General features: G+C 60.1%; 49 protein-coding genes and 1 rRNA gene (1 of these 50 only partly in view). 21 read left to right on the forward strand and 29 right to left on the reverse strand.

Annotation, left to right across the window (positions count from 1 at the left end):
• From MKZ87_RS09590 to MKZ87_RS09605, 4 genes are all read right to left on the reverse strand, one after another.
• Positions 1 to 889, reverse strand: partial view of an NAD(P)/FAD-dependent oxidoreductase gene (locus MKZ87_RS09590; RefSeq protein ID WP_085703172.1) — the 5' portion only. It extends 410 nt beyond the left edge of the window; the window shows 889 of its 1299 coding nt (coding positions 1–889); it begins with the start codon at positions 887 to 889; the stop codon falls past the left edge of the window.
• A gap of 63 nt (positions 890 to 952) precedes the next feature.
• Positions 953 to 1126, reverse strand: a complete 174-nt coding sequence (locus MKZ87_RS09595; protein ID WP_007909875.1) for a DUF3094 domain-containing protein — start codon at positions 1124 to 1126, stop codon at positions 953 to 955.
• A gap of 51 nt (positions 1127 to 1177) precedes the next feature.
• Positions 1178 to 1705 carry an MOSC domain-containing protein gene (locus MKZ87_RS09600; RefSeq protein WP_085703173.1) on the reverse strand — a complete coding sequence of 176 codons (528 nt, stop codon included), beginning with the start codon at positions 1703 to 1705 and terminating at the stop codon, positions 1178 to 1180.
• Positions 1702 to 2328 carry a DUF1780 domain-containing protein gene (locus MKZ87_RS09605; RefSeq protein WP_007959580.1) on the reverse strand — a complete coding sequence of 209 codons (627 nt, stop codon included), beginning with the start codon at positions 2326 to 2328 and terminating at the stop codon, positions 1702 to 1704. Before MKZ87_RS09605 ends, MKZ87_RS09600 begins: the two co-directional genes overlap by 4 nt.
• Positions 2329 to 2458: 130 nt before the next feature.
• On the opposite strand from MKZ87_RS09605, the gene MKZ87_RS09610 reads away from it, so the two are divergent.
• The 3 genes from MKZ87_RS09610 (at position 2459) to MKZ87_RS09620 (ending at position 3893) form a co-directional block, all read left to right on the forward strand.
• Positions 2459 to 2926, forward strand: a complete 468-nt coding sequence (locus MKZ87_RS09610) for an FAD/FMN-containing dehydrogenase (RefSeq protein WP_085697513.1) — start codon at positions 2459 to 2461, stop codon at positions 2924 to 2926.
• Positions 2923 to 3612, forward strand: coding sequence for an energy-coupling factor ABC transporter permease (locus MKZ87_RS09615; RefSeq protein ID WP_085703174.1), 690 nt, complete (start codon positions 2923 to 2925; stop codon positions 3610 to 3612). The genes MKZ87_RS09610 and MKZ87_RS09615 overlap by 4 nt, the downstream gene beginning before the upstream one ends.
• Before the next feature lie 65 nt (positions 3613 to 3677).
• Positions 3678 to 3893, forward strand: coding sequence for a hypothetical protein (locus MKZ87_RS09620; RefSeq protein ID WP_007959584.1), 216 nt, complete (start codon positions 3678 to 3680; stop codon positions 3891 to 3893).
• Between the two features lie 6 nt (positions 3894 to 3899).
• On the opposite strand, the gene yacG is transcribed toward MKZ87_RS09620, so the two are convergent.
• From yacG to pilB, 5 genes are read right to left on the reverse strand one after another with little or no spacing between them, the layout of a single operon-like run.
• Positions 3900 to 4100 (reverse strand): DNA gyrase inhibitor YacG, encoded by a 201-nt coding sequence (gene yacG / locus MKZ87_RS09625; protein ID WP_085703175.1) that lies wholly within the window; start codon positions 4098 to 4100, stop codon positions 3900 to 3902.
• Positions 4097 to 4720 carry a dephospho-CoA kinase gene (coaE, locus tag MKZ87_RS09630; RefSeq protein ID WP_085703176.1) on the reverse strand — a complete coding sequence of 208 codons (624 nt, stop codon included), beginning with the start codon at positions 4718 to 4720 and terminating at the stop codon, positions 4097 to 4099. The genes yacG and coaE overlap by 4 nt, the downstream gene beginning before the upstream one ends.
• Entirely contained in the window at positions 4717 to 5589 is an 873-nt protein-coding gene (locus MKZ87_RS09635; protein ID WP_266200721.1) for a prepilin peptidase, read from the reverse strand. The genes coaE and MKZ87_RS09635 overlap by 4 nt, the downstream gene beginning before the upstream one ends.
• Position 5590: 1 nt before the next feature.
• Entirely contained in the window at positions 5591 to 6808 is a 1218-nt protein-coding gene (locus MKZ87_RS09640) for a type II secretion system F family protein (protein ID WP_266200722.1), read from the reverse strand.
• 2 nt (positions 6809 to 6810) lie between these two features.
• On the reverse strand, positions 6811 to 8511 hold the full coding sequence (gene pilB, locus MKZ87_RS09645) for a type IV-A pilus assembly ATPase PilB (RefSeq protein ID WP_266200724.1): 1701 nt from the start codon (positions 8509 to 8511) through the stop codon (positions 6811 to 6813).
• A gap of 226 nt (positions 8512 to 8737) precedes the next feature.
• Here pilB and MKZ87_RS09650 point away from each other — a divergent pair, with 226 nt between their 5' ends.
• Positions 8738 to 9154, forward strand: a complete 417-nt coding sequence (locus MKZ87_RS09650) for a pilin (RefSeq protein WP_085703179.1) — start codon at positions 8738 to 8740, stop codon at positions 9152 to 9154.
• A gap of 288 nt (positions 9155 to 9442) precedes the next feature.
• Entirely contained in the window at positions 9443 to 9799 is a 357-nt protein-coding gene (locus MKZ87_RS09655; protein ID WP_085697505.1) for a BON domain-containing protein, read from the forward strand.
• A gap of 165 nt (positions 9800 to 9964) precedes the next feature.
• Here MKZ87_RS09655 and MKZ87_RS09660 read toward each other — a convergent pair whose 3' ends face one another.
• The 14 genes from MKZ87_RS09660 to dksA all read right to left on the reverse strand — a co-directional run bounded on the left by MKZ87_RS09660 (position 9965) and on the right by dksA (position 29366).
• Entirely contained in the window at positions 9965 to 10261 is a 297-nt protein-coding gene (locus MKZ87_RS09660; protein ID WP_085697504.1) for a DUF2845 domain-containing protein, read from the reverse strand.
• On the reverse strand, positions 10261 to 13212 hold the full coding sequence (locus MKZ87_RS09665; protein ID WP_085703180.1) for a DUF748 domain-containing protein: 2952 nt from the start codon (positions 13210 to 13212) through the stop codon (positions 10261 to 10263). Before MKZ87_RS09665 ends, MKZ87_RS09660 begins: the two co-directional genes overlap by 1 nt.
• Before the next feature lie 109 nt (positions 13213 to 13321).
• Positions 13322 to 14338 (reverse strand): class I SAM-dependent rRNA methyltransferase, encoded by a 1017-nt coding sequence (locus tag MKZ87_RS09670; RefSeq protein ID WP_085703181.1) that lies wholly within the window; start codon positions 14336 to 14338, stop codon positions 13322 to 13324.
• A gap of 144 nt (positions 14339 to 14482) precedes the next feature.
• Positions 14483 to 16420: an acetate--CoA ligase gene (acs, locus tag MKZ87_RS09675; protein ID WP_085697501.1), complete on the reverse strand. Its 1938-nt coding sequence runs from the start codon at positions 16418 to 16420 to the stop codon at positions 14483 to 14485.
• Between the two features lie 191 nt (positions 16421 to 16611).
• A complete protein-coding gene (gene pgi, locus MKZ87_RS09680) occupies positions 16612 to 18276 on the reverse strand; it encodes a glucose-6-phosphate isomerase (protein WP_085612637.1) in 1665 nt (554 codons plus the stop codon).
• Between the two features lie 358 nt (positions 18277 to 18634).
• The gene (panC, locus tag MKZ87_RS09685; protein ID WP_085703182.1) at positions 18635 to 19495 is read right to left on the reverse strand and encodes a pantoate--beta-alanine ligase; all 861 of its coding nucleotides are present in this window, start codon (positions 19493 to 19495) and stop codon (positions 18635 to 18637) included.
• Positions 19492 to 20292, reverse strand: a complete 801-nt coding sequence (gene panB, locus MKZ87_RS09690; RefSeq protein WP_085697500.1) for a 3-methyl-2-oxobutanoate hydroxymethyltransferase — start codon at positions 20290 to 20292, stop codon at positions 19492 to 19494. The genes panC and panB overlap by 4 nt, the downstream gene beginning before the upstream one ends.
• A gap of 379 nt (positions 20293 to 20671) precedes the next feature.
• Positions 20672 to 21157 (reverse strand): 2-amino-4-hydroxy-6-hydroxymethyldihydropteridine diphosphokinase, encoded by a 486-nt coding sequence (gene folK, locus MKZ87_RS09695; protein ID WP_266200728.1) that lies wholly within the window; start codon positions 21155 to 21157, stop codon positions 20672 to 20674.
• A gap of 3 nt (positions 21158 to 21160) precedes the next feature.
• On the reverse strand, positions 21161 to 22561 hold the full coding sequence (locus MKZ87_RS09700; protein WP_085697498.1) for a polynucleotide adenylyltransferase PcnB: 1401 nt from the start codon (positions 22559 to 22561) through the stop codon (positions 21161 to 21163).
• Between the two features lie 733 nt (positions 22562 to 23294).
• On the reverse strand, positions 23295 to 24728 hold the full coding sequence (locus tag MKZ87_RS09705; protein WP_085697497.1) for a sigma-54-dependent transcriptional regulator: 1434 nt from the start codon (positions 24726 to 24728) through the stop codon (positions 23295 to 23297).
• Positions 24729 to 24750: 22 nt separating this feature from the next.
• On the reverse strand, positions 24751 to 27705 hold the full coding sequence (locus MKZ87_RS09710; protein WP_166742304.1) for a sensor histidine kinase: 2955 nt from the start codon (positions 27703 to 27705) through the stop codon (positions 24751 to 24753).
• The gene (locus MKZ87_RS09715) at positions 27689 to 27865 is read right to left on the reverse strand and encodes a hypothetical protein (protein WP_003176118.1); all 177 of its coding nucleotides are present in this window, start codon (positions 27863 to 27865) and stop codon (positions 27689 to 27691) included. The genes MKZ87_RS09710 and MKZ87_RS09715 overlap by 17 nt, the downstream gene beginning before the upstream one ends.
• 77 nt (positions 27866 to 27942) lie before the next feature.
• Positions 27943 to 28839, reverse strand: coding sequence for a tRNA glutamyl-Q(34) synthetase GluQRS (gluQRS, locus tag MKZ87_RS09720; RefSeq protein WP_266200731.1), 897 nt, complete (start codon positions 28837 to 28839; stop codon positions 27943 to 27945).
• 83 nt (positions 28840 to 28922) lie between these two features.
• Positions 28923 to 29366, reverse strand: a complete 444-nt coding sequence (gene dksA / locus MKZ87_RS09725) for an RNA polymerase-binding protein DksA (protein WP_085697495.1) — start codon at positions 29364 to 29366, stop codon at positions 28923 to 28925.
• Positions 29367 to 29700: 334 nt separating this feature from the next.
• Here dksA and MKZ87_RS09730 point away from each other — a divergent pair, with 334 nt between their 5' ends.
• Together MKZ87_RS09730 and sfsA are read left to right on the forward strand one after the other, a co-directional pair.
• Positions 29701 to 30873 (forward strand): pyridoxal phosphate-dependent aminotransferase, encoded by a 1173-nt coding sequence (locus MKZ87_RS09730; protein ID WP_266200733.1) that lies wholly within the window; start codon positions 29701 to 29703, stop codon positions 30871 to 30873.
• Positions 30873 to 31586, forward strand: coding sequence for a DNA/RNA nuclease SfsA (gene sfsA / locus MKZ87_RS09735; protein ID WP_266200734.1), 714 nt, complete (start codon positions 30873 to 30875; stop codon positions 31584 to 31586). The genes MKZ87_RS09730 and sfsA overlap by 1 nt, the downstream gene beginning before the upstream one ends.
• Here the strand turns inward: sfsA and MKZ87_RS09740 are convergent.
• Positions 31583 to 31900, reverse strand: a complete 318-nt coding sequence (locus MKZ87_RS09740; protein ID WP_266200736.1) for a Rieske (2Fe-2S) protein — start codon at positions 31898 to 31900, stop codon at positions 31583 to 31585. The genes sfsA and MKZ87_RS09740 overlap by 4 nt on opposite strands.
• Before the next feature lie 162 nt (positions 31901 to 32062).
• Between MKZ87_RS09740 and MKZ87_RS09745 the strand changes: the two genes are divergently transcribed.
• The 4 genes from MKZ87_RS09745 to MKZ87_RS09760 are packed head-to-tail and all read left to right on the forward strand — an operon-like array spanning position 32063 to position 35609.
• Positions 32063 to 32935, forward strand: coding sequence for a heme/hemin ABC transporter substrate-binding protein (locus MKZ87_RS09745; protein WP_266200738.1), 873 nt, complete (start codon positions 32063 to 32065; stop codon positions 32933 to 32935).
• A 50-nt stretch (positions 32936 to 32985) separates the two neighbouring features.
• On the forward strand, positions 32986 to 33969 hold the full coding sequence (locus MKZ87_RS09750; RefSeq protein ID WP_176247740.1) for a FecCD family ABC transporter permease: 984 nt from the start codon (positions 32986 to 32988) through the stop codon (positions 33967 to 33969).
• On the forward strand, positions 33969 to 34736 hold the full coding sequence (locus MKZ87_RS09755; RefSeq protein ID WP_266200740.1) for a heme ABC transporter ATP-binding protein: 768 nt from the start codon (positions 33969 to 33971) through the stop codon (positions 34734 to 34736). Before MKZ87_RS09750 ends, MKZ87_RS09755 begins: the two co-directional genes overlap by 1 nt.
• 21 nt (positions 34737 to 34757) lie before the next feature.
• A complete protein-coding gene (locus MKZ87_RS09760) occupies positions 34758 to 35609 on the forward strand; it encodes a ChaN family lipoprotein (RefSeq protein ID WP_266200742.1) in 852 nt (283 codons plus the stop codon).
• Positions 35610 to 35781: 172 nt separating this feature from the next.
• Here the strand turns inward: MKZ87_RS09760 and MKZ87_RS09765 are convergent, their stop codons facing one another.
• The 4 genes from MKZ87_RS09765 to MKZ87_RS09780 all read right to left on the reverse strand — a co-directional run bounded on the left by MKZ87_RS09765 (position 35782) and on the right by MKZ87_RS09780 (position 39119).
• Complete coding sequence (locus tag MKZ87_RS09765) at positions 35782 to 36618, reverse strand: Crp/Fnr family transcriptional regulator (RefSeq protein ID WP_266200743.1); 837 nt, start codon at positions 36616 to 36618, stop codon at positions 35782 to 35784.
• A gap of 15 nt (positions 36619 to 36633) precedes the next feature.
• Positions 36634 to 36906, reverse strand: coding sequence for a TfoX/Sxy family protein (locus tag MKZ87_RS09770; protein WP_085697486.1), 273 nt, complete (start codon positions 36904 to 36906; stop codon positions 36634 to 36636).
• Between the two features lie 220 nt (positions 36907 to 37126).
• Positions 37127 to 37471, reverse strand: a complete 345-nt coding sequence (locus tag MKZ87_RS09775; protein WP_007959639.1) for a pentapeptide repeat-containing protein — start codon at positions 37469 to 37471, stop codon at positions 37127 to 37129.
• A 91-nt stretch (positions 37472 to 37562) separates the two neighbouring features.
• Complete coding sequence (locus tag MKZ87_RS09780; RefSeq protein WP_266200744.1) at positions 37563 to 39119, reverse strand: bifunctional aminoglycoside phosphotransferase/ATP-binding protein; 1557 nt, start codon at positions 39117 to 39119, stop codon at positions 37563 to 37565.
• 118 nt (positions 39120 to 39237) lie between these two features.
• Here MKZ87_RS09780 and mrcB point away from each other — a divergent pair, with 118 nt between their 5' ends.
• From mrcB to MKZ87_RS09795, 3 genes are read left to right on the forward strand one after another with little or no spacing between them, the layout of a single operon-like run.
• Positions 39238 to 41562, forward strand: coding sequence for a penicillin-binding protein 1B (gene mrcB / locus MKZ87_RS09785; protein WP_266200745.1), 2325 nt, complete (start codon positions 39238 to 39240; stop codon positions 41560 to 41562).
• A gap of 16 nt (positions 41563 to 41578) precedes the next feature.
• Positions 41579 to 42325 carry a tetratricopeptide repeat protein gene (locus MKZ87_RS09790; RefSeq protein ID WP_085697483.1) on the forward strand — a complete coding sequence of 249 codons (747 nt, stop codon included), beginning with the start codon at positions 41579 to 41581 and terminating at the stop codon, positions 42323 to 42325.
• Positions 42325 to 42660, forward strand: a complete 336-nt coding sequence (locus tag MKZ87_RS09795; protein ID WP_085703192.1) for a YqcC family protein — start codon at positions 42325 to 42327, stop codon at positions 42658 to 42660. Before MKZ87_RS09790 ends, MKZ87_RS09795 begins: the two co-directional genes overlap by 1 nt.
• A gap of 18 nt (positions 42661 to 42678) precedes the next feature.
• Here the strand turns inward: MKZ87_RS09795 and MKZ87_RS09800 are convergent, their stop codons facing one another.
• Positions 42679 to 43095, reverse strand: coding sequence for a DUF4124 domain-containing protein (locus MKZ87_RS09800; protein ID WP_085697481.1), 417 nt, complete (start codon positions 43093 to 43095; stop codon positions 42679 to 42681).
• Positions 43096 to 43495: 400 nt separating this feature from the next.
• On the opposite strand from MKZ87_RS09800, the gene MKZ87_RS09805 reads away from it, so the two are divergent.
• From MKZ87_RS09805 to MKZ87_RS09835, 7 genes are all read left to right on the forward strand, one after another.
• Positions 43496 to 45220, forward strand: coding sequence for an acetolactate synthase 3 large subunit (locus tag MKZ87_RS09805; RefSeq protein WP_085697686.1), 1725 nt, complete (start codon positions 43496 to 43498; stop codon positions 45218 to 45220).
• 2 nt (positions 45221 to 45222) lie between these two features.
• Complete coding sequence (gene ilvN, locus MKZ87_RS09810; RefSeq protein ID WP_003205610.1) at positions 45223 to 45714, forward strand: acetolactate synthase small subunit; 492 nt, start codon at positions 45223 to 45225, stop codon at positions 45712 to 45714.
• A gap of 48 nt (positions 45715 to 45762) precedes the next feature.
• Complete coding sequence (gene ilvC, locus MKZ87_RS09815) at positions 45763 to 46779, forward strand: ketol-acid reductoisomerase (protein WP_007959661.1); 1017 nt, start codon at positions 45763 to 45765, stop codon at positions 46777 to 46779.
• Positions 46780 to 46926: 147 nt separating this feature from the next.
• On the forward strand, positions 46927 to 47784 hold the full coding sequence (pssA, locus tag MKZ87_RS09820) for a CDP-diacylglycerol--serine O-phosphatidyltransferase (RefSeq protein ID WP_127799932.1): 858 nt from the start codon (positions 46927 to 46929) through the stop codon (positions 47782 to 47784).
• A gap of 62 nt (positions 47785 to 47846) precedes the next feature.
• Positions 47847 to 48860: a protein-methionine-sulfoxide reductase catalytic subunit MsrP gene (gene msrP / locus MKZ87_RS09825; RefSeq protein WP_266200750.1), complete on the forward strand. Its 1014-nt coding sequence runs from the start codon at positions 47847 to 47849 to the stop codon at positions 48858 to 48860.
• On the forward strand, positions 48860 to 49483 hold the full coding sequence (gene msrQ, locus MKZ87_RS09830; protein ID WP_227233555.1) for a protein-methionine-sulfoxide reductase heme-binding subunit MsrQ: 624 nt from the start codon (positions 48860 to 48862) through the stop codon (positions 49481 to 49483). Before msrP ends, msrQ begins: the two co-directional genes overlap by 1 nt.
• Positions 49484 to 50024: 541 nt before the next feature.
• Positions 50025 to 50176 (forward strand): 16S ribosomal RNA (locus MKZ87_RS09835); the annotation flags it as partial.

Genomic DNA, 50176 nt, shown 5'->3' on the forward strand with positions numbered 1-50176 from the left:
GCACTTGCAGCTGATTGATGCGGTTGGTTTCCAGGCCGTCGATGTCCTTGAGGAAACCCGGTGCGCGGATCCCGGCGGCCCAGACTTTCAGGCTCGCCTTGATCTCGTTGCCATCGGCGGTGATCAGGCTGTCGGCAGTGACCTGGCTGACCGAAGCGTTGGTCATCACGTTGACCCCGAGTTTCTCCAGAGTCTTGTGCACCGGCCCACTGATGCGCTCCGGCAACGCTGGCAGCACCCGCGGCCCGGCTTCGATCAGGGTGATGTGCATGTTTTCCGGTTTGATCCGGTCAAGACCATAAGCCGCCAGTTCATGGGCAGCGTTGTGCAGTTCGGCCGCCAGTTCGACGCCCGTGGCGCCCGCGCCGACGATGGCCACGCTGATCTGCTGGACCGTATCGGTCTGCCCGGCGTGGGCACGCAGATAGTGATTGAGCAGTTGCTGATGGAAACGCTCGGCCTGTTTGCGGGTGTCGAGGAACAGGCAGTGTTGCGCAGCGCCCTGGGTGCCGAAATCGTTGGTGGTGCTGCCGACCGAAATCACCAGCGAGTCATACGGCACTTCCCGCGCCGGTACCAGTTCCACGCCGTTTTCGTCGTACGTGGCAGCGAGCTGGATCTTTTTCTGCTCACGGTCAAGCCCGCTCATGCGCCCCAGCTGGAACTCGAAGTGGTTCCATTTGGCCTGGGCGACATAGTTGAGTTCGTCTTCGGAAGAGTTCAGCGATCCGGCGGCCACTTCGTGCAGCAGCGGTTTCCAGATGTGCGTGAGGTTCGCGTCGACCAGCATGATGCTGGCAGTGCCGCGTTTGCCCAGAGTCTTACCCAGACGGGTAGCCAACTCCAGACCGCCGGCGCCGCCGCCGACAATGACAATACGATGGGACATGGGGATAGCTCGCAAGGTTTTTAAAGGAAATCGGTGCGGTTACCCGAGCGAGCGCGATGCTGCTCATAGCGTCAGGTAACTGATAAATCGGCTCAACAGGCCCAGACCAATGGTCACTGCCAGCACCAGCACCAGGAGCATCCATGGCCGGAATGGCCGGCGCTCGACACGGTGTTGGGACAACTGCAGGTACTCTTCGACATGCTTCTGGTCTTCGGGGTTCAGGCGGCTGGTCATAAAGGCCTCGTCAGGTAGACGTTACTGAATGAGAACACGCTACAGCGGTTTTCAACCGGGATTGAACGCAGCATAGCCACTGTCCGGAACCGGTTCGACAGACACACCGTCCCCGAGGCGAATGATCCCGCTTTGTAACACTCGCGCGGTGATTCCGCCATGCCCGCGCACGGCCTGGAACGTCCCCGGGCCGAGGTTGTTCTGCAGGCGCGCGCACGGCTGGCACCAGCCCGTGGTTTCGAAAATCGCCTGACCGATGCGAAAGCGCCGCCCCTTGAGGCTGAACAGGTTGATCCCGCTTATAACGAGATTGCGCCGCAGATCTTCAGGCGTGACCGGTTGTTCGGCCGACCGGCCCATCAGGGCGCTGATCACGGCCAGATGCTCCCACTGAATCAGCGTCACCTGCCGCGCATTGCGCACCCCGGGACGAGCGTGATCGCCAGTGAGCCCGGCTTCAAGCCGCGCCTCCACCGCATCGAGTGCGAGCATCGGCCCCCGTGACTCGGGGCGCACGCCAATCCAGCGCACGCAACCGGTCTGCGGGACATCGGCAATCAATTGTTGAAGTGGCGTCACAGGCTGATCCCGACATCGAACACGATGCTGCGCCCCAGGTTACCGCGCAGAAAATCCGGGGCATCGGGGTGGGCGAACAGCACCCGGGCAAATGTCGGCCCGACCAGCGACAGCGAGCGCCAGCCCTGACGCAAATATTCGGTGGGCGGCGGAAAGTGGCTGTTCAGGTCGAGCACTTCGCGTTTGAGGCTGGCGAAGGCAATGATGTCCAGCTCGCCCAGGTCCATGCCGCGTTCCTTGTAGTTGTGCGCTTTCTTGCGCAAGGTCGGCGCCAGTCTCAGCAGAAATTCATTGGCCGGAATCCGCCGCGGCTTGGCTTCACGCCGCACCAGTTGGCTGAGGGAAAACGCACTGCGCCGACGTTGCAGCTCATCGCGCCATTCGTCGTTGAGCCGACGGCCCTCGTCGAGGACGAAAAATACCTCGAAGTTGGCGTCGCGAAACAAAACGTCCGGCGGTTCCCCGGCAGGCGCGAACTCGTCTGCGCGATAGGGAATGTTCAAGCCTTGCAGCAGGCGCTGGCAGACCCAACGCTCACGCTCCCATTTGCGGGCATTGGACAGGAAAGCGTTGGCTTGCTCGGCCGCGATGGTCAGCAGGCGTAAATAATCTGAGTCATCCATAAGCCCAAGCTTAGCGTTCAATTGCGACAAGCAGAAAGCGTTCGCGCAGCAAAGTGCATCAGTGGGCACTCGGTAGGGGCGGTGTAGACTGATGGCTCCGTTTATCAACGTCGAATGAAAGGGGCTGAATGTGAAATTTCGCTGGCTGTTGTTGTTCGCTGTCGTTCCGTTGTGGGCCCATGCGCTGGAAATCGGTGAGCGACTGGCACCCTGGACGTTGCTGGATCAGTACGATCAGCCGTTTACTCTCGATAACCGCACTACGACGCTGTTGGTGGCGCGGGACATGGACGGCGCGAAACTGCTCAAGCAAGCCATGGCCGATCAGCCCAAGGGCTATCTGGAAGCGCGGCATGCGGTGTTTGTCGCCGATATCCAGCGCATGCCGGCGCTGATCGCGAAGATGTTCGCCGTTCCGGCCATGCGTGACTACAGCTATCGAGTGTTGCTTGATCGCGAAAGTCGCGTGGCCTCGCGCTACCCCGGGGCTGAAGGCGCGGTGCTCTGGTTGCAACTCAAGGACGGACGCTTGCTGGCCCGGCATGAATACACCCAGGCGGCTGAACTGCGTGAGGCACTGGAGCAGGCTCGCCCATGATCGGCGCCGAGCTGCTGTCGTCTGCGAGCCTGCTGCTGGGATGGCTGATTTACCTGCCGGTGCTGCTCTGGGCGATTGCACGCGCACCGTGGGTCGAGTTGTTCAGTGACAACCGACGTCAGCATTTGCTGTTCGGTACGGTGTTCGCGTTGTTTCTGCTGTGGCTGGTGCGCAGGGATTTCGATACCGGCGTGTCTTACCACTTCATTGGCATGACGGCAGTGACGCTGCTGCTGGACTGGCCGCTGGCAATTGTCGGGGCACTGGTGGCGCAGCTGGGGCTGGTGCTGTTGGGGCGTCAGGATCTGGTGGCCGTCGGGGTCAACGGTGCCTTGCTGATTCTGCTCCCGGTGTTGATTACCGAATGCGTGGCGATCCTGGTCGAGCGCGCCCAGCCGCGCAATCCGTTCGTGTACATCTTTTGTTCCGGCTTTTTCGCCGCCGCGCTGTCGGCGTTGTTCTGCCTGTCGCTGAGCCTGACGCTGCTCTGGTACGACGGCCTGTTTGCGATGCCCGAATGGCTGGAAGACTTCATCGGTTACCTGTGGTTGCTGATTTTTCCCGAAGCCTTCATCAACGGCATGGTGGTCAGCGCGCTGGTGGTGTTCTGCCCGGAATGGCTGGAGACCTTCAACCGCACCCGCTACCTTTCGGCGCCCTGGAAGGACGACGATCCCAAGTCTTGATCCACATCAAATCCACCCGGTGCGCGGCATTTCATGCTCGGCCAAATTCCTTCAGGAGCAGCGGCATGAGCGTGTACGAGTGGGCGAGGCAGGAAACCCGGCAGAGTCTGGAGATGGCGCAGGAGGTGGGGTTCGATCCGGGCCTGAGCCTGCGCGCCTTGCTCAGTGCGGTGGTGCAGCAGAGCAAGGCGGTGCGTAACGCCGAAGACCTGGCCGACGAGTTGCGTTTTCTGGCGGAAAACCTCGACGACGATCAGGACTATGGCTTCATGCGGCCCTGAACGGGATCAGTGACGCGGGTCGAAATCGCCGGAAAACAGTTCGTCCTCGGCATCCGGGGCCACCGGAATCTTGTGTTCTTCCGACGCCCAGGCGCCGAGGTCGATCAGCTTGCAGCGGTCCGAGCAGAACGGACGGTATTGGTTTTGCGGGGTGAATTCCACGGGCGCGCCGCAAGTCGGGCAGTTGACGGTTGGGGTCTGGCTCATGATTGGCCTCCGGATAAAGTCAGGTAAAAGTGATGCAGGCGCTCGACCTCGCTGTGCAGCCAGGCGAGGTCGCGGTCGTTGACCACCACGTCATCGGCACGGCTGACGCGGTCTTCGCGGCTTAATTGGGCCTTGAGGATCGCCTGGACCTGCTGTTCGCTGGTCTGGTCACGCTGCAAGGTCCGTTCGATCTGCAATTGTTGCGGGGCGTCGATGACCAGGATTCGCTGGGTCATCGCGTATTGCCCGGATTCGATCAGCAGCGGCGAGACCAGAATCGAGTAAGGCGATTGTGCCTGCGCCAGATGATGGGCGATTTCCTCGGCGATCAGCGGATGCAGCAGGGCTTCGAGCCAGCGTCGTTGCTCCGGCACTTCAAAAATCAATTTGCGCAGGGCCGCACGATCCAGCGTGCCGTCGGCCTGCAACACCTCCGGGCCGAAGTGCTCGGCGATCTTCGCCAACGCCGGGCGGCCCGGTTCGACCACCCAGCGCGCCGCGTGATCGGCGTCCACCACGTGAACACCAAGATCGATGAAGTGCTGGGCGGCGGCGCTTTTGCCGCTGCCGATGCCACCGGTCAGGCCGAGAATCCAGGGTTTTTCCACAGGGCTATTCATTTCAAACCGACAAACTGCCAATAGAAGCCGGTTATTTGACCACCCCAGAGCAAGGCAATCCAGCCGGCAATTGCCAGATACGGGCCGAAGGGGATCGGGGTCGAGGTTTTCTGGTCGCGCAGTTTGAGCAAAATCACCCCGAGCACGGCGCCCACCAGTGAGGACAGGAGGATGGTCAGCGGCAGAATCTGCCAGCCGCCCCACGCTCCGAGCAGTGCCAGCAACTTGAAATCGCCGTGGCCGATGCCGTCCTTGCCGGTAATCAGCTTGAACAGCCAGAACACCGACCACAGCGCCATATAGCCCAGCACCGCGCCCCAGAGTGCGTCGTGCAGCGATACGAACAGCTCGAAGCTGTTGACGATCAGCCCCAGCCACAGCAGCGGCAGCACCAATACGTCAGGCAGCAACTGGTGCTCGATATCGATCAGGCTCATGGCCAACAGGCCCCAGGTCAGCACGATCAGCAGGCACGCCGGCCAGCCGGAACCCAGGTGCCAGGCGATAAATGCCGAGAGCAGGCCGCAGGCCAGTTCGGTCAGCGGGTAACGCTTGCTGATCGGTGTGCTGCAACTCGAGCAGCGCCCGCGCAGGAACACGTAACTCAATACAGGAATGTTTTCCCATGCGCGGATCCGGTGGCCGCAATGGGGGCATTGCGAGTGCGGCAGCATCAGATTGTAGGTGGGCAACGACGTTTCACCGGGCAGTCCCAGAACATCGTGAGCCTGCTGGCGCCATTCGCGCTCGAGCATTTTTGGCAGGCGCCAGACCAACACGTTGAGAAAACTGCCGACCACCAGCCCGAGCAGCAAGGCGGTGAAGACAAAGGTCAGCGGATACAGACTGAAGAGTTCGTCGATAGGCATGTCAGATCGCTGAACCGAGTTGGAAGATCGGCAGGTACATTGCCACCACCAGACCGCCGACGATCACCCCCAGCACCACCATGATGAACGGCTCCATCAGGCTGGTGAGGTTGTCGACCATATTGTCCACTTCGTCCTCATAGAAGCCCGCGACCTTGTCGAGCATCTCGTCCAGTGCGCCGGATTCCTCGCCGATGGCGGTCATCTGCACCGCCATGTTCGGAAAGATGCCGGTGGCGCGCATCGAGAAATTCAGTTGCATGCCGGTGGAAACGTCCTGGCGGATGCGCAGCACGGCGCGCTTGAACACCACGTTGCCGGTGGCCCCGGCCACCGAATCCAGCGCTTCCACCAACGGCACGCCGGCAGCGAAGGTGGTCGACAGGGTCCGGGCGAACCGCGCCACGGCGGACTTGTACATCAGGGTGCCCACCAGCGGCAGCTTGAGAAACCAGGCGTCGCGCCGGTCGCGCAAGGCCTGGGATTTTTTCAGGGCATGGCGGGTGCCGAAAAAACCGGCCACCAGCAAACCGAGAATCGCCCACCACCATTGCTGCATGAATTCGGACAGGCTGATGACCATCAGCGTGAACGCCGGCAGTTCGGCACCGAAGCCGGAGAACACCGACTGAAACTGAGGCACCACCTTGATCAGCAGAATCCCGGTGACCACCGCCGCCACCAGCACTACGGCCGTGGGGTAGGTCATGGCCTTCTTGATCTTGGCCTTGAGGCTTTCGCTCTTTTCCTTGTAGGTCGCAACCCGTTCCAGCAGGGTGTCGAGGGCGCCGGACTGCTCGCCGGCATCCACCAGGTTGCAGTACAACTCGTCGAAATATTGCGGCTTCCTGCGCAGTGCGGCGGCAAAACTGTTACCGGCGGCGACCTCCTGTTTCACCTCGTCCACCAGTTTGCGCATGGCCGGGTTTTCGAAGCCTTCGCCAATGATGTCGAACGACTGCAACAGTGGTACGCCGGCCTTCATCATGGTCGCCATCTGCCGGGTGAACAGGGCAATGTCCTGGGCCTTGATGCGTTTGCCGAAGCTCAGCAGCGAGGCGGATTTCTTGCGCACCTTGCCGGGGTTGATGCCCTGCTTGCGCAATTGGGCCTTGACCAGTGCGGGGTTCTGGCCGCTCAACTCGCCGGTCACCTTGCTGCCTTTGCGGTCCGTGCCTTCCCAGGCGTAGACGCTGATTTTCGCTGCCTTGACCGCCATGTTCAGTCCTTGGTGACCCGGTTGATTTCTTCAAGGCTGGTAATGCCTTGCATGACCTTGATCAGGCCCGAGGTGCGCAGGTCGTTGAAGCCGTCCCGGCGCATCTGGGTATCGATTTCCAGTGAGTTGCCTTCGGCCATGATCAGCCGTTGCAGCTCGGGAGTGTTCTTCACCACTTCATAAATCCCCACGCGACCCTTGTACCCGCCGTTGCAGTGATCGCAACCGGAGGGCTCATAGATCGTGAAATGGCCGACGCGTTCCTCGGGGAAGCCCTCCTTGATCAGCGTCTCGCGGGGGATCTCGATGGGTTTCTTGCAATGGCTGCAGAGTTTTCGCGCCAGCCGCTGGGCAATGATCAGGCTCACCGACGTTGCGATGTTGAAGCCGGGAATGCCCATGTTGTGCAGGCGGGTCAGCGTTTCCGCCGCGCTGTTGGTGTGTAGGGTGGACAACACGAGGTGCCCGGTCTGGGCAGCCTTGATCGCAATTTCGGCGGTCTCGAGGTCGCGGATCTCGCCGACCATGATCACGTCCGGGTCCTGGCGCAGGAACGAGCGCAGGGCTTGGGCAAAGTCCATCCCCTGACGTGGGTTGACGTTGACCTGGTTGATGCCTTCCATGTTGATCTCCACCGGGTCTTCAGCAGTGGAGATGTTGATGTCGACGGTATTGAGGATATTCAGCCCGGTGTACAGCGAAACGGTCTTGCCCGACCCCGTGGGGCCGGTCACCAGAATCATGCCTTGCGGCTGCTTGAGGGCGGCCATGTACAAGTCTTTCTGCTCCGGCTCGTAGCCAAGGGCATCGATGCCGATCTGGGCGCTGGACGGGTCGAGGATCCGCATCACCACTTTCTCGCCCCAGAGGGTGGGCAGGGTGTTGACCCGGAAATCGATCGATTTGCTCTTCGACAGACGCATCTTGATCCGCCCGTCCTGGGGTTTGCGCCGTTCAGAAATGTCCAGGCTGGCCATGACTTTCAGGCGTGCGGCAATGCGCCCGGCCAGTTGGATCGGCGGCTTGGCCACCTCCCGCAGAATGCCGTCGGTGCGCACCCGCACGCGGTAGTTCTTTTCGTAAGGCTCGAAGTGCAGGTCGGACGAGCCGCTCTTGATCGCATCGAGCAGCATCTTGTGAACGAAGCGCACCACCGGGGCATCGTCCGCGTCGATTCCGCCGAGCGTGTCCTGCTTGCTGTCGTCGACCGACTCGATGTCCAGCCCGTCGAGATCGACATCGGCCATCTCCTCCAGGCCGGTGGCGTGGGTGTCGAAGAACTTTTCGATAGCGTCGGTGAGCTTGTCGTCCTCGACCAGAATGGCTTCGGTGCTCAGCCCGGTGCTGAACTGAATGTCATTGATCGCCTGATGATTGCTCGGGTCGGAGATCCCCACGAACAGTTTGTTGCCGCGCCGCCAGAGGGGCAGGGCATGGTGCTGGCGCACCAGTTTTTCACTGACCAGGCCCTTGGGCTGGGTTTCCTTGTCGAGGCAATTGAGGTCGATAAATGCCATGCCGAAATGCTCCGAGGCAATCTCGGCGACCTGCCAGCTCTTAACCAGTTTGTTCTGCACCAGGTAACTGACCAGCGACAGCCGATTGCGCTGCGCCTGTTGCCAGGCTTGCTGGGCACTCTTTTCCGTGAGCAATTCGGCCTTGACCAGCTGTTTGGCCAGACCGCTCAGAGCGATGTCATTCATGGGGTTTCCACGTGCTTGCCGTTCATGACTTATAGCCTAGTCAAGTGACAGCGCCAAACACGCGGGGTGCAGGTGACAAAAAGTGTCAGATAGTACGGTTTCGGGTTGTAGGAATCGGCACGTCAGCCGGATGGCGCCCCGTGGGCGGGGGCTGCGAGCGCTTGGCACGGGCTGTGCTGAGACCTGTTCAGATCATGAGATTCCGACTCATGCATGGAGCGTGTCTATGAAGAAACAACAAGGTTTCACTCTGATCGAGCTGCTGATCGTTGTGGCGATCATCGGGATTCTGGCGACGATTGCCTTGCCGCAGTACTCCAAATATCAGGCGCGGTCGAAGGTAACGGCGGGGCTGGCGGAAATCTCGGCGATGAAGGTCCCGTATGAGGACGTCATCAATGCCGGTACTGCACCTACTACGGCAAACACCGGGCCTGGCGGTGCTGCTGCCACTAGTAACTGCACGTTGGCTGTAACTGGTACTGCATCAACTGGTGCCGGGACAATTGTGTGCACATTGATCAACGCGCCGGCTCCCGTGCTGAGTAAGACCATTACCTTGACCCGTGACGCGACTACAGGTTGGACTTGCACCAGCACTGCTGCGCAGGAATACCTGCCTAAACAATGCACAGGAGCTTGATCCAATCAATGTGACATCACGCCCCGCCAAACCGGCGGGGTTTTTCTTTGCACGAAAATATCTACTGGATTCATGGTCTTAAGCCGCCAGCTATTGTCTGCAAGTTGCATGCAGTTAAATCACCAGTCATGCAATATGCATGATTTCGAAAAAATCTTTATTTCATAACTATTTGATTTATATAGTTTTATTCTGTACTTCAAAGTTGGCACAGCGTTCGCAATATCTCCAGTAACCCTGCTGACAAGACAACCAGCAGACTTTCCAGAAAAAACAGGAGTTACTCGTATGAAGAAGTTCGCTATCACTGCCGCTGCTGCTACCGCGCTGACCCTGACCATGGCTTCCGGTGCATTTGCTCAATCGACTCAAACCACTCAGGCGCCGATGACCCTGGCTGCCGGTGAAGTCACCAAAGCGAAAGAAGCTACTTCCGATACCTGGATCACGACCAAAGTAAAAGCGGATCTGGTCACCGAAAAAGGTATTCCAGGCACTGATATCAAAGTAGAAACCAACAAAGGCGTCGTGTCGCTGTCCTCCACGGTTGCCGTGACCGACTCGCAAAAAGAAATGGCCGTTGCCATCGCCAAGAAAATCAAAGGCGTTAAAGCGGTCTCCGCTGACGGCCTGAAAGCCGAGTAAGGCAAGACTTCTCGCCTGGACCGGGAGAAGACGCGACAGGCGGGCCGAGCAATACGTCTGCCGCACTTTAGAGTTCATGCGAACGGCCACACGGATTGTGGCCATTACAGGCCCCGGCATTCATGTCGGGGCCTGTTCTATTTCAGGGGCAGAAAAAGTGGAAGGTCAGTTGCCGCGTTTGCTGTTGATCTGTTTCAGACGATTGCCTTCAAAGCGCAGGTACTGATACATGCCGTTGCTCGGGCCATAGGTCCATTCCTCGACCTGAAACTCTTCCCGGCGGTTGGCGCTGCGCTTGTAGCCGAGCAGATCGCGACTGACCGGCTCTCCGCATTTTTGCAGGACCTCGCTGGCGCGGTCGCCGAGGCTTACCAGCTGGCTGCCGCAGCGCAGGGTATCGGACGCCGCAGCCTGGCTGGCGATCAACGCCAGCCCCAGTGCCGTCAGCCATTTGCCGTTCATCACTCGGCATCCAGATGCATTTGTGTCACCACGCGGCCGTCGCTCTCCGCTTCGCCGAGATTGGCGTCGATGAAGTACACGCGATCGTCGGCCAGTTGGCCCTTGTCCACCAGGTAATCCTTGATGCTGCTGGCCCGGTCCTGACCGAGCTGGCGCAGCAGCACATCGCTGGAACTCCAGAACTTGATCACGTCGGCGCGCATTTTCGCCGTGCGTTCTTCCTTGCCAAGATCCTTCCATTCGGCCGGTGGCTGGGTTTTCAGACGGGTACGGTAGATGCCCTCGAGCAGCGGACCTTTTTCGTTATCCGGTACCTGGATCAGCGAAGCCTGAGCCGGCACCTTGTCGCCCCGGCGCTGGAGCATCTTGTAGTAGTTGTACTGGTATTCACGTTCCAGACGCTGTTCGGCGAGTAACGGGCCGTCACTGCTTTTCGCAGCGGTGCCTTCGATTTCCAGACGCAGGGCCGGACGCTCTTTCAGCGCTTGCGACAGTTTCACCAGCGCCGCTTCGGCGTCTTTGCTCAGGTCACTGGAACCCGGTGCGAAGGACACGGTGCCGAGGTCTTCGGAACCACCACCGCTGACCAGACCGCCAATCAGCTTGAACGGTGCGGCGGCGGCTTTGACGATCAGGTTGCGCAGGGTCTGCCAGACAATCGGCATCACGCTGAATTGCGGATTGTTCAGGTCGCCGGTCACCGGCAGCTCGATGGAAATCTTGCCGTCGACATCCTTGAGCAGCGCGATCGCCAGTTTCAGCGGCAGGCTCACGGCATCCGGGCTGTCGACCTTCTCACCCAGTTGCAGTTGCTCGACCACCACTTTGTTCTCGGCCTTGAGCTGGCCTTTGGTGATCAGGTAATGCAGGTCGAGGTTGAGCCGGCCCTTGCGGATCCGGTAGCCGGCGAACTTGCCGGAGTAGGGGGTCAGGGTGGTCAGTTCGACGCGTTTGAAACTGGTGGCGATGTCGAGGCTGGCCATCGGGTCGAACGGATTGACCGCGCCCTTGATGGTTACCGGCGCATAGCGGTCGACCTTGCCCTTGACGTCGACGCTGGCCGGTTTCGCCTGACGGCTGTCGATGGTGCCGATCTGGCCGTTGAGCTGCTGGATTGCGGTGGCAAAGTTCGGGGTCAGGCTGAAGTCGGCGAAGTTGGCCGAGCCGTCATTGATCGCGATGCCACCAATGTGAATGCCCAGAGGTTTGTCATTGCTCGCCGGTTTCGCCGCAGCGGTCTTCGCCCCGGAATCGGCTGGCTGCGGGATCAGCAGGTCGTCGATGTTGGTGGTGCGGTCATCGTTGATCATGAACCGTGCGTACGGCTGGAACAGGTTGATCCTGTCGATCGACAGGCTGTCGCCGTGCTGATAGTTGAGGCCTTCGACCACCACTTGCTGCCACTTGAGGAAGTCGCGGGTTTTCAGGGTGTCGAGGGTGTGCAACTGATCGACCTGAGCACGACCGGTGACGCTGAGGGCCAGGGGGGCGGTGCTTTTCAGGTTCACTTTCAGGTCGCTGCCGAGCATGCCGCTGCGCAGTTCGAGGCGAATGAACGGGTTGATGTAGGACTGCGCGACCCGCAGGTCGATGTCCTGGGTTTTCACGTTGAGCTGCGCGGTGACAGGGGCCAGATTGACCACGCCGTCGGCGCTGATCTTGCCTTGCTTGCCCAGCCCGGTGTCGAGCCTGAGGTTGAAGGGCGAGCCATTGAGGCTGTCGAAATTCTGCAGATCGACGTTCAGCGGGGTGACATCCAGAGTCACTTCCGGCTTCGCCGAGCGATCGGCCAGATGCACCTTATAGTCACGCAGTTGCACGTCCTTGAGCAGCACTTGCCACGGTTTGCTCGGCGCGGTCGGCTCGGGTTTCGGCGAGTCGGCGGCCGCTGGAGCGCTTTTCGGTTCTGCCGCAGCTTTGGCGGCGGGTTTCGATGGCTGGCTGGCGAACAGTTTTTGCCAGTCCAGCTGTCCGTCCGCTTCCAGCGCTGCCCAGGTCTCCAGTTTCTGACTGCGGATCTTGCCGACCACCACTTGCTGTTTGGCCAGATCCACGGTGGTGTCGCTGACGTCGAGGCGCTCGAGTTTCGCCAGTTGACGCCCGTCCGGCGCCTTGATGGCGAACGGCGCGATGTTGACCGCCACGTTGCTCAGCAGCAGTTCGGTTTCCTTGGACAGGTTGAGCTTGTAATCGGTGCTCAGGCTGACCACCCCGTTTTCCAGCACCAGTGGCACGGCGTCGCGCACGTAAGGCCAGAACGCTTTCATCTGGCCGTCGGTGATCTTGAGAGTGCCTTCAGAGGCGATCGGAACCAGGCTGAAGTTGCCTTTCCAGTCGATCTGTCCACCGGCCGGTCCGATCGCGACGAGGGTCATGTCGGCGTTGTCTTCGGGCAGAGTGCTGAGGTTTTTCAGTTCGAAATCGAGTTTGTCGTAAAGAAATTCGATCGGCTCGCTGGGGCGTGCATCCACGAAATGCAGGTTGCCGCCGGCCAGCTGGATCCGGTCGATGCGCAGCGGAAATGGTTTGGCGTCCGGATCGGCCGGGGCGGGTTCGCTGGCCGGGAGCTTGAACAGGCCCAGCAGATTGAGCTGGCCGTCCTTGGCGAACAGGATCTCGGTCTTGGATTTTTCCAGTTCGATGTCCGACAGATGCAGGGCTTTGGTCCACAGGCTGTCGAGTTGCAGGTTGGCGTACAGACGTTCGAATCCGACCTGTTCCTTGCCCGGCTCGCCGATCACCAGGCCCCATAGCGTGAGCTCAAGACTGAACGGGTTGAGCTCGATGCGCTGCAGATGCGCGGGCACCGTGGCGTAGTTGGCCAGTTGCTGATTCACCACCCTGAGCGCAATGCCCGGCAAAATCAGGAAGCCCAGCAGGCTGTAGAGGGCCAGAGCAGTCAACAGGGCGCCAATCGCGCGAATCAATCCTTTGGGCATGTGCGGCTTCATCTGTCTGAATCGGAGTGCCTTGGAGTATGGCACGCGATTCCGGTTCCGAAGCAAATGCCCATGCTCAGGATTGTTCAGATTTTTCCGTGGGAAATTTCCTTCGCAGCAATCAGAGCTGAAGAATCAGGGTCTTCAGCGGTGGCTGCTGATCCATCGACGGGAAGTCCCGGCCCGGGGTCATCACGCTCCATTCGCGCACCGGCCGCCCGGCTTTTTCAGCGCAGCGCAGCACTTGTTCGCGCCAGTCGTCCATGCTGACTTTCGCCAGATTGTTGCAGCAGATCAGCACGCCATGCTCGGCGGTGGTCAGCAGGGCGGGCTTGAGCAGGCTTTGATAATCACGCAGCAGGTCGACGGTGCCGAACGCACTCTTGGCCCACGCGGGCGGGTCGAGGAGCACCAGATCGTACTGGCGCTGTTCCAGGCGTTGATAGCTCGGCAGTTTCTGCCCGCGACGCTGGCTGATCGGCAGGCCGGCCAGTTGGCGGATCGCCGGGAAGTAGTCGGACTGGATGAATTCCATGGTCGGCAGGTGCGGGTTGAGCTGACCGTTCTCGCGGCCGACCGCCAGATTGCCCTCGGCGAAATCCAGGTTGCACACCTCGCGCGCACCGCCGGCCGCTGCGCTGAGACCGACGCCGCAGGTGTAGGCGAACAGGTTGAGCACGCTTTTGCCCTTGGCGTGATCCTTGACCCAGCCGCGGGTGTTGCGCAGGTCGAGGAACAGCAGCGGATCCTGCCCGGCATGGCGTCCGCGTACACGATAGTTCAGGCCCCATTCGTGGCCGACCAGATCGACCAGCGCCGCGTCTTCGGCGCGGTAGACGCTGTCTTCACGGTCGATCCGCGAGTTGCCACGGGAGCGGTCGTTGTAGACCAGCAGCGTTTCCAGTCCCAGGGTCTGGTTGACCATGGCGTGCAGTTGCAGCAGGTCTTCGCGCGCCAGCGTCTGGTGGAAACTTTGCACCATCAGTTGCGGGCCGTAGCGATCGATGGTCAGGCCGCCGGCGCCTTCCTGGCTGCCGTGGAACAGCCGATAGCAGTCGGTGCCCTGGCGGTGCAGCTCGGCGAGCAGATCCTGGCGTTGATCGAGTGCGGCGCGCAGCGCCAGGTTCAAGGAAGACATGCGGGCGCCTTGCTGGAGGGAATCGGGGCGCGGGAGTTTAGCAGTTTGGCAGGCAGTCGAGGGTAGCCATCGCGAGCAGACTCGCTCCCGCAGACGATCAAAAGTCCTGGTGGGAGCAAGCTTGCCCGCGATGCTTTTGCGCCCTTACCGGTTCAAGCGTTTATCGATCAAGCCCTGCACCACGCTCGGATCCGCCAGCGTCGAGGTGTCTCCGAGGCTGTCGAGTTCGTTGCACGCGATCTTGCGCAGGATCCGCCGCATGATTTTGCCCGAGCGGGTCTTCGGCAGGGCCGGGGCCCACTGGATCAGGTCCGGTTTGGCGAAGCTGCCGATTTCCTTGCTGACGTGGGCCAGCAGTTCTTTCTTCAGTTCATCGGTGGGCTCGGTGCCGTTCATCGGTGTAACGAACGCGTATATCCCCTGGCCTTTGACGTCGTGGGGATAACCGACCACGGCGGCCTCGGCGATGCTGTCGTGCAGTACCAGCGCACTTTCCACCTCGGCGGTGCCGATGCGATGGCCGGAGACATTGATGACGTCATCGATGCGCCCGGTGATCCAGTAATCGCCATCCTCGTCGCGGCGGGCGCCGTCGCCGGTGAAGTAGTAACCGGGGTAGGGCTTGAAGTAGGTGTCGACCATGCGCTGCGGATCGCCGTAGACGCTGCGGATCTGCGCCGGCCAGCTCGACTTGATCGCCAATACGCCGCTGCCGGCGCCCTTGATTTCCTTGCCGTGTTCATCGAGCAGCACCGGTTGCACGCCGAACATCGGTTGGGTGGCGCAGCCCGGTTTGATTCGCTGGGCGCTGACCAGCGGGCTGAGCATGATGCCGCCGGTTTCGGTCTGCCACCACGTATCGACGATCGGGCAGCGCTGTTCGCCGACCACGTTGAAATACCATTCCCACGCTTCCGGGTTGATCGGCTCACCGACGCTGCCGAGCAATCTGAGGCTTTCGCGTGACGTTTCCTGCAAGGGGCCGGCGCCTTCACGCATCAACGCCCTCAACGCTGTCGGCGCGGTGTAGAAGATGTTGACCTTGTGTTTGTCGATCACCTGCCAGAATCGCGAAGTGCTCGGGTAACTCGGTACGCCTTCGAAGATCAGCGTGGTTGCGCCGTTGGCCAGCGGGCCGTAGACGATGTAGCTGTGGCCGGTGACCCAGCCGACGTCGGCGGTGCACCAGAACACTTCGCCGTCGCGGTAGTCGAGCACGTACTTGAAGGTCATCGCCGCTTGCAACAGGTAACCGCCGGTGGTGTGGAGCACGCCCTTGGGTTTGCCGGTGCTGCCGGAGGTGTAGAGGATGAACAGCGGGTCTTCGGCGTCCATCGGTTCCGGCGGGCAATCGTCGCTGACATCACGCACGGCCTGGTGATACCAGAGGTCGCGGCCTTCGACCCAGTCAACTTTGTTCTGAGTGCGCTCGACCACCACGACGGTGCTGACATTCGGGCAACTCTGCAGGGCCTTGTCGACGTTCTGTTTCAGCGGCACGAACTTGCCACCGCGCACGCCTTCGTCGGCGGTGATCACGGTGCGGCAGTCGGCATCGAGAATGCGGTCGCGCAGGGAGTCCGGGGAGAAACCACCAAACACCACCGAGTGAATCGCGCCGATCCGCGCGCAGGCGAGCATGGCGTAGGCCGCTTCGGGGATCATCGGCATGTAGATGCACACTCGGTCACCTTTCTTCACGCCACGGCTTTTCAGCACATTGGCCAGGCGGCAGACGTGGTGATGGAGTTTGCTGTAGGTGATTTGCGTCGATTCGGCAGGGTCGTCGCCTTCCCAGAGGATGGCGGTCTGATCGCCGCGCGTTTCCAGATGGCGGTCGATGCAGTTGTAGCTGACGTTCAGCTTGCCGCCGGCAAACCAGGCGGCTTCACCGGTCTTCAGGTCATAGCGCTGGACGGTCTGCCACGGTGTGCTCCAGTCGAGGAAGCGGGTGGCCTGTTCGGCCCAGAAGGTGCCGGGGTGTTCAATGGATTCGCGGTACAGGCGCTGGTAGTCGTCCTGACTCAACTGTGCAGCCCGGCGGACGGCATCGGCTTTGGGGAACGTGCTGATATCGAACATGACGGTTCCTTATTCTTGTTGTGCGACAAGGATAAAGATGCGCCGAGAGTCCAACAGGTTCAAGTCATCCACAAACGACTGTGGGAACGAGCTTGCTCGCGAAGGCGGAATGTCAGTCAACGTGGATGTTGAGTGAATAACCGCAATCGCGAGCAAGCTCGCTCCCACAGGGTGACTGCAGAGCGATCAAATCAGCCGCGGTGACGGCCGCGGAAGTAGTTGATCAGGCCTTGGGTGGATGCATCTTCGGCGGCGGTTTCCTCGCTGCCGACCAGGCGGTTGTAGACGCCCTTGCCCAGTTCCTTGCCCAGCTCCACGCCCCATTGGTCGAAGGCGTTGATGCCCCAGACCACGCTTTGCACGAAGACTTTGTGTTCGTACATCGCCACCAGTGCGCCGAGACGACGCGGGCTGATTCGCTCGACCACCAGGGTGTTGCTCGGACGGTTGCCCGGGATCACCTTGTGCGGCGCGAGTTTCTGCACCTGGTCTTCGCTCATGCCCTTGTCGCGCAGTTCCGCTTCGGCTTCCGGCAGGGTCTTGCCGAGCATCAGTGCCTGGCTCTGCGACAGGCAGTTGGCGTAGAGCCACTGATGGTGGTCGGAGACCGGGTTGAAGCTGACGATCGGCACGATGAAGTCGGCCGGAATCAGTTGGGTGCCCTGGTGCAGCAACTGGTGGTAAGCGTGCTGACCGTTGCAGCCGACGCCACCCCAGATCACCGGGCCAGTGTCGGTCGATACGGCGGTGCCGTCCTGACGCACGCTCTTGCCGTTGGATTCCATGTCCAGCTGTTGCAAGTGCTTGGTGATGTTACGCAGGTAGTGGTCGTACGGCAGGATCGCGTGGCTTTGCGCGCCCCAGAAGTTGCCGTACCACACGCCGAGCAGCGCCAGCAGCACCGGCATGTTCTGTTCGAACGGCGCGCTCTGGAAATGCTGGTCCATGGTGTACGCACCGGACAGCAGTTCCTTGAAGTTGGACATGCCGATGGCCAGCGCAATTGGCAGGCCGATGGCCGACCACAGCGAGTAACGACCGCCGACCCAGTCCCACATCGGGAAGATGTTTTCTTCGCGGATACCGAAGGCCACGGCTGCCGCGTTGTTGCTCGATACGGCGATGAAGTGGCGATACAGCTCGGCTTCCGAACCACCCTGGGCCAGGTACCAGGCACGGGCGGCCTGGGCGTTTTTCAGGGTTTCGAGGGTGTTGAACGACTTCGACGACACGATGAACAGCGTGGTCTCGGCGCGCAGTTTTTGCGTCAGCTCGTGGAACTCGCTGCCGTCGATATTCGCCAGATAGTGGCAACGCACGCCTTTCTGGGCGTAGGACAGCAGGGCTTCGGAGACCAGCTCGGGGCCGAGGAACGAGCCACCGATGCCGATATTCACAACGTCAGTGATCGGCTTCTCGGTGTAACCACGCCACAGACCGTCGTGGATGCGGCCCACCAGATCGGTGATCTGGTTCAGCACCTTGTGTACTTCAGGCATCACGTTGACGCCGTTGACCGACAGCTTGTCGCCGACCGGGCGACGCAGGGCGGTGTGCAGCGCCGGGCGGCCTTCGGAGGAATTGACGATTTCGCCGTCGAACAGCGCCTTGATCGCGCCCTTGAGATCGACTTCATTGGCCAGACCCACCAGCAGGTTGCGGGTCTCGGCGTTGATCAGATTCTTCGAATAGTCGAGAAACAGTCCGCAGCTGCTGAGAGTGAACTGATTGAAGCGCTGCGGATCGGCGTTGAAGGCTTCGCGCATGCTGAAATCCTGCATGGCTTGGCGGTGATCTTTCAACGCTTGCCAGGCAGGCAGAGCGGTAACGTCATGAGGAGTGCGGTAGTACGCCATCGCTGCGGTTTTCCTTTTTACTTGAACGGCCTTTTGAACACTGAAAAGACCTCCCCGCCAGGTTTGGGCGAGGGGGCAACTGCGTCGACACGATTACTTTGGCGCAGGGCGAATACAGTAAACCCAGCGCCGCGATCTGTCTTGGCTTTGTCTGACCTGTTTTCGGTACTTTTTTAACATTGATAACAGACGGGGGCCGACGGACGGCAAGTCATGCGAGCAAGTTCCTGCGTTCGCGCGCAGTGGACCGGCGGGCAGTTTGCCCGATGGTCAGGTGCTCAGCAATGCGATCAGGAAGGGGAGTTGGCACGAATGTGGGAGCGAACAGGCGCGCTCCCACATGCTGCTGTTGCAGTGTTCAGGCGGGGGTATCGAGGTTCAGGTGCAGGTTGTCGATCAACCGGGTGGTGCCGAGGAATGCTGCAACCAGAATCACCAGATCACGATCTTCCGCCGTGGCCGGACGCAGGGTCAGGGCGTGGCGGATTTCCAGGTAGTCCGGACGCAGGCCGGCGGCTTCCAGTTGCTGGCGTTGCGCCTGAATCAGGGCAGGGAAGTCGCGTTCACCCTGCTTGATAGACTCGGCAATGCTGTTCAGGGTGCGATAGACCACCGGCGCCACGGCGCGTTGCTCTTCACTGAGGAAGCCGTTGCGCGAGGACAGCGCCAGGCCGTCGGCGGCGCGTACGGTCGGCTCGCCGATGATCTGGATCGGCATGTTCAGGTCATGCACGAGTGCGCGGATTACCGCCAGTTGCTGGAAGTCTTTCTGGCCGAAGATCGCCAGGTCCGGCTGGACCATGTTGAACAGCTTGCTGACCACCGTCGCCACGCCTTCGAAGTGCCCCGGACGGCTGGCGCCGCAAAGGCCTTCGGAAAGTTGCGGCACGCTGACCCGGGTCTGACCGGCCATGCCGTCGGGGTACATCTCTTCGACGGTCGGGGCGAACAGCAGATCGCATCCGGCTTCCAGCAGTTTTTCCTGATCCGCCGCCAGGGTGCGCGGGTACTTGTCGAGGTCTTCGCCTGCGCCGAACTGCAGCGGGTTGACGAAAATGCTTGCGACCACGAAGTCCACGCGCTGGGTGGCCTTGGTGATCAGGGCAATATGGCCGCTGTGCAGGTTGCCCATGGTCGGCACGAAGCCGATGCGTTTGCCTTCGCTGCGGGCGCGCGCCACGGCGGCGCGCAGTTCACGTACGGTTTTGACGGTGTTCATGCAGAGAATCCGTGTTCGATTCCGGGGAAAGTGGTGGCTTTGACTTCACTGACGTAAGCCTTCAGCGCGGACTGGATGCTGTCCTGACCCTGCATGAAGTTCTTCACGAACTTCGGTACACGGCCGCTGATCGACAGGCCGAGCATGTCGTGCAGTACCAGCACCTGACCGTCGGTGGCGTTGCCGGCACCAATGCCGATCACCGGAATCTTCACCGCCTGGCTGATTTCAGCCGCCAGTTCGCTCGGCACGCATTCGAGCAACAGCATGGCTGCACCGGCCTGCTCCAGGGAGATCGCGTCGGCGCGCATCTGGCGTGCCTGGTTCTCGTTGCGACCTTGCACTTTATAGCCACCAAGAATGTTCACGGCTTGCGGGGTCAGGCCCATGTGGGCGCAGACCGGCACACCGCGCTCGGCCAGCAGGCGGATCGAATCCGCCAGCCACAAGGCGCCTTCGACCTTGACCATGTGCGCGCCGGCCTGCATCAGCAGAGCGCTGTTGGCCATGGTTTGCTCGAGGGTGGCGTTGGCCATGAACGGCAGGTCCGCCAGGATCAGTGCATCAGAGTTGCCGCGTTTGACGCTGGCAACGTGGTAGGCCATTTCTGCGGTGGTCACCGGCAGGGTGCTGTCGTGACCCTGCAGGACCATGCCGAGGGAGTCGCCCACCAGCAGCACTTCGACACCGGCCTCGTTGCAGGCGTGGGCGAAGGTCGCGTCATAGCAGGTCAGCATGGTGATCTTTTCACCTTTCTGCTTGAGGCTCTGGAGCGTGGTCAGGGTGATGGCTGGCATGTAAGAAATCCTCGTTCAGGCGCTCTGGAAACTACTGCGAGTAACGCGCGTGATTCGTCATCTATTCAGGCGCACGCTCTTTTGTCGTGCTTATAAGGCCTGGATTGCGCCCTTGTATGCCGGGTTGGCGGCAGCGGGACGCCTATAGTCGTGATGAGGCCTCAGGAAGTCAATTGCGTGTGTTACCGCATTGTTACGAGGGGAGTGTTACCTGCGTTACTGATGCGATTCAGCGGGCCGGGCCGGGAGATTCGCGCTTTTTTGTCCTACAAAAACACTTGTGGGAGCGAGCTTGCTCGCGAAAGCGGTCAGTCAGCCAATGCAGATATTGACGGTTAGATTGCCTTCGCGAGCAAGCTCGCTCCCACAGGGTGTGGTATCAGTTTGAGGTAATGCGTTCCAGGCCGACGAACGGGCACGCTGCGAGAAGATCGGCAAGGGTGCGGCCATCGGCCAGGCGCAGATCTTCGGCAGCCAGTTCGGCCAAGGGATAGAGAACGAACGCGCGCGCCTGCATGTGGTAATGCGGGACTTTCAGGCGCGGCTCGTCGATCAGTCGATCACCGAACAGCAGAATGTCCAGATCCAGTGTGCGCGGGCCCCAGCGTTCCAGGCGTTCGCGGCCTTGATCGTTTTCGATCGCCTGCAAGGCATCGAGCAGATCCAGCGGGGCGAGCGCGCTGTCGAGTGCGGCGACCGCGTTGGTGTAACGCGGTTGGCCCGGCAGCAACGAGTCGCTTTGGTAGAAGGCAGACACGCCGACCAGTTTGGTGTCGGGCAATTGCCCCAGCGCGTCGACCGCGTTGCGCAGTTGTTCGGCCGGGTCAGCCAGGTTGCTGCCCATGCCGATGTAGATGCGTTCCATCGCTTATTCGCCCGTAGCACTCGGTGCGCCGGCGCGTTTGCGCTTGGAACCGCTGCTGCGGCGACGCTTGCGCGGTGCACCACTGGCGTCATCACCCTTACCGCTGAGGTCACGGATCATGTCGCGGCGTTCGCTGTCGTTGGCGTCCTGATAATCGGTCCACCAGTCGCCCAGACCATCAGTCTGCTCACCGGCGCTCTCACGCAGCAGCAGGAAATCGTAGCCGGCGCGAAAGCGCGGATTGTCCAGCAGCAGGTCGGCGCGTTTGCCGCTGCGGCGTGGCAGGCGTTCCTGCATGTCCCAGATCTCGCGGATCGGCATGGTGAAGCGTTTTGGAATCGCGATGCGCTGGCACTGTTCGGCGATCAGTTCGTGAGCGGCTTCCTGCATGGCCGGAATCGGTGGCATGCCACGTTCCTGCAGACGCAACACGCGAGCGGGAAGGGCTGGCCACAACAGGGCGGCGAACAGGAACGCCGGGGTCACCGGTTTGTTCTGCTTGATCCGCAGGTCGGTGTTGGTCAGTGCTTCGCTGATCAGCGTGTGGGTGTATTCCGGGTTGTGTTCCAGCGCATCGGCACTGGCCGGGAACAGCGGTGCGAACAGTTGCAGGTCGACCAGCATCTCGAAGGTGATGGCGCCATGACCGGAGAGGAACAGCTTGAGCACTTCCTCGAACAGGCGGGCCGACGGGATCTCGCGCAGCATCGGCGCCAGTTCGCGGATCGGCTGGACGGTGTGCTTCTCGATGCCGAAATTGAGCTTGGCGGCGAAACGCACGGCCCGCAGCATCCGCACCGGGTCTTCCTGATAACGCTGCGTCGGATCGCCGATCAGACGGATCAACTGGTTACGGATGTCGTGCACGCCGTTGGCGTAGTCGAGGATGCGCTCGCTGACCGGATCGTAATACAGAGCATTGATGGTGAAGTCGCGGCGTTGCGCGTCCTCTTCCAGGGTGCCGTAAACGTTGTCACGCAGAATGCGCCCGCTCTCGTTGCGCGAAGACTGGTTGCTGTCTTCGTCGTCTTCGTTTTGCGGGTGATTGGCGCGGAAGGTCGCGACTTCAATGATTTCGCGACCGAAATGGATGTGTACCAACTTGAAGCGGCGACCGATGATTCGCGCATTGCGGAATTCGGCACGCACCTGCTCGGGGGTGGCGCTGGTGGCGACGTCGAAGTCTTTGGGCGTGATGCCCAGCAGCATGTCTCGCACGCAACCGCCAACCAGGTAGGCCTGGTAGCCGGCGCCCTGCAGACGTTCGACGATGTTGACCGCATAACGGCTGAATTGCGCCTTCTGCAGCGAATGTTGGCCGCTGTTGAGGACTTCAGGCGTGCTACGGATGTGTTGCGTACGACGCAGGGGAGTTCGGAATGACTGGAACAGCTTCTTCAGCATGGGATGCACTGTTTGAAGGAATGTTCGGCCATACCAGAGAATGACCGCATGATGGGCCGGGATTCTAGCATTTAGTCGAGGGATGGTGTAGGACGCTGCCGATTTGCGCTGCAAGCCGCAGGCTAGAGGGGGGGAAGATGTATCGGAAGGAGGATTTGCCGTGAAGGAGAAACTACAAGGGGAGCCGAAGCTCCCCAAGAAGTAGTTGCGTGCTCTTTTTATTATTGATTCGGGCTTTTTGTTTTTGTTGAGTGCCCTCGCCATGAAGCTTTTTCTTCATGACCCTCCCAATCGGGAGCCAAGAGCAAACGGATTGCTTTGGTCGCTGTGTTGCAGTGATCTTGCGATCCAACCAGTACAGGCTCTGTCTTAAGACAGTTTTTGTTGTTCTCGGCCTGGTCGTGGGGCTAGCCCCAAATACAACGCCTCTCCAAAAGAATCAGTTAGCTGCGCCTCTCGCCGTCTTGTTTTTATTGTGCGTGAGTCGATTCGTCTTATTTTTATTGTCTTGTGCATTGCTTGTTATTGTTCTTGTACCAAACATATAGCAGGTGCCGTGCCAACTTTTGTGAACCCCAATAAAACAAGGGGTTAGGTCGATATAACCGTTTTCGCAGGGCGAAAAAAAGCCGGGGTTTCGTTACCGATAACCCCGGCTTCTGTTACGTGAAAAGACTGAGGTAACAGTTTTTTCACATCTTCAACGGTAACCCGCACACTCGACAGGTCACGTTCAGCTCTCGCTGGCGACCCCGGTCTTGCGCCGTGGAATGCCCAGACGCTGACGGCGTTCCCACAGGCATTTGCGGCTGACGCCCAGTTTGCGCGCCAGTTCGGTCTCGGTCATGTGGTCCTGATGTTCGAGCACGAAGTGCTGGAAGTAGTCTTCCAGCGACAGGTCTTCGGTCGGCTCGTGGCTGCTGCTGGCGTTACCGGGCGTTTGCGCCGGCAGGCCGATGAATTCGTCGTCCTCCAGATCGCCCAGTTCGATGTCGATGCCCAGCAGGTCGGCAGAGATTTCCGGGCTTTCGCTCAGAATCACCGCGCGCTCAACGGCGTTTTCCAGCTCCCGCACGTTACCCGGCCAGGAATAGTGCCGGATTGCCTGTTCGGCATCGGCGGCAAATTTCAGGTCGGTGCGGTTGATGCGGGCGCTTTGACGAGCGAGGAACGCATTGGCGATTTCGTTGACGTCGGCGCCGCGCTCGCGCAGGGCGGGCAGTTTCAGCGCGATCACGTGGAGGCGGTAGTACAAGTCTTCGCGGAACTGGCCGATTTTCGCCAGACTCTTGAGATCCCGGTGGGTCGCGGCGATCAACCGGACATCGACTTTCTGCGACTGAACCGAGCCCACCCGGCGAATCTCGCCTTCCTGCAGTACGCGCAGCAACCGGGCCTGGGCTTCCAGTGGCAATTCGCCGATCTCGTCGAGGAACAGCGTGCCGCCGTCCGCCGCTTCCACCAGGCCGGCGCGACCCGCGCTGGCGCCGGTGAACGCGCCTTTTTCGTGACCGAACAGTTCGGACTCGATCAGGCTTTCCGGAATGGCTGCGCAGTTCACCGAGATCATCGGTGCTTTGGCGCGTTTCGACAGATTGTGCAGAGCGCGGGCCACCAGTTCTTTACCGGTACCGGACTCGCCCTGGATCAGCACGTTGGAATCGGTTGGCGCGACTTTACGGATCTTGCCGTAAAGGTCCTGCATCGGCGGACACGAGCCGATGATGCCGATTTCGCCGTTGCTGTTGTCGATGGCGGATTTACCGCTGCCATTGGCCGATTTGGCGGGAGCTGCTTCGCCGGCGGCAGGCGCCGACTGGCGATCACGCAGGATCCGCGCGACAGCCTGAAGCATTTCGTCGTGGTCGAAGGGCTTGGCGATGTAATCCACCGCGCCCATCTTCATCGAGTCGACCGCCGAGCGCAGACTGGCGTAGCTGGTCATGATCAACACCGGCGTGCCCTCGCCGAGCTTGATCAGCTCGGTGCCCGGAGCGCCCGGCAGTCGCAGGTCGCTGACGATCAGATCGAACGTGGGAATACTGAAGCGTTCTTGTGCTTCCTGCACTGAACCGGCTTCGCTGACCTGGTACTGGTTACGTTCCAGCAGGCGGCGCAAGGCGGAGCGGATAATGGTTTCGTCTTCGACGATCAAAATGTGCGGCATTGATTCGATACTCTCGACGGTCTCAGTTCACAGCGGACGTCGCTTCGACATGGCGCGGCAATGTCACCCGTATACGGGTGCCGCGCTGGCTCTGAACATCAGCCGGGCTGTCGATGGTGATTTGTCCATAATGCTCTTCAACGATGGAATAGACCAGTGCAAGGCCCAGACCGGTGCCTTCGCCAGGATCCTTGGTGGTGAAGAAGGGTTCGAACAATCGGTCCATGATGCTCGACGGAATACCGCTGCCTTCGTCTTCGACGATCAGATCGACCGTGTGTTCGCCGGCTTCGCTCTTGACCCGCACTGCACTGCCGGCAGGCGAGGCGTCACGGGCGTTGGAGAGCAGATTGATCAGCACCTGGGCGAGCCGCTGGGGGTCGCCTTCGACCCAGTGATCGGGATCGCACAGGTTATAGAACTGGACTTCGAAATTGCGCCGGTTCAGGGCCAGCAGGCCGATGGCGTCCTGAGCCACTTCCGCCAGACAGACGGGCTCGTCACTGTGCTGATGACTGCCGGCATGGGCAAAACTCATCAGCGACTGGACGATGCGTGACACGCGTTTGGTCTGTTCGAGGATCTGACCGCTGATTTCCGTCAGCTCACCATCTTCTTCGCGCTCTTCCCGCAGGTTTTGTGCGAGGCAGGCGATGCCGGTGATCGGGTTGCCGATTTCGTGGGCCACACCGGCCGCGAGCCGGCCAATGCTGGCCAGACGCTCGGAGTGCACCAGCTTGTCTTCGAGCATCTGGGTTTCGGTCAGGTCTTCCACCAGCAGCACCAGGCCGCTGTTGCCCGGTGCCAGCGGTTCGTCGATCGCGGCTTTGTGCAGGTTCAGCCAACGGGTCTGGCCGTCGAGGGCCAGATGCTGTTTGTGCAAGTGCTCGTCGGGCAGGTGGATGAAGCCTTGCAGCAGGTCTTTCCACGGATTGGCGATGGTGCTCAGGCGCGAGCCGACCACCCGTTGCGCGGCAATCCCGGTCAATTCTTCCATGGCCTTGTTCCACATCAGGATCTCCTGATCCTTGGCCAGCGAGCAGACGCCCATTGGCAATTCCTGCAGGGTCTGGCGGTGGTAGCGGCGCAGTGCATCGAGTTCGGCGGCCAGACCGGTCAGGCGCGAGTGGTAGTCCTCCAGGCGGCTTTCAATGAAGTGGATGTCTTCGGTGACGTAGTTTTCTCCGCCGGCCTTGTACGGCAGGAAGGTTTCCACCATGTCCTGGGCGACGCTCGGTCCCATCAGGCCGGAGAGGTTGGCTTCGATCCGGTCGCGCAGGCGGCGCAGGGCGTAAGGGCGGCGCTCGTCGAACGGCAGATAAAGGTCGCGCAGGGCCTGTTCGACTTCTTTCTGCGCAGCCTTGGCGCCCAGGGGCTTGGCCAGTTGCGTGGCGAATTCCTGCGGAGAGGCGGCGTGCAATTCGCGGCGCTGCGGACGGCGCACGTTATCCACAGCACAGGCTTCGGCAGCGCTGGCCTCTTCCGGGCTGGCATTGGTGAACAGCGAAATCAGCGTGAACATCAGGACGTTGGCCGCCAGCGAGGCGATGGCCGCCATGTGCCAGCTCGTATCGTCCAGCACGTAGATCATGTTCAGCAGCGGAATATAGAAACCCTGCAGATTACCGACCAGCGGCAACAGCATGGTCACGACCCACACCACAATTCCCGCCAGGAGACCGGCGATAAAGCCGCGGCGATTGGCGGTCGGCCAGTACAGCACCGACAGTACACCCGGCAGGAATTGCAGGGTCGCTACGAAGGCGACGATGCCGAGGTTGGCCAGGTCCTGCTCGGCGCCGAGCATCAGGTAGAAGCAGAAGCCGGCCATGATGATCGCGACGATCAGCGCCCGGCGGGTCCATTTCAGCCAGCGATAGATATTGCCTTCGGCCGGCGGCTGGTAGAGCGGCAGCACCAGATGGTTCAGGGCCATGCCCGACAGGGCCAGCGTGGTGACGATGATCAGGCCGCTGGCCGCCGACAGGCCGCCGACATACGCCAGCAATGCCAGCGATTTGCTGTTGGCGGCGATGCCGATGCCGAGGGTGAAGTATTCCGGATTGGTGGTGGCGCCGAGTTTCAGGCCGGCCCAGAGAATCAGCGGCACCGCCAGGCTCATCAACAGCAGGAACAGCGGCAGGCCCCAGCTCGCGCTGACCAGCGAGCGCGGGTTGAGGTTTTCGGTGAAGGTCATGTGATACATGTGCGGCATCACGATCGCCGAGGCGAAAAACACCAACAGCAACGTGCGCCACGGGCCTTCCTGCAATGGCGTGTGCAGGGCGGCGAGTGCGGTCTGGTTCTGCAACAGCCACAGTTCAAGCTGTTGCGGGCCGTCGAATACGCCGTACAGCGCGTAGAGGCCGACGCCGCCAAGGGCCACCAGTTTGATCACCGATTCGAAAGCAATCGCGAACACGAGTCCTTCGTGCTTTTCACGGGTGGCGATGTGCCGGGAGCCGAAGAAAATCGTGAACAGAATGATCAGCGCACAAAACGCCAGGGCCACGCGATTCTGCACCGGCTCGCCGGTGAGGATGCCGATCGAGTCGGCCACGGCCTGGATCTGCAAAGCCAGCAACGGCAAAACACCGATCAGCATGAAAATCGTGGTCAGCGCACCGGCCCAGGTGCTGCGGAAGCGGAAGGCGAACAGGTCCGCCAGCGACGACAGTTGATAAGTGCGGGTGATCTTGAGGATCGGATACAGCAGCACCGGCGCCAGCAAAAACGCGCCGGATACCCCGAGATAACTGGACAGGAAGCCGTAGCCGTACTGATAGGCCAGCCCCACCGTGCCATAGAACGCCCATGCACTGGCGTAGACCCCCAGCGACAGGGTGTAGGTCAACGGATGGCGAATGATCGCCCGCGGGATCATGCCTCGTTCACTGATCCACGCCACGCCGAACAGCGCGGCCAGGTAGGCGGCGCTGATCAGCAGCATCTGGGTCAGGCTAAAGCTCATCGGCATCTTTTTGGCTCTGCAGGATGAAGGTCACGACAATCAGGATCAGCCAGAGCAGATAAGGGCGATACCAGGCGCCCGTAGCGTCGATCCACCAATCCATGATGGCGGGAGAAAACAGGTAGATCCCCACGACCAGAAGCAGGACCAAGCGATAGATGTACATCCCGGCCTCTCTTTTTTATGCGCGTGCCCGAAAACGTGCGGCGATGGTAACGGATGGGCGCGCCACTGCAAGTGTCGTCACAGCAGTTGCGCTTCGGGCAGGGTCAGTGTGCGCGGGATTTTCAAGGCATCCCAGTGGCCGCTGCCCCAGTTCAACAGTTCCTGCGGCGAGGCGTGGGCCAGTTCGGGCCCAGGGTTTTGCCCCAGTGCGCGCAGGGCCCGCAGCAACAGCGGTGTGGCCTGATCGGCTACCAGCGGTGGCGAGCGATAGGACTTGCCGAGCTTGTGGCCGTCCGGCTGGGTAATCAGTGGCAGATGCAGATAGCGCGGTTGGCGCAGGCCCAGCAATTCCTGCAGATAGAGCTGGCGCGGTGTGGAGTCGAGCAGATCGGCACCGCGCACGATGTCGGTGATGCCCTGCCAGGCGTCGTCCAGTACCACCGCCAGTTGATAGGCGTAAAGACCGTCGCGGCGGCGGATCACGAAATCCCCCACGTCGCGGCCCAGGTGCTGACGGTATTCACCCTGCACCCGGTCGATGAAGTGATATTCCAGCTCCGGCACGCGCAGGCGAATCGCCGCGCCTTCCTGACCATGGCCGGCGTTGCGGCACAGTCCCGGATAAATGCCGTGGTACGGCTCCAGTTGCTTGCGCGAACAGGTGCAGGCGTAGGCCAGGCCGTGATTGAACAGGCTGTCGAGCACTTGAGCGTAGGCCTCGTGCCGATCGCTCTGGCGGACCATTTCGCCGTCCCATTCGAAGCCATAGCTTTCCAGTGCCTTGAGAATCGCCGCTTGCGCGCCCGGCTCTTCGCGGGGCGGATCGAGGTCTTCCATGCGCACCAGCCAGCGGCCGCCCACCGAGCGTGCGTCCAGATAAGAGGCCAGGGCGGCAACCAGCGAACCGAAGTGCAGGTGCCCGCTGGGGGTCGGGGCGAAGCGGCCAATGTAGGCGGGGGAGGTGTTGGCAGTCATGAGGGCGATGTTACTTGAGAGTCCAAAAACAGCAGAAACAAAAACGGAGCGTTCGCACGCTCCGTTTTTCGTTCAGGCCGGGATTATTTGCCGACCTGCTTTTCCTTGATTTCCGCCAGATTCTTGCAGTCGACGCACATGTCGGCAGTCGGACGGGCCTCAAGGCGCTTGACGCCGATCTCGATGCCGCAAGAGTCGCACCAGCCGTACTCTTCGTCTTCGATCAGTTGCAGGGTCTTGTCGATCTTCTTGATCAGTTTGCGCTCGCGATCGCGGGCGCGCAGCTCGAGGGCGAACTCTTCTTCCTGGCTGGCACGGTCGGCCGGATCAGGAAAGTTGGCCGCTTCGTCTTTCATGTGATCAACAGTGCGGTCGACTTCCTGCATCAAGTCCAGTTTCCACTTGGTCAGGATCTTGGTGAAGTGCGCGCGCATTGGAGCGCCCATGTACTCTTCGCCCGCTTCCGGGACGTAGGGTTCGAAACCGCTGAGTGTCTGACTTGCCTGTTGCTTTGCTTGGGTGGGCATGAAATGGACCGCCTCTACTCTTGTAATCCATTGCGCAGGATTGCTCCATCACCGACACCTGCCGGCCCTGCGGCTGCAAGCGGGCGAACTTACCAGATCAATTCGGCCCGCGCTACTCCCGGATGTCGAGCGCGCGGCCGGTGGGGCTTGCAAATGTTTGCCAAGCCATGTCGGGCAATGTTGCAGACCTGCTCAATCAATGATTTTAGTCAATCCTGGAATGTACGCTCGGGTCGTTACAGTCCAGTGTTCTTGAGGCTGTGACCGCTGCGGGTTCTCGCTCGTTCCGGCAGATGGGTAGAATCGTTTCTTTTCCCTCGTTGAAGGAAGGCCAATGGCTCAGCCCTACAGTGCGCGCAGTCGTGCGATCGAACCGTTCCATGTGATGGCGCTGCTGGCGCGGGCCAATGAATTGCAGGCCGCCGGCCACGACGTGATCCACCTGGAAATCGGCGAACCGGACTTCACCACGGCCGAGCCGATCATCCGCGCCGGGCAACAAGCCCTGACGGCGGGCAAAACCCGCTACACCGCGGCCCGTGGCATTCCCGAGCTGCGCGAGGCGATTTCCGGCTTCTATCAAGCGCGCTACGGCCTGAGCATCGATCCTCGCCGGATTCTCATCACGCCCGGCGGTTCCGGCGCGCTGCTGCTGGCCAGCGCGTTGCTGGTGGATCCGGGCAAACACTGGCTGTTGGCCGACCCGGGCTATCCTTGCAACCGGCACTTTCTGCGACTGGTCGAGGGCGCGGCGCAGCTTGTGCCGGTCGGCCCGGACGTTCGCTATCAACTGACGCCGGATCTGGTGGCGCGCCACTGGGACCAAGACAGCGTCGGTGCGCTGGTCGCCTCGCCGGCCAATCCGACCGGTACGATTCTGACCCGCGATGAACTGGCCGGGTTATCCACAGCCATCAAGGCGCGTCACGGGCATCTGGTGGTGGACGAGATCTATCACGGCCTGACTTATGGCACCGACGCGGCCAGCGTTCTGGAGGTGGACGACAGCGCATTTGTCCTCAACAGTTTCTCCAAGTATTTCGGCATGACCGGATGGCGTCTTGGCTGGCTGGTGGCGCCAGATGCGGCGGTCAGTGAGCTGGAAAAGCTCGCGCAGAACCTCTACATCAGCGCGCCAAGCATGGCCCAGCATGCGGCGCTGGCCTGTTTCGAGCCGGACACCATCGCGATTCTTGAGGAGCGCCGCGCCGAATTCGGCCGTCGTCGCGACTTCCTGCTGCCGGCATTGCGTGAACTGGGTTTCAACATTGCCGTAGAGCCGGAAGGCGCGTTCTATTTGTATGCCGATATTAGCCAGTTCGGCGGCGATGCCTTCGCTTTCTGCCGACATTTTCTTGAAACCGAACATGTAGCGTTTACGCCGGGGCTGGACTTCGGTCGCTATCAGGCCGGTCATCATGTGCGCTTTGCCTACACGCAAAACCTCCCTCGCTTACAGGAAGCGGTGGAACGCATCGCTCGTGGCTTGAAGAGCTGGCAAAGCTGATGCGTTTTCATCCTCCTCTCGAAGAAGGCCGTTTGATCCGTCGTTACAAGCGTTTTCTCGCCGATATCGAAGCCGTTGGCGGCGAGTTGCTGACCATTCATTGCCCGAACACCGGCTCGATGCTCAATTGTCAGGTTGAGGGCGGGCAGGTCTGGTTCAGCCGTTCCAGTGATCCGAAGCGCAAGCTGCCCGGCACTTGGGAAGTCGGTGAAACACCGCAAGGCCGGCTGTTTTGCGTGAACACCGGACGCGCCAATGCACTGGTCGAGGAGGCCTTGCAGGCCGGCGTCATCAGTGAATTGAACGGGTTCACCGGGCTCAAGCGCGAAGTGGCGTACGGACAGGAAAAGAGCCGGATCGACTTTCGCCTCGACTACCCGACGGGCCCGGCGTATGTGGAAGTGAAAAGCGTCACCCTCGGGTTCGACGGCACGGCGGTAGCGGCGTTTCCCGATGCGGTGACAGAGCGCGGCGCCAAGCATTTGCGTGAACTGGCGCATCTGGCCCGGGACGGGATTCGTGCGGTGCAGTTGTACTGCGTCAATCTCACCGGTATCGAAGCAGTGCGACCGGCCGAGGAAATCGACTCGGCCTACGCCGCTGCGCTGCGCGAGGCTGTGGCGTGCGGAGTCGAAGTCCTGGCGTACGGCGTGCGTTTGAGCCATGAAGAAATGGTGGTCGACCGGCGCCTGGACGTGCTGCTCGGCGGTTAAACATCGATCCACAGCCCTTGTGCGTCTTCACGGCAGGGGATGGCCGTCAGCGATTGCCCGGCGCACGGTCCGGCGACACATTCTCCGTCCTCGATCAGAAACAGTGCGCCGTGGGTGGCGCACTGGATCAGGCTGTTGCTCGGATCCAGAAACTGGTCGGGGTGCCATTCCAGGTCAACGCCCCGATGCGGGCACCGATTGAGGTAGACATAGGCCTGCCCCGCGCGGCGCACGGCAAACAGTTTTTTCCCGTCGATGTCGAAACCGCGGCTGCCGCCCTCAACCAGATCGGCGCCCGCGCAGAGAAACTTCATGGCTATCCTCAAGTGTCGGCTCGTGTCCGGATATGTCCGAGCTTGACGTTCAAATGCAAACAATTATCAAATGGCCGCCTTCGCCCGTCGCGAGGTGGCCGCTGCCGAGGATACTTGGCCTGCCGTTACGATGCCCGGGAAAACCTTTCAAGGAAGCTGTTTATGCGCCTGACTACCCGCGTTGCCGTGCTGTGTGTCGGACTTTTGGCCAGCCACCAGGCTGCAGCGGCCGAGTTGCCGCAACGTTGGGTCAGCGCCGGCGGCGCGTTGTCGGAGTGGGTGAGTGCGCTGGGTGGTGAGTCCAGGTTAGTGGGCGTCGACACCACCAGCCAGCATCCGCAATCTCTCAAGTCGCTGCCGAGTATTGGATACCAGCGCAGTCTGTCGGCCGAAGGCATTCTCAGCCTGCGCCCGGACATCCTGATCGGCACCGAGGAAATGGGCCCGCCGCCAGTGATCTCGCAGGTTCGCAGTGCCAAGGTGCAGGTGGAGTTGTTCTCGGCTCAGCCGGATCTGCCGACGCTGGAGAAAAACGTTACCCATCTGGGGCAGTTGTTGGGCGCCGAAAGCCAGGCCGCCCAGTTGTTGCAAGGTTATCAACAGCAACTCGATGCGCAAAAGACTCGTGTAGCTGAAGCCCAGACCAAGCAGAAAGCGCCGGGCGTGCTGTTGGTGCTCGGCCATGCCGGCGGCAAACCGCTGATCGCCGGCAAGGACACCGCCGCCGACTGGCTGCTGCAACAGGCGGGCGGGCATAACCTTGCGACCCACACCGGTTACAAGCCGTTTTCCGTCGAGTCCCTTGCCAGTCTCGATCCTGAAGTGCTGGTGTTCGCCGACCGTGCGCTGACTGGCGAGGCGGCGAAAGTGGCGCTGTTCAAGGAAAATCCGATCCTCAATTCCAGCCGTGCGGCCAGGACCGGACGCGTGCTGGAGCTGGACCCGACGTTACTGGTAGGCGGGCTCGGGCCGCGTTTGCCGGCTGCACTGAAGACCCTGTCTGACGGTTTCTACCCGACCCAGAGCGGCCAATGACCACGCTGGTCAAACCCCGTGGTTTGTTCATTGGCCTGATCCTGTTGTGTCTGTTGGCGATCTGGCTGTCGCTGGCGTTGGGGCCGGTCAGTCTGCCGTTGTTCGATACCTTGCGCGCTGCACTGCGCCTGATCGGGGTGCCGCTGGCGCCGGACGGTCTGGAACAGGCTGAACTGATTCTCGGGCAGATTCGTCTGCCGCGTACATTGCTCGGATTGGCCGTTGGTGGAGTCCTGGCGCTGTCCGGGGTGGCGATGCAGGGGCTGTTTCGCAATCCGCTGGCTGATCCCGGCTTGGTTGGCGTGTCCAGTGGTGCTGCTCTAGGCGCTGCGGTGGCAATTGTCGGTGGATCGTTTTTTGGTGGGTTGCCCGAATGGTTCGGGCCTTATCTGCTGTCGGTTTGCGCGTTTCTTGGCGGGCTCGGGGTAACGGCGCTGGTTTATAGACTCGGCCGCCGCAACGGGCAGACCAATGTCGCAACCATGTTGCTGGCGGGGATTGCCCTGACGGCTTTGGCCAGTTCGGCGGTGGGGCTGTTTACCTATCTGGCCGACGACGCGACATTGCGCACGTTGACGTTCTGGAACCTGGGCAGCCTTAACGGCGCGAGCTATGCGCGGTTGTGGCCGCTGCTGATCATCACTGCCGGTGTTGCACTTTGGCTTCCACGTCGGGCGAAGGCGCTCAATGCGTTGCTGCTCGGCGAATCGGAAGCCGGGCATCTGGGGATCGATGTCGAGCGGCTCAAGCGCGAACTGGTGTTCTGCACGGCGCTGGGTGTCGGCGCGGCGGTGGCAGCGGCGGGGATGATCGGTTTTGTCGGATTGGTGGTGCCGCATCTGGTGCGCTTGCTCGCGGGGCCGGATCATCGGGTGTTGCTGCCGGCATCGGTGCTGGCCGGGGCGAGCCTGTTGCTGCTGGCGGATCTGGTGGCGCGGCTGGCGCTGGCGCCGGCGGAGCTGCCGATCGGCATTGTCACCGCGTTCATCGGTGCGCCGTTCTTCCTTTATCTGTTACTGCGAGGGCGTGCCTGATGTTGCGTGCGCACAACCTGCATATCCGCCGTGGCCGCAAGACCGTTCTGGCCGACGTCAGCCTGCAACTCGAACCGGGCGAGGTGCTTGGTGTGCTGGGCCCCAATGGCGCCGGCAAAAGTACCTTGCTCGGCGCGTTATGCGGTGAGCTGAGTGCACACGACGGGGAAGTGCTGCTGGACGGTGAGGCATTGAGCCATTGGAGCGGCACTCAGCGCGCCCAGCGGCTGGCCGTGTTGCCGCAGGTATCGACCCTGGATTTCGCTTTTCGTGTCGAAGAAGTGGTCGGCATGGGGCGGCTGCCTTATCAGAGCGGACGTTTGCGCGATGCGGAGATCGTCGCTGACGCTTTGCGGGCGGCCGATGCGGGGCATCTGAGCGGCCGCAGTTATCTGGCGCTGTCTGGCGGCGAGCGTCAGCGGGTGCATCTGGCGCGGGTGCTGGCGCAACTGTGGCCGGGGCAGACGGGGCAGACGTTGCTGCTCGACGAGCCGACGTCGATGCTTGATCCGTTACATCAACACACGACGCTGCAGGCGGTGCGCGAATTTGCCGATCGTGGCGCAGCGGTGCTGGTGATCCTGCATGATCTGAATCTGGCGGCGCGCTATTGTGATCGCATCCTGCTGCTGGAAGGCGGACGGCCGGTCGCACTGGATACGCCGCAGCAGGTTTTGCGTCCGGAATCACTGAAGGCGGTTTTCGGTCTGGAAGTGTTGGTGCAGTTGCACCCGGAGCGCGGGCATCCGCTGATCATCGCCCGTTGATTTCGTCATCGAGGTGAGGGTATGCGCGGGATTTTGCTATTGGCGGTGTTGTGGCTTGCGGGTTGCCAGCATGTTGCGGCGCCGCCGGTCGTGGGCGAGATCCGTGATTTGCGCAGCGGCGAGAGTCTGACGGCACAGCAATTACTGACGCAGCTCAGCAGATCGGCGCGGATGATTATCGGCGAACAGCATGACAGCGCCGATCACCATGCTCTTCAATTGTGGTTGCTGCAGAACCTTCAAGAAACGCGCCCCCAGGGCAGTCTCCTGCTGGAAATGTTGACGCCCGATCAACAGTCGCGGGTTGATGATGTGCGGCATGCCGCAACGCCGCCGGCCGATCTTCCTGCTGCATTGGCCTGGCAGGACGGTTGGGACTGGAATCTCTACGGACCGATTGTGCGATTCGCCCTGACGCAATCCTGGCCGTTGCTGGCGGCCAATCTCGATAACATCGAAATTCGCGCGCTCTATCGTGATCCTCCGGTTTTGAGCGGTGAACGCAGCAACGCCGAGTCGGTGAAAGAGACGCTGTTGGAGCAGATTGGCGATTCTCACTGCGGCTTGCTGCCGTCATCACAAATGCCGGCGATGCTGGCCGTTCAGCAGCAACGGGATCGGCGCATGGCCTCGCGTTTGTTGGCGGCGCCCGCGCCTGCGTTGTTATTGGCGGGTGTGTTTCACGCGCGCAAGGATGTGGGCGTGTCGCTGCATGTGCTGGATCTGGGCGCGCCCGAAGCGCCCACGGTGTTGATGCTGGCGGAGCAGGGCAGTCAGGTTACGGCGGCGATGGCTGATTATGTCTGGTACACACCGGCCAGACCGAAACCGGATTATTGCGCCGAAATGCGTAAGCAGTTCAGTAAGCAGTGACTTTTCCACAGGCAAAAAAAGACCCGGTAAAAACCGGGTCAAATAACCGTGATTAGCCTGATGAGGAGATAATCTGAGAGTCCGAACCAAGGGCTTTTCAGAATATCGACTGATCTCGCGACCAGTTGTGATAATCATAGCGATTCTCATTACCAAGTCAACTGCTGTTTTTTCATTTCTGTCGTTTTGTCCCGGCAATGGCGTTGACGCTCTCTGAATATGGGGGGCAGGTCTGGGCTGTGAGCTGTTTGTTGAGCTGGTCGATACGCCGCGCCATGCTTTCGATCAGGCTGTGGGCAATTTTCGGATTGGTGCGGGTCATGCTCAGAAACTGATCGCCGGGAATCAGCATTACAGTGCTCGCCTCCCGGGCAATGACCGTCGCGTTGCGCGGCTCGCCAGTGAACACCGCCATTGCGCCGAATATTTCATCCTTGAGCACGTCACCTACCTTGTGCCCGTTCACAAACGCTTCGGCGTGTCCTTCGATGATCACGAACACATGATCGGCGGTGTCGCCCTGGCGAATCAGGACGTCCCCGGCCTCGACTCGCTTGAAACCATTGGTGCTGCGAAACTCACGTGGCTTGAACTCGGCAACGGCGTGAGCCAACAGTGCCATTTGCCCGAGCAGGTAATGCAGAAACTGCTCCGAGCGCGACGAGTCGCCGTACACATGCTGAAACAAATCGCCTCGGCGAAAAGGCAGTAATCTCACCGGGTTTTCCGCGCACAAGCTGCAATCCGCCCATTCCGGCCCCTGTTGCAGGCCGATCAAATCTCCTTCGTGCCAGTAGAACAAGCCGCGACCACTGAGTCGGCCGGTGATGACACCCTCCGTCAGCAAAAACAACTGGTCGTCCGGCAAGCGCGCCAATAGGTCATCCGTGGCTTCCAGTTCCAGGGCCGGCCCACACGATGCGAGGCCTTCCAGCAATTGCGCAGGCAGGCTCTGCAAGCGGTTGATCAATGCGTCGGCCTGTGCCGATTGTTCCCCGAGCAAGTACATGACGGTCGATACCGGTTAGTTCTTGTGGCGAGAGGAAATGGCTTCCAGCTGCCGGTTCAGCGCATCCTTGCGTTCGGCGGGGATGTCATTCCAGTGCACATCCATCAACGCCCCTTCGATCGCGTACAACAACACCTTCGACGCCCGAAACCCGCGAGTGCGCACGGCCCGGTAGGCATCTACCGCGCCGAGGCGGCGCAGATCCGAGGCGCTATGGATGCCCACGGCATGCAGCCATTGCGCCGACGTCTTGCCAAGATTCTTCAGGTGTTGCAGTTCATCATTCATCAAGCCTCCTTGCGACGGCCGAATGGTGCGTGGGCGAGCTTCTCAGGAGTGTAGCCATCAGTAGGAAAAGCGTGGTTGTTTGGTCGGATTCAACGCAAACGCTTCTAAGAAACGTCAGTTTCTGCTGATGAGTCAGGATGGGGAGGACGAGCGAGAGTTACGAATAGCACGCAGTCCAGCGCAAGGCGGGGGCGCTGGACGAGTTTGGAAGTTCCGAGACTCAGCGAGTGCGATAACGCAGGCGCGTACCGAAATTCATCGACATCAGGATTTCGTCGGCACTCAGCTCCGGCGGGAAGTAAGCACCGGAGATCTGCGCATGAGCCAGGCTCGCACCTTCCAGCGAAGCATTGCGAAAGTCGATGCCGCGCAGGTCGGCGGAACGGAAGTAGGCGTCCCGGAAATCCACACCATCGGCGTTCAGTTCACGCAGGTCGAGGCCACGAAAATCACCGCCAACCATGTCGATCGGGCCGTCTTTCGGGCGTTCATTGTTGAAACCTGTGATGTCGTCTTTGTGCAGCAAGGCATAAAGCGGGGTGTCGAGAAGTTTCGGCTGGCTCATGTCAAATCACCTGTTGGTTTTATGACGCCAGTATAGTGCCACTATTTGACGGCCGTGAAGCGAGCGAGGGCTTCACGGCCGAAATAGTTTCTTACAGACCTGGCAGGCGCTGGCGGATTTGCGCCACGACGGTGTCCAGAGTGCCGGATTCATTGGTCTGCACGCGTTTGCTGCGCAGGATTTCTTCCGGTGTCAGGGCTTCGCGGTTCGCCTGTTGTGCTTCGATCACGGCGAGGGTGGCGTCGGACGGATCTTTCTTGTCCGCCTGGCGAATCGCCAACCAGCTCTCGATCACTGCCTGTGGAGCGTTGCAGTCGAGGATCAGGAACGGCGCGCCAGTGGCTTCAGCGACCTTGGCGGCGTTGTCGCGTTGTTCGCGCTTGAGGTAAGTGGCGTCGATCACCACCGGGAAACCGGCGTGCAGGATCACTTCGGCGATTTCATGCAGCCGAGCATAAGTCGCAGCGCTGGCATCGGCGCTGTAGATCCCGGCCTGAACATCATTTGCAACGGTTTGCTCGCCGAACAGGCGTTTGCGCTCGACATCGGAACGCAGACGGATCGCGCCCAGCGCTTCGACCAGACGCATGGCCACATGGCTTTTGCCGACAGCGGAAACGCCATGGGTGATTGCCATGAAGCGCGAAGGAATGGTGCTGTAGCTTTCCGCCAGGTTGGCATAGTTGCGGTATTGGCGAAGGGTTGTGGCGCGCTGCACCGGAGTCGCATCGGCCGGCATGCTGAACAGTGCGACTTTCGCACGCACCAGGGCGCGGTAAGCCTTATAGAAGTTCAGCACTTCCAGGCCTTGGTAGTCGCCGGTCAGTTCCAGGTACTGGCTGACGAAGCGACGGGCCAAGGATTTCAGGCCACGGTCTTCCAGATCCATCGCCAGGAAGCCGGTGTCGGCCCACACGTCGGTGAAGCGGAACGGTTCGTTGAATTCGATGCAGTCGAAGATCACGACCTTGCCGTCGATCAGCGTGGCGTTGCCCAAGTGAATGTCACCGTGGCACTCGCGAGTGAAACCGTCGGCCTTGCGTTGGGCGAGCAGCGGTTTCAGACGATCGAAACTGCTTTCAGCCCACGCTTGCAGGGCGTCGAGTTGCAGCAGATCGTTCTTGTCGCTGAGGAATGGCAGGATCTGTTCGAAGTTCTGACGCACTGGCGCCATCACGCTGTCAGGCGTGCCGGCATCGTGCTCGGCCGGGACTTTCGGCGCGTTGAGGTGGAAGCGGGCGATCTGCTCGGCCATCGCGTCGATGTGCGCGGTGGTCAACTCGCCGTTGGCTTGCAGGGTGCTGAGCAGGCCGGTTTGCGGGAACTGGCGCATTTTCAGCACGTATTCGATGGCCGGACCTTCGCCGCCCAGTTGCGGGGCTTCGGCGCTGCCGGTCACTGGAATCACTTCCAGATACAAGTCGTCGGTCAGGCGCTGGTTCAGGCGCAGCTCTTCGCTGCAGAAGTGCTCACGGGAGTCGAGGCTGGTGAAGTCGAGGAAACCGAAATTCACCGGTTTCTTCACTTTATAAGCGTAGGGACCGGTGAGCAGCACCCACGAGATATGGGTTTCGATGACCTGGAACCCTTCGACGGGATGCGGGTAGAGGGCCGGGTTTTGCAGGGCAGCGATCAGGGACTGGCTCACGGACGATCCTTCAGAGACTGGGGGAAATTCAAGGCGCTCATTATGGCCGCTCGCCAGCCCGACGCAAACCTCGGCGCGCTCCTGTTGAGTATGAATAAAGTGCGTATAATCCGCCGCCATGACTCGTACTCGATCCCCCCGTACCCCAAAAAAACCAGCTTCCCGGGGCCTGCGCCCATGGTTGGGCTGGGCCCTTAAACTCAGTCTGGTCGGCCTTGTTGTGCTGGCTGGCTTCGCCGTTTACCTCGATGCCGTGGTGCAGGAGAAGTTCTCCGGCAAGCGCTGGACCATCCCGGCCAAGGTGTACGCGCGTCCGCTCGAGCTGTTCGTCGGACAGAAGCTGAGCAAGGACGATTTCCTGACCGAGCTCGATGCCTTGGGCTATCGCCGCGAAGCCGTCAGCAACGGTCCTGGCGCTGCATCGGTCAATGGCAACACGGTTGATCTGAATACCCGTGGCTTCCAGTTCTATGAAGGCCTTGAGAAACCGCAGTCGGTGCGCGTGCGTTTCTCCGGCGATTACGTGGCCGAACTCTCGGCGACCAACGGTTCGAAGCTCTCCGTGGTGCGCCTGGAGCCGCTGATGATCGGCGGCATCTACCCGAAAAACCTGGAAGACCGGATTCTGATCAAGCTCGATCAGGTGCCGCCGTATCTGCTGGAAACCCTGGTCGCCGTCGAAGACCGGGATTTCTACAGCCACTGGGGCGTGTCGCCGAAATCGATTGCCCGCGCCGTTTGGGTCAACACCTCGGGCGGCAAGATGACTCAGGGCGGCAGTACGCTGACCCAGCAACTGGTCAAGAACTTCTACCTCACCAATGAACGCAGCCTCACCCGCAAGCTCACCGAAGCGATGATGGCGATGCTGCTCGAGCTGCATTACGACAAAAAGGAAATCCTTGAGGCTTACCTCAACGAAGTCTTTGTCGGTCAGGACGGTCAACGTGCGGTGCACGGTTTCGGTCTGGCCAGCCAGTTTTTCTTCGCCCAGCCCTTGTCCGAGTTGAAGCTGCACCAGGTCGCGCTGTTGGTTGGCATGGTCAAAGGCCCGTCCTATTACAACCCGCGTCGCAACCCGGAACGGGCGCTGGAACGACGCAATCTGGTGCTCGACGTGCTTGAGCAACAGGGCGTCGCTTCCGCCGAACAGGTCGCCGCTGCGAAGAAAATGCCGCTTGGCGTGACCACGCGCGGCAAGCTGGCGGACAGTTCTTTCCCGGGCTTCATCGATCTGGTCAAGCGCCAGTTGCGTGAAGACTATCGCGACGAAGACTTGACCGAAGAAGGCCTGCGGATCTTCACCAGTTTCGATCCGATCCTGCAGATGAAAGCTGAAGCGTCGGTCAACGACACCTTCAAGCGTCTGTCCGGTCGCAAGGGTTCCGACGACGTGGAAGCGGCGATGGTCGTGACCAATCCGGAAACCGGTGAAGTCCAGGCCATGATCGGCAGCCGTCAGGCGAGTTTTGCCGGGTTCAACCGGGCACTGGATGCGGTGCGGCCGATCGGCTCGCTGATCAAGCCGGCGGTTTATCTGACGGCACTGGAGAAACCGAGCCAGTACACGCTGACCAGTTGGCTGTCGGACGACCCGCTTTCAATCAAAGGTGCGGACGGTCAGGTCTGGAAACCGCAGAACTATGACCGTCGCTCCCACGGCACGGTATTCCTGTACCAGGGGCTGGCGCATTCCTACAACCTGTCGACCTCGCGTCTGGGTCTGGCGGTCGGCGTTCCGAATGTCCTCAAAACGCTCGCGCGACTGGGCGTGACCCGCGAGTTTCCGGCGTTCCCGTCGATGCTGCTTGGCGCTGGGGGCATGACCCCGATCGAAGTGGCGACGATGTACCAGACCCTGGCCAACGGTGGCTTCAATACGCCGATGCGCGGGATCCGCAGCGTGCTGACTGCCGAGGGCGAGCCGCTCAAGCGTTATCCGTTCCAGATCGAGCAGCGTTTCGATCCGGCCTCGATCTACCTGATCCAGAACGCCATGCAGCGGGTCATGCGTGAAGGTACCGGCAGTTCGGTTTATAACGTGTTGCCAAGAACCCTGACACTGGCGGGCAAGACCGGCACCAGTAACGATTCGCGCGACAGCTGGTTCGCCGGTTTCAGCCAGGATCTGCTGGCGGTGGTCTGGCTCGGCCGCGACGACAACGGCAAGACCCCGTTCACCGGAGCCACCGGTGCGTTGCAGGTCTGGACCAGCTTCATGCGCAAGGCCGATCCGCTGCCGTTGGACATGCCGCAGCCGGATAACGTGGTGCAGGCCTGGGTTGATTCGCGCACCGGTCAAGGCTCCGATGCCAACTGTCCGGGCGCCGTGCAGATGCCGTATATTCGCGGCAGCGAACCGCCACCCGGCGCCTCCTGCGCGAGCGAAAGCCCGGCATCGGGCGAGTCGGTGATGGATTGGGTCAAGGGCTGGATGAATTAAGCGAAGAGGGTTTCAAGTGAACAAGTGGTTGATTCCAGCGGTGACCGCCGTGGCTTTGCTCAGCGGCTGTTCCACCGTACAGCGTGGTTCGATTCCGGTCGTGGATGCCGGTACCGCCGTGTCCAACAGCGAGCGCATTTCGGCCAATGGCGGTTTCCGTCAAACGACGGTGAAACGTCCTGCACAGGCCCAGACCCAGGCAATTCCGCAAGGCGATACCGGTGTGGTGGTAATGGTGCCGGGCGGCGCAGCGACGTCGACACCGATCAGCACCTCGCCGATCGTTCCGGGCCCGGCGTCTGGCGGTATCACGCCGGGGCCATATAACCCTTCACCGGTCGAGTCGGCGCCGATCAACTCCGGCAGCTACAGCATGCCTTCGACGCCGAGCGGCATTCCTTCAGCCAGCAGCGGCGGCGGTCTGTCTGCCGATGAACAGCTGGACGGCCCGGTACTCGCACTTTTGACCACAGCGCAACAGCAGCAGGCCGGTGGCGACCTCAACGGAGCGTCCTCCAGCCTGGAGCGCGCCCAGCGTGTAGCGCCGCGCGAGCCGCAAGTGCTGTACCGTCTGGCGCAGGTGCGCATGGCCCAGGGCGATGCACCGCAAGCCGAGCAGACCGCACGTCGTGCACTGACCATGGCCAATGGTCGTCCGGACTTGCAGGCCAGCCTGTGGGAATTGATCGCTCAGGCCCGTGAGAAGCAAGGTGATTCCGCCGGCGCCACTCTGGCCCGTCAGAAGGCCAAGGTGTCGCTGTGATGGACAGTCGCTTCTCCAAGGTCGCCGATCAATTGCTGTTGATCGAACGTGAACTGCGCGCCCAGGGCTGGTGGGATGACGTCCAGCCCTCGGTCGAAGCCCTGAGCAGCGTCGAGCCGTTTTCGGTCGATACTCTCGAGTTCGAGCAGTGGCTGCAATGGATCTTCCTGCCGCGGATGAAGATGATCCTCGAGCAGAATCTGCCATTGCCCAATGCCTCGGGAATTCAGGAGATGGCCGAGATGGTTTTTGCTCAGCGCAGCGTGCAAGGCAAGGATCGGCAGCTTCAGGTGTTGCTCAAAGAGTTCGACCTGTTGATTACTGCTTCGCGCTGAACCGGGAGCTGCCAGTCGTTACTGGCAGTTTTCCGCAATCTGTTTTTGTGCCTCCGCAATACGTTGCTGGCGCTGGTCGTCGCTCAGTCGCCTCAATTCCCCCTCCACTTCCTCCCTCAAGCGCGGATTGTTCTGCAGTTGCGCGAGGTTCGTGCGCGCCTGTTCGCAAAATGCCCTGAGTTGGTTTTGTTGCTCGGCCACTTGCTGCTTGACCTTGTCATCGATGGCTTTCTGATCGCCCACCGCGCCGCTGCCGGATAACGCCGCCGGTTTTGGTGGAGGTGAGGAGGGTGTCTCCAGGGCCGTGGATGGTTGCCCCTGTGGTGGCTGCTGATCGAAATGGGTAATGCCCTGGGCGTCGACCCATTTGTAGATTTGAGCGGCCATGCACCATGGGCTGGCGCTGATTAGTAGAGTCAGGAGAAGCGTTCGCATGCTGATTCCTTGGCAAAACTGCGCAATTGAAGCTAACAGAGTAGCGGTTTCCAGGTTTTTTCTTGCGTTCTCATGTGCTTACCCACAATTAAGCACATTCACGACTTGACTTGGAGAGGGCGAAACAGAAGAATCCAAAGTCCGCTGTACAGGGACTGCCAGAAGCAGACCCTCTCGGCAGATCATGAGGCGCATATCCGCGTCGACCTGTTACACCCGCAACGCGTTACCTCGCGCTGGGTGGGAAAGGCCCGCAACACTTGGGACGATCCCAATACTTGCTCAGTCAGTGCTGACGTAGTCGGCGACCACCGTCGCTCATGCTCTGCCGAGAAGTAAACCTATTAAGACCCGTTCGCTTTTTTGTGGACGGTATTCTGGCGTTTTAGAGGTGAACAACGTGGAGCTTTTATCTGGCGGTGAGATGCTCGTCCGCTTTTTGCGTGACGAAGGCGTCAAATATATCTACGGGTACCCGGGTGGTGCTCTTCTTCATGTTTACGATGCCCTGTTCAAAGAACCGGAAGTGACCCACATCCTGGTTCGTCACGAACAAGCGGCTACCCATATGGCTGACGGTTACGCCCGTGCCACCGGTAAAGCCGGCGTGGTATTGGTGACTTCCGGTCCAGGCGCCACGAACGCCATCACCGGTATCGCCACCGCCTATATGGACTCGATTCCAATGGTGATCATTTCCGGTCAGGTGCCAAGCACCATGGTCGGCACCGATGCGTTCCAGGAAACCGACATGATCGGTATCTCCCGGCCGATCGTGAAGCACAGCTTCATGATCAAGCACGCTTCGGAAATCCCGGAAGTCATGAAGAAAGCCTTCTATCTGGCGCAATCCGGTCGTCCGGGCCCGGTCGTGGTCGATATTCCGAAAGACATGACCAACCCGGCCGAGAAGTTCGAATACGTCTTCCCGAAGAAAGCCAAACTGCGCTCCTACAGTCCGGCCGTTCGCGGTCATTCCGGGCAAATCCGCAAGGCGGCAGAAATGCTCCTGGCGGCCAAACGTCCCGTGCTGTACTCCGGCGGTGGCGTGATCCTCGGCAACGGCTCCGCGCCGCTGACCGAACTGGCAAAAATGCTTAACCTGCCGGTTACCAACACCTTGATGGGGCTGGGTGCCTACCCTGGCACTGATCGTCAGTTCATCGGCATGCTCGGCATGCACGGTAGCTACACCGCCAACCTGGCGATGCACCATGCCGACGTGATCCTGGCGGTCGGTGCGCGTTTCGATGATCGCGTGATCAACGGCGCGCCGAAGTTCTGCCCGAACGCCAAGATCATTCACATCGACATCGACCCGGCTTCGATTTCCAAGACCATCAAGGCCGACGTGCCGATCGTTGGTCCGGTGGAGAGTGTCCTGACCGAAATGGTCTCGATCCTCAAGGAAATCGGCGAAACCCCGAACAAGGAAGCGGTCGCCAGCTGGTGGAAACAGGTTGACGAGTGGCGTGGTGATCGTGGCCTGTTCCCTTACGACAAGGGCGACGGCAGCAAGATCAAGCCACAGACCGTGATTGAAACCCTGTGCGAAGTGACCAAGGGCGACGCCTTTGTGACCTCCGACGTGGGCCAGCACCAGATGTTTGCTGCGCAGTACTACAAGTTCAACAAGCCGAACCGCTGGATCAACTCCGGTGGCCTGGGCACGATGGGCTTCGGCCTGCCGGCGGCGATGGGTATCGCTCTGAGCTTTCCTGACACCGATGTTGCGTGCGTCACCGGTGAAGGCAGTATCCAGATGAACATCCAGGAACTGTCGACCTGCCTGCAATACGGTTTGCCGGTCAAGATCGTCATCCTGAACAACGGTGTTCTGGGCATGGTTCGTCAGTGGCAGGACATGAGTTACGGCAGCCGTCACTCACACTCCTACATGGAATCCTTGCCTGACTTCGTCAAGCTGGCTGAAGCCTATGGCCACGTCGGCGTGCGCATCACCGAATCGAAAGATTTGAAGTCGAAGATGGAAGAGGCGTTCGCCATGAAAGATCGCCTGGTGGTGATCGACATTTCGGTCGACACCAGCGAGCACGTCTATCCGATGCAGATCAAAGACGGCTCCATGCGCGATATGTGGCTGAGCAAGACGGAGCGTACCTAATCATGCGGCACATTATTTCCTTGCTTCTGGAAAACGAACCTGGTGCTTTGTCTCGCGTAGTCGGCCTGTTCTCGCAGCGCAACTACAACATTGAAAGCCTGACCGTGGCGCCAACCGAAGACCCGACCCTGTCGCGTCTGACACTGACCACCGTCGGCCACGATGAAATCATCGAGCAGATCACCAAAAACCTGAACAAGCTGATCGAAGTGGTCAAGCTGGTGGACCTGTCGGAAAGCGCTCACATCGAACGCGAACTGATGCTGGTCAAGGTCAAGGCCACTGGCGCCCAGCGCGCCGAGATCAAACGCACCACCGATATTTACCGTGGACAGATCGTCGACGTCAGCGCCAGCGTTTATACCGTTCAACTGACCGGTACCAGCGACAAGCTCGACAGCTTCATTCAGTCCATCGGCACCGCATCGATTCTGGAGACTGTCCGCAGTGGCGTCACCGGTATTGCCCGCGGCGACAAAGTACTCAGCATCTAAACCAAATTAGCGAATGGCCTGAGCGGCCTGGATATAAAGGGGAAATTCATGAAAGTTTTCTACGATAAAGACTGCGACCTGTCGATCATCCAGGGCAAGAAAGTTGCCATCATCGGTTACGGTTCGCAGGGTCACGCTCAAGCGTGCAACCTGAAAGACTCCGGTGTCGACGTTACTGTTGGTCTGCGTAAAGGTTCGGCTACCGTTGCCAAGGCTGAAGCCCACGGCCTGAAAGTGACCGACGTGGCGGCCGCTGTTGCCGGTGCCGACCTGGTCATGATCCTGACCCCGGACGAGTTCCAGTCCCAGCTTTACAAGAACGAAATCGAGCCGAACATCAAGAAAGGCGCCACCCTGGCCTTCTCCCACGGCTTCGCGATCCACTACAACCAGGTTGTTCCGCGTGCCGACCTCGACGTGATCATGATCGCGCCGAAAGCCCCGGGCCACACCGTACGTTCCGAGTTCGTGAAAGGCGGCGGTATCCCTGACCTGATCGCGATCTACCAGGACGCCTCCGGCAACGCCAAGAACGTTGCACTGTCCTACGCCGCCGGTGTTGGTGGCGGTCGTACCGGCATCATCGAAACTACTTTCAAGGACGAGACTGAAACCGACCTGTTCGGCGAACAAGCCGTTCTGTGCGGCGGTACCGTTGAGCTGGTAAAAGCCGGTTTCGAAACTCTGGTTGAAGCTGGCTACGCGCCGGAAATGGCCTACTTCGAGTGCCTGCACGAACTGAAACTGATCGTTGACCTCATGTATGAAGGCGGTATCGCCAACATGAACTACTCGATCTCCAACAACGCTGAATACGGCGAGTACGTGACAGGTCCGGAAGTGATCAACGCCGAATCCCGTCAGGCCATGCGCAACGCCCTGAAACGTATTCAGGACGGCGAATACGCCAAAATGTTCATCAGCGAAGGCGCAACCGGCTACCCTTCGATGACCGCCAAGCGTCGTAACAACGCCGCTCACGGTATCGAGATCATCGGCGAGCAACTGCGCTCCATGATGCCGTGGATCGGTGCCAACAAGATCGTCGACAAAGCCAAAAACTAAGTCGTAGATCCTTGCATGAAAAAACGCGGCCTAGGCCGCGTTTTTTCGTATGGGCGAGCGGTTCTGGTATAAAGCTGCATCGTTTGTGGCCGAACCGTCGTCCCAGGCGCCTGTCGAAAATGTCCAATCCGTTGCAAGGTACTGTCCATGAGCGAACGTCCCGAAGAGCCGAACCAGGCTTCCGACGCCGAAAGCCTGCTGCCCATCGATGAGCACATCGAAGAAGGGCATGACGCAGAAGGCCGTAAAGTCCGGCATCGTGGTATCTATCTTCTGCCGAATCTGTTCACCACTGCGAACTTGTTCGCAGGGTTCTATTCCATCATCAACTCGATGAGTGCCCAGGCTGCATTGAGCGCCGGGGATGCCGCGAATGCGAGCAAATACTTTGCCTTTGCCGCCATCGCGATTTTCGTCGCCATGGTGCTCGATGGTCTCGATGGTCGCGTGGCGCGCATGACCAATACCCAAAGTGCGTTTGGTGCCGAGTACGACTCGTTGTCGGACATGGTTGCCTTCGGCGTCGCCCCCGCGTTGCTGGCTTTTGGCTGGGCGCTGGGTGACATGGGCAAGGTCGGCTGGATGGTTGCCTTCATTTACGTGGCGGGTGCGGCATTGCGTCTGGCGCGCTTCAACACTCAGGTGGGGACCGCCGACAAACGCTACTTCATCGGTCTGGCCAGCCCGGCTGCTGCCGGTGTGGTTGCCGGGATTGTCTGGGCGTTCAGCGATTACGGGATCCAGGGTTCGAAGATGTCATTCCTGGTTGCGTTGATGGTAGCGGCCGCCGGCATGCTGATGGTCAGCAATATCAAATACAACAGCTTCAAGGAGCTGGATCTGAAGGGGCGTGTGCCTTTCGTGGCTATCCTTGCAGTGGTGCTGGTGTTTGCCGTGGTGTTCAGCGATCCGCCTCGCATTCTGCTGCTGGTGTTCCTCGCCTACGCCGCTTCGGGCCCGGTGCAGTACTTGTTGCATCTTCGTCGTCACAAACACACCGAGTGATGTAATTTCCCTCATACTCCGCAGTCTATGGTGCATCTGTCCTCCAAAGCTGCGGAGTTGCCATGCTGATCAAAGTCCCTAAAGCGTCCGATTGCCATGAGTCGGACGTCACGCCTGAATCCATTTATCTCTCTCGTCGACAATTGCTCGGAGCGACTGCGGCCGGCTTGGCCATGAGCACTTTGCCGCGCTGGGCCAGTGCCGAAGAGGCTGCCCGCTATGCCGATGTCGAAGCCGGAAAGGCGCCCGCCTGGTTTGCCGAGAAGCTGCCCTCTGTCAAATGGGGGGCGGTGAACGTCAAGGATGAGGCGATTACGCCTTTCAAAGATGCGACCCATTACAACAACTTCTATGAGTTCGGCACCGACAAGGGGGATCCTGCGGCCAATGCCGGTTCGTTGAAAACCGAACCCTGGAGTGTTGTGGTGGACGGAGAGGTGGGTAAGCCGGGGCGTTATGCTCTGGAAGATTTCATGAAGCCTTACCAGCTGGAGGAGCGCATCTATCGCCTTCGTTGTGTCGAGGCATGGTCGATGGTGATTCCCTGGATCGGTTTCCCTGTTTCGGCACTGTTGAAGCAGGTAGAGCCTACCTCCAATGCCAAGTACATTCGCTTCGAAACCCTGCAGGATCCCAAGTCCATGCCCGGACAGCGTTCGGGATTTGCCCTGATCGACTGGCCTTATGTGGAAGGCTTGCGTCTGGATGAGGCGATGAATCCGTTGGCGATTCTGGCGGTGGGTATGTATGGCCGTGAATTGCCGAATCAGAACGGTGCACCGCTGCGTCTGGTAGTGCCATGGAAGTACGGCTTCAAGAGCGTCAAATCCATCGTGCGGATCAGTCTGGTCAGTGAGCAGCCGAAGACAACCTGGCAGAGCATTGCGTCTGATGAGTACGGGTTCTATGCGAATGTGAACCCTACAGTCGACCATCCACGTTGGACTCAGGCCCGGGAGCGGCGACTGCCCAACAGCCTGTTCAAGCCGAATGTGCGTGATACGCAGATGTTCAACGGCTACTCGGATGAGGTCGCTTCTTTATATACAGGGCTCGATCTGCGGAAGAACTACTGATGCGATATCCAATCTGGCGCGTAGGCGTTTTCCTGGCTGCGGCGATCTGGCCGCTGTTCTGGTTCTATCAGGCTTTTGCGGATCTGCTTGGGCCGGATCCGGGAAAAGTCCTGGTTGATCGATTGGGGCTTGGGACATTGGTATTGCTGTTGATCACGCTGAGTATGACGCCGCTGCAGAAACTGACGGGGTGGGCCGGATGGATTGCTGTGCGTCGGCAGTTGGGGCTCTGGTGTTTTGCCTATGTGGTTCTGCATCTCTTCAGCTATATGGCGTTCATTCTCGGTTTCGACTGGTCGCAACTGGGTGTCGAGCTGCGTAAGCGTCCCTACATCATTGTGGGTGCTCTGGGGTTTCTGGGGTTACTCGTATTGGCTGTTACCTCCAATCGATATAGTCAGCGCCTCTTAGGTGTCCGCTGGAAGAAGTTGCACCGGTTGGTGTACGTGATTCTCGGATTGGGATTGCTGCATATGCTGTGGATTGTGCGTGCTGACCTTAAGGAGTGGGCAATCTATGCCCTGATAGGTGTTTTCCTTTTGGCACTGCGTATTCCTCCTTTGACTCGCCGGATCCCTCGTTTGATGGGTAAAAAGCAGGTTTTTCAGGAAAAGCGAAATTAAGTGTTGACGGCAGATTCTGAGTCTCTATAATTCGCCCCACTTCCGGCGCAGTCGAAACGGAAAACTCCTTGAGATTCAGTGAGTTAAGCAGGTTTCGACGGTGGGTCGCTTCAGTTCGTCGAAGCCTGGAAGGCGTTGGAAATGCCGGTTTGCTGGGCGCTTTCAGCGATTCGATCTTCTCGGTCGAAAGCGAAGAAAAAGAGGTGTTGACAGCAGCGTGTAACGCTGTAGAATTCGCCTCCCGCTAACGAGAGATCGGAAGCGCAAGTGGTTGAAGTTGTTGAAGAAATCTTCAAAAACTTCTGAAAATAATCACTTGACAGTAAATGAGGCTGCTGTAGAATGCGCGCCTCGGTTGAGACGAAAGATCTTAACCAACCGCTCTTTAACAACTGAATCAAGCAATTCGTGTGGGTGCTTGTGGAGTCAGACTGATAGTCAACAAGATTATCAGCATCACAAGTTACTCCGCGAGAAATCAAAGATGTAACCAACGATTGCTGAGCCAAGTTTAGGGTTTCTTAAAAACCCAAAGATGTTTGAACTGAAGAGTTTGATCATGGCTCAGATTGAACGCTGGCGGCAGGCCTAACACATGCAAGTCGAGCGGATGAAAGGAGCTTGCTCCTTGATTCAGCGGCGGACGGGTGAGTAATGCCTAGGAATCTGCCTGGTAGTGGGGGACAACGTTTC

This window comes from Pseudomonas sp. MCal1 (assembly GCF_026341415.1).
Taxonomy (GTDB): Bacteria; Pseudomonadota; Gammaproteobacteria; order Pseudomonadales; family Pseudomonadaceae; genus Aquipseudomonas.

Bases quoted from the DNA above. Each gene is read 5' to 3' on its own strand.
- gluQRS (WP_266200731.1), bottom strand. From the start codon at position 28,839: ATGACTGCCAACACCTCCCCCGCCTACATTGGCCGCTTCGCCCCGACC.
- MKZ87_RS09800 (WP_085697481.1), bottom strand. From the start codon at position 43,095: ATGCGAACGCTTCTCCTGACTCTACTAATCAGCGCCAGCCCATGGTGC.
- panB (WP_085697500.1), bottom strand. From the start codon at position 20,292: ATGCCAGCCATCACCCTGACCACGCTCCAGAGCCTCAAGCAGAAAGGT.
- MKZ87_RS09740 (WP_266200736.1), bottom strand. From the start codon at position 31,900: ATGAAGTTTCTCTGCGCGGGCGCCGATCTGGTTGAGGGCGGCAGCCGC.
- MKZ87_RS09710 (WP_166742304.1), bottom strand. From the start codon at position 27,705: ATGCCGATGAGCTTTAGCCTGACCCAGATGCTGCTGATCAGCGCCGCC.
- MKZ87_RS09635 (WP_266200721.1), bottom strand. From the start codon at position 5,589: ATGCCTATCGACGAACTCTTCAGTCTGTATCCGCTGACCTTTGTCTTC.
- acs (WP_085697501.1), bottom strand. From the start codon at position 16,420: ATGTTCGATATCAGCACGTTCCCCAAAGCCGATGCCGTCCGCCGGGCT.
- MKZ87_RS09770 (WP_085697486.1), bottom strand. From the start codon at position 36,906: ATGAATGATGAACTGCAACACCTGAAGAATCTTGGCAAGACGTCGGCG.
- MKZ87_RS09650 (WP_085703179.1), top strand. From the start codon at position 8,738: ATGAAGAAACAACAAGGTTTCACTCTGATCGAGCTGCTGATCGTTGTG.
- MKZ87_RS09605 (WP_007959580.1), bottom strand. From the start codon at position 2,328: ATGGATGACTCAGATTATTTACGCCTGCTGACCATCGCGGCCGAGCAA.
- MKZ87_RS09775 (WP_007959639.1), bottom strand. From the start codon at position 37,471: ATGAGCCAGCCGAAACTTCTCGACACCCCGCTTTATGCCTTGCTGCAC.
- MKZ87_RS09595 (WP_007909875.1), bottom strand. From the start codon at position 1,126: ATGACCAGCCGCCTGAACCCCGAAGACCAGAAGCATGTCGAAGAGTAC.
- MKZ87_RS09760 (WP_266200742.1), top strand. From the start codon at position 34,758: ATGCGCGGGATTTTGCTATTGGCGGTGTTGTGGCTTGCGGGTTGCCAG.
- MKZ87_RS09730 (WP_266200733.1), top strand. From the start codon at position 29,701: ATGGCTCAGCCCTACAGTGCGCGCAGTCGTGCGATCGAACCGTTCCAT.
- ilvC (WP_007959661.1), top strand. From the start codon at position 45,763: ATGAAAGTTTTCTACGATAAAGACTGCGACCTGTCGATCATCCAGGGC.
- coaE (WP_085703176.1), bottom strand. From the start codon at position 4,720: ATGAATAGCCCTGTGGAAAAACCCTGGATTCTCGGCCTGACCGGTGGC.
- ilvN (WP_003205610.1), top strand. From the start codon at position 45,223: ATGCGGCACATTATTTCCTTGCTTCTGGAAAACGAACCTGGTGCTTTG.
- dksA (WP_085697495.1), bottom strand. From the start codon at position 29,366: ATGCCCACCCAAGCAAAGCAACAGGCAAGTCAGACACTCAGCGGTTTC.
- MKZ87_RS09700 (WP_085697498.1), bottom strand. From the start codon at position 22,561: ATGCTGAAGAAGCTGTTCCAGTCATTCCGAACTCCCCTGCGTCGTACG.
- pgi (WP_085612637.1), bottom strand. From the start codon at position 18,276: ATGGCGTACTACCGCACTCCTCATGACGTTACCGCTCTGCCTGCCTGG.
- MKZ87_RS09715 (WP_003176118.1), bottom strand. From the start codon at position 27,865: ATGTACATCTATCGCTTGGTCCTGCTTCTGGTCGTGGGGATCTACCTG.
- MKZ87_RS09640 (WP_266200722.1), bottom strand. From the start codon at position 6,808: ATGGCGGTCAAGGCAGCGAAAATCAGCGTCTACGCCTGGGAAGGCACG.
- MKZ87_RS09755 (WP_266200740.1), top strand. From the start codon at position 33,969: ATGTTGCGTGCGCACAACCTGCATATCCGCCGTGGCCGCAAGACCGTT.
- MKZ87_RS09620 (WP_007959584.1), top strand. From the start codon at position 3,678: ATGAGCGTGTACGAGTGGGCGAGGCAGGAAACCCGGCAGAGTCTGGAG.
- MKZ87_RS09795 (WP_085703192.1), top strand. From the start codon at position 42,325: ATGGACAGTCGCTTCTCCAAGGTCGCCGATCAATTGCTGTTGATCGAA.
- MKZ87_RS09615 (WP_085703174.1), top strand. From the start codon at position 2,923: ATGATCGGCGCCGAGCTGCTGTCGTCTGCGAGCCTGCTGCTGGGATGG.
- pssA (WP_127799932.1), top strand. From the start codon at position 46,927: ATGAGCGAACGTCCCGAAGAGCCGAACCAGGCTTCCGACGCCGAAAGC.
- panC (WP_085703182.1), bottom strand. From the start codon at position 19,495: ATGAACACCGTCAAAACCGTACGTGAACTGCGCGCCGCCGTGGCGCGC.
- MKZ87_RS09765 (WP_266200743.1), bottom strand. From the start codon at position 36,618: ATGTACTTGCTCGGGGAACAATCGGCACAGGCCGACGCATTGATCAAC.
- folK (WP_266200728.1), bottom strand. From the start codon at position 21,157: ATGGAACGCATCTACATCGGCATGGGCAGCAACCTGGCTGACCCGGCC.
- MKZ87_RS09655 (WP_085697505.1), top strand. From the start codon at position 9,443: ATGAAGAAGTTCGCTATCACTGCCGCTGCTGCTACCGCGCTGACCCTG.
- mrcB (WP_266200745.1), top strand. From the start codon at position 39,238: ATGACTCGTACTCGATCCCCCCGTACCCCAAAAAAACCAGCTTCCCGG.
- msrQ (WP_227233555.1), top strand. From the start codon at position 48,860: ATGCGATATCCAATCTGGCGCGTAGGCGTTTTCCTGGCTGCGGCGATC.
- MKZ87_RS09745 (WP_266200738.1), top strand. From the start codon at position 32,063: ATGCGCCTGACTACCCGCGTTGCCGTGCTGTGTGTCGGACTTTTGGCC.
- MKZ87_RS09660 (WP_085697504.1), bottom strand. From the start codon at position 10,261: ATGAACGGCAAATGGCTGACGGCACTGGGGCTGGCGTTGATCGCCAGC.
- MKZ87_RS09670 (WP_085703181.1), bottom strand. From the start codon at position 14,338: ATGTCTTCCTTGAACCTGGCGCTGCGCGCCGCACTCGATCAACGCCAG.
- yacG (WP_085703175.1), bottom strand. From the start codon at position 4,100: ATGAGCCAGACCCCAACCGTCAACTGCCCGACTTGCGGCGCGCCCGTG.
- sfsA (WP_266200734.1), top strand. From the start codon at position 30,873: ATGCGTTTTCATCCTCCTCTCGAAGAAGGCCGTTTGATCCGTCGTTAC.
- msrP (WP_266200750.1), top strand. From the start codon at position 47,847: ATGCTGATCAAAGTCCCTAAAGCGTCCGATTGCCATGAGTCGGACGTC.
- MKZ87_RS09665 (WP_085703180.1), bottom strand. From the start codon at position 13,212: ATGAAGCCGCACATGCCCAAAGGATTGATTCGCGCGATTGGCGCCCTG.
- pilB (WP_266200724.1), bottom strand. From the start codon at position 8,511: ATGAATGACATCGCTCTGAGCGGTCTGGCCAAACAGCTGGTCAAGGCC.
- MKZ87_RS09705 (WP_085697497.1), bottom strand. From the start codon at position 24,728: ATGCCGCACATTTTGATCGTCGAAGACGAAACCATTATCCGCTCCGCC.